Raw genomic sequence first — 57,671 nt, 5'->3', positions numbered from 1 at the left:
TATCAGATTGACGACGAGCCTGTACAGACGCTCAATATGCATAAAGACACACCCGACAACTGGAACAGCAGCGTAGCCAATAACACCACCCGCGTTGTAGCTCCCGTACGTCTTCAAAAAGGTGCACACCAGCTTAAAATTTACGGGGTAGATCCTGCAATTGTACTGCAGCACATCATCATCCGGGCAGAAACGAATAATCAGTCTTTCTACCTGGCTCCTGTAACGATTGCGGGATTAAAAGACTAACTTGTGGAAACGCATTTTAAAGCCCTGAAAAATTCAGTATATCGCAAGCAATTCGATATCTTGTAACCTGAAAATCTGTATATTAATCAAGTTCTGACAGCCAAAATGAATCATCAGCCCGGAAAGCGCGTCAACCCATTATAAACTGTTTCTCTTGAATCAAAAAATACGAATTTATCTACTCTTTCAACTCGTTTTTGTCTTGGGCAGTTATGCCCAAAACGGAAGGATTTTTTCTTCAGATTCAGAATTGTCAAGTAGTTTAATCAATGCTATTTATCAGGATCATAAAGGCTACATCTGGATTGCTACCGAAGACGGGCTTAACAAATACGACGGTGCTAAATTTGTAACCTATAAAAAGAATGCAAACGATTCTACTTCCCTCCTGAATAATTACGTAAAAAGCATTTTTGAAGACCGAAATAACAATCTGTATTTCGGCCTTTTTAACGGGCTACAGATTTATGACCATGCTACAGACGCGTTTAAGCAAATTCCGCTTTCTATTGGTTTAGAATATGCTTACGATGCGCACGTCACGTCGCTGACCCAGCGCAAGAACGGTGAAATTCTCATAGGTACCTCGGGCCGAGGGGTATTCCGGCTACAGAAACAGGGTGATGATTATCTGGCCGAAAATCTTCCGGGATTTTTACCCACTGCTTTTGTTGATCATATTTATCAGGACAGCCGGCACAGGCTTTGGTTTATTACCCCGGAAACAGGAGTTTTTCTCGTGGATCAAAATAATACCGTAACACCCCTGCTACAGAATGGTAAAGTGCGCGCAACAGTGTCTACCGTGGCAGAAGGTAAAAACGGTACTATTTACGTAGGCAGTTACACTGAAGGTCTGTTTAAATACAACGAAAAAGAGAAGGTTTTTGAATCGATTCCCAATACTCAAAACCTGGTCATTCACAGTCTGCACCTCAACTCAGAAGATGAAATGCTGGTTGGAACAGACGGGGACGGACTTTATAAATTTGATCCTTCCACACAAAAGCTGGAACCCTATCCTATCATCATATCCAGTTTTGACTCTTCGAGATCAAAAGTTCACGATATCGTTGAGGATAACGAAGGAAACACCTGGCTGAGTCTTTATCAAAAAGGCGTAGTTCTGCTTCCTAAAAAGGAAAACAATTTTAATTACATCGGTTACGAGTCGAGCAAACTGGACATTATAGGTTCTAATTGCGTGATGTCTGTTTTTAAAGATTCAAGAGGTATTTTATGGGTGGGGACCGATGGAGACGGGCTTTATAGTATTTCACCCCAAAATGAAGTACTAAAACATTATAAAGACCAAAACTACCTCGGGAGTAAACTCAACACGGTAGTCTCTATTTATGAAGACAGCCAAAATACCATTTGGATTGGCACCTATTTAAATGGCCTGGCCAAAATCAAAAAAAACTCTGAAACCATTGATTTTGTAACCGATCTGATGGATGAATACGGAAATCCCGTAAAGAGTATTTACAGTATCGTGGAAGATTCCCGGCAAAATCTGTGGCTGGGCTCTATGGGTTCGGGTCTTTTTAAACTCAGTCTCAACACCAATGCCATCACGGCATGTAATGTACAAATAGCAGATGCGCCATTAGGACCTAAATTTTTCAACAACAGATGGATAAATGATTTATTACTTAGTGAAAGTCAGGATATCCTGTATGTAGCTTCGTATGACGGTATCAGCAGGTTTGATCTCAAAACAGAGCAATTCCTGTCTTTTGAAACCGGTATTCGCCGATTTGACGGCGAGATCGTGTACACCATTCTCAAAGACGCCGAAGCTTATCTTTGGATTGGTACCGCAAACGGTCTGAAGAAAATAGACGGGGAATTGAATGGACTGGCCCACTACACCATAGAAGACGGCCTGCCAAACAACACCATTTGCGCTATAGAACAGGACAGCAACGGGATGCTGTGGGTAAGTACCAATCAGGGAATTTCAGAATTTAATCCGCCTAAGGAAACCTTTCTCAATTACTACTTCAACGATGGTTTACAGGGCAATGAGTTTAGTAAAAATGCTTCTTATCTGTATGAAGAAAATCAGTTGATCTTTGGCGGAATTAACGGGGTCACCTATTTCAACCCACAAACCATTTTAGAAACAGACAAGAAACCAGATATCTACATTATAGATGTCTATCTGCAAAATACGCCCATTCGCAAAGGCATGAAATCGGGCTCCTATGAAATTTTAGATAAAGCCATTATCGAGGCAGACACCATCAATCTGGCCTATCGGGACAATTCATTCAGTCTGGAATTTTCTTCGATGGAGTACCGGAATCCCAAACGCATCTCCTATGCCTACGCGATAAATAACGGTCCCTGGATTAATCTTACGCAGGGAGTTAACACCGTGGCTTTTGACAATCTGGAAGCCGGCACCTATAACTTTAAACTGCGGGCTAAAGACTACGACCAGTTTTCGGAAATCAAGAATTTTACAGCCATCATACACCCGCTCTGGTATCTATCGCCTGCCGCCAAACTGGGGTATTTTATCATTTTTGTAATCATCATTGCCTTTGTAATCTACCAGTTAAAACAACGTCAGGAAAGCAGAAACCGACTGAGGGAATATCAAAAATCAAGACAAATCAACGAGGCCAAACTGCAATTTCTCACTAACATCTCGCACGATATTCGCACGCCGCTTACGATGATCATCAATCCGCTTAAAAAGTTGCTGCACACGGATGAAGATCCCATACGCCGCAAATCATACAAAACGATGATGCGCAATACAGACCGCATTTACCATCTGGCAAACCAGCTTCTTGATGTGCGCAAAATTGACAGCGGTCAACTCGAGCTTCGTTTTGAGAAGGTCGAAATGGTTTCTTATATAGCAGAAATCTGTGCCATTTTTGAGGATCAAATTGAGGCCAAAGCGATTCAGTTTGAATTTAAACACGAAATGGATGCGCTTTTTGCCTGGGTAGATCCCAATTACTTTGATAAGATCATTCAAAACCTGGTTGCAAACTCCCTGAAGTTTGTCAAAAAAGGCGGAAAAATTCAGGTAGTGCTCGAAACCAAACCCAATGAAGAGCAGGCAAATCACCCGGGCTTCTTTGAAGTTTGTGTTATTGATGATGGTATCGGCATTAAGAAAGGTATGGAAAATTTAGTCTTTGACCGGTTCTACCAGGTTAAGGGAACTCCGCATCATCTGGAAGGAACAGGTATAGGGCTCAACCTAACCCGCTCTATCGCCGAATTGCATCATGGTACCATTTATGCCGAAAATAACGAAGATGGCAAAGGCTGTAAGTTTGTAACCCGCATTCCTCTTGGAGATGCACATTTGCTTCCGCATCAGTTGTATGAAAGTGAATTGAAGCATTCCGGGAATGAGCCTGCACCACAGGAAATCACCAGGTCTGAAGCACTTCCGGAGAAAGAAGTCACGCAAAGCGGCACTAAAATCCTGGTTGTTGACGATGACCTCGAAATACGCAAATACATCAAAAGAGAGCTGGGCGACCGCTTTAAAGTAGCATTGGCTGCTAACGGAAAAGAAGCGCTGGCCTATGTATTGAAAGAAGCTCCCGATCTCGTGATCAGCGATATTATGATGCCCGAAATGGACGGTTTAGAACTGTGCAGACGCATCAAGAAAAACATCAACATCAACCACATTCCGGTGATACTGCTTACGGCTAAATCAACACAGGAGCGCAATCTGGAAAGTTTGAATCTCGGGGCTGATGCCTATATTCCCAAGCCTTTTGACGTGGCCATTTTACAAAAAACAGCGCTGAATCTCATTCAAAACCGCAAGCTGCTTAAGAATAACTACGACGGCAGTCAATTGCAGGAAGATAAGGTTAAACAGGTAGAGCTGGAAAGTTCTGATGAAATCCTGTTGAAAAAGGTAATGGGTTATATCAACGATAATTTAGATAACCCCAACCTGAATGTTGAAATGATCGCCAATGCTGTAGGTATTAGCCGCGTGCACCTGTATCGCAAACTAAAAGAATTGACCAATCAATCGGCTAGCGATCTGATGAAAAACATTCGTTTAAAACAAGCGGCAGATCTTTTGGCTGCAAAATCTATAAGTGTGGCAGAAGTAGCGTATGCGGTAGGTTTCTCCAATTTATCAACCTTCTCCACCAGCTTTAAAAACCTCTACGGAATTCCTCCTAAAAAGTACCAGGAGACCCATCTTAAAGAATAAGACTGAAAAAGGTTAATCCCAATACCGGTGTGCCCACGCAATCCAGGTGCTCCAGTTAGGCCCCGTAGAATGGCCACCACCGTGCTGTCTAAAAGCCAGTTCCCCGGAGGTAAGTGCTGTTCCCATAACCGGAAAATCAGTAGTTCCCGGCCCCTTTAGGCCGTACAACTCATAAACCGGTGCAGCTTCAACCGCTGCTTCAAACATGCCTTTGGCATCTACCCACTGTCCTTCTATTTTAGGAGAGCCCGCGCTTATAAAGACAGGTCTGGGTGCACAGAGCGCGATGAGCTGATGTGCATCTACCGGTAAATCAGTTAGCGTTTTGATACTGGCATACTTGAGAAAATTCCCGGCAAACCAGTGGTATTCGGCAGGAGAAGCGAGGTTTTCGAGCATCTCACCAAAATTTCGGCGTAATAAAGACGCACCACCGGCTCCTGACGAACCAATAAAACCCAGTGAAATACGTCTGTCAAAGGCCATCGCTACCAAAGCGGCTTTCCCGTATCGCGATGTACCTTCAACTGCAATCCGCTTGGAATCCAGATCTGTTCGGGTTTCGAAATAATCAATTAATTTGCTCGCACCCCAGCCCCACGCACGCAAAGCGCCCCATTGCTCAGGGCTTCTGGATTTACCCTGATTGACCAGACCAATGATTCCGGTGTTTAAGCCGGCACCGTGATCTGCCTGAATGGAAGAAACGTCTAAAATGGCATAACCCCAGCCCTGATATGCCAGTTGCTGTTTAAAGCCCGGCTCATAAGGGGAGCTAAAATAACTGCGGGGTTCTTCTGTCTTGCCAAAAGGAGCGTTTAAAAATCCAAACTGAATTACAACAGGAATCGTTGAATCTCCAGTTGTTTTAGGAATACCCAAAAGTGCTTCGATACTCAGGCTAAGCTTGGGATAGCTGCTGTTATCTACAGTTCCCACAAGATGTTGTTCCAGTATCGGAATACCACCAATCACGGTATCTTTTTCCGATTTGACGATCCAAGAAACTGCCGGAATAGCATCAGGTAAGGCACCGTACATTTCGCTTTCAAAAGCCGCTATTAACTCGGGCCGTTTTAGATTTTCCCAGTCTGCTACCGAATTGATTGTTTTGCCTGATTGGGTTGTCAATAAAGAGGGTAATGTATACGCACCCACCTGATTTTCATCAAAATTAGCGGCGTTGGGATCATTCGGGTTACCGGAAGGACCGGGCCGGTTTTCCTCATCAATCCCCAAAGTCTTTTTCATTTGAAGAAAATCGGCATAACTAGACCTGTTTATACTGTCTCTTAATGCTGAAGTGTTTTGGCTGTAAAACGAAAGAGGTACGAAAACGGTGAAAATGAGACCACGCTGAATACGTCTGAACATAGATTTGGTTTAAATGATAACAATATAAAACCCACGCCAGACGCACCCGCTAAGCTCCTAAAAGTACTCTTACTTAAACTGAATCCAATCTATTGCGGCTGCGCCGGAAATCACTTTGATTTCAAGATCGTGTATCCCAACCTCCGGATTAGCAAGTTCAAAATCAAGGCTGCTCCAGCCTGTACTATCGGGAATATTCAGTTTTGTAATGGGCTTATTAGTATCTGCGAAGGAAAGTTCGAGTACTGCTCCTCCTTCCGCCTTTACACGAAGAAGAATCTCAGAGCGTCCGCTCTCAAAATCAACCTGATTGTAGCGAATGAAGTCGCCTGCACTTAAAACTGCGTGCCAACCTTTAAAAGGCGTTTCGGGATCGTTAAACTGAATTGCTGCCGAGTCGCTCTTACTGCTGTAACGGTCTAGTTGTATCGTTTCGGTGGCTTTATTTATGCCAATACCACGCAAGGTTGGCTGTACTTTTCTAATCGTACCATCCCGATTAAACGAAAGACTATCTGCGCGAATAGAGCGGTTTTTATCAAAATCGGGAGACAGGTCGTTATGATGGTAAAACAAATACCATTGATCTTTGAAGTTTACTATCGACTGATGATTTGTCCAGCATCCCGTAGGGCTTTCATCCATAATGACACCAGTTACGGTAAAGGGACCTTCAGGCGTGGGACCCATAGCGTATTCTAAACGCTCGGTTTTATTCTCCACGTGTGGATAGGTAAGATAGTAGAGTCCGTTTCGCTCAAAAACAAAAGGCCCTTCCTTAAGTCCTTCCTGCGGGAGATTGGCAATTACCTGAGGTTCTGAGGCCAGTTCGGTCATATTAGGCTTTAATTTAGCCACAAAAATGTTTCCTCCTGACCAATATAAGTAGGCTTGCCCGTCTGCATCTATAAAGACATTTGGATCTATACCGTCTACTCCGGCAATGGGATTTTCCTGAGGAACAAAAGGCCCTTCAGGCGAATCGCTGATCGCTACTCCTATTTTGAAACCTTTCGCATCTTTCGGTTTGGTAGGAAAGTAAAAATAATATTTGCCGTCGCGCTCCACGCAATCCGGAGCCCACATGCTGTAGCCCGAAGGATCTGCCCAGGCCACTTCGGTCTGACTTAAAATCGCTCCGTGATCTTTCCACGTTGTGAGATTATCTGAAGAAAATACGTGGTAATCTTCCATACAAAACCAGCCTACGCGTCCTTTATTTTCGGTACATAAAATGTCGTGCGAGGGATACACGTAAAGCTTGCCGTCAAAAACCCGGGCCGTTGGATCTGCTGTATACTGATCTAAAATCAACGGATTTTGTGCCCGTATTGAAAAGAAATTCAGGCAGATCGCCAAAAGTGTAATAAAAGTGATTTTTGAAGGGATACGCATCAGTGAACGTTCTTTTATTGGGAATGCTTAATCGTATCTTCAATCTCAAAATAATCAAAGTCTACCCAGCCTCCGGGTGTTTCAGTAGCATAGTTAAACAGGCCGAAGCGGTAGCCCATAAAATGAGGCAAGGTGTATTGCATTTGTAAAACGCTGCCCAGCTCGTTCCAGGTCTGTCCGTCAAGGCTGTAATAGAAATAGGCTTTATCGGTGCGGTCTCTAAAATCGCATTCGATCTTAAGGAATACTTCATTTTGATTGAAGGGTAAGGTTGCTATAACACCGCCGTCTTCCGCATTTTTACTCATGTAAATTTCTTTTCCGTCGGCCTTAGACCGCACTCCGATAATCCCGTATTTTTTTTGAAGAACCGATAGGCCTGCGTGGTCACCGGCTTTCATTTGAGAAACATCAAGTTTTACGGTACCGCTGGAAACCGGTCCTAACGTTCGCTGCGTGAGGGTATTTTTAGCCTGAATAAAAGCGGTATCGATTCTTCCGGTTTTAAGTCGTAAAAAACCGGGACGCTCTTCAACAGACCACAGGTCGTTATTCGGGTTGTGATTCCATTGCCAAACCAAAGGCAAAGCCGGGTCCCCCTTTTCCCGGCTGAAATCGTCTGAATGCACAATACCGGGAATAATGCTTTCGTTTTTGGGTAAATTAAGGGTCTCCGGCACTTTACCATCTACACCTAGTACCGGCCAGCCGTCTTTCCATTCTACAGGAACGAGATAAGGAATTCTACCCACTGCCCCGCTGTCCTGAAACAGATAGGCATACCAGTCGCCATCTGGAGTATCGATGAGTCCGCCCTGAGCTACACCCTTGTCCTGAAGGGCAACACGGCCTTCATAAGGTCCCGTGATCTGGTCTGCACGATGTACGACTACGGTGCGCATTCCGCCGCGTGGCCAGGTGATATTGAATAAATAAAATTTACCGTCGTGCTTAAACACCTGTGAACCTTCAGCAGGCAGGATGTAATTAGAACCTATAGGATCTGTTGCATTCTTGATAAGCACGTGTTTGGTTTCTTCTTTTACGCCAGAAAGGTCTTCTTTTAGCTCTACCATACTGAGCTCACCCGCACCCCAGATCATGTAAATCTTTCCGTCTTCAAAAAAAAGCGTGTGATCATGATACGCCGGTTTAAACTCGTGTACTTCCCAGGGACCGTTTTCAATATCCTTTGTGGTATAAATATGAGTCATCCCTGATGTTGCGGCAAAAGTTGAGAGGTAATACATCCCCTCGTGATAGCGCAGGGAGCTAGCCCAGGAACCCCGCCCGTAGGTTTGCTCTCCGTTATCAAGATTCATCGCATCGTTATCTACCAAGGTATCGTAGGCATAATTAACCAGCTTCCAATTTGTGAGATCTGTAGATTTCATAATAGGAACACCCGGACTCATGTGCATCGTAGTACTGCTCATATAATAGGTATCGCCCCGGCGAATGATTGACATATCAGGGACGTCTGCATGTATCAGCGGGTTTTGTGCTACTTCCTGAGCGCTGACCGTAAAAAACGAGCAATAAAGGAAAGCCCCGCACAGAAAGGCAGATTTGAAAAAGCTGTTTAACATGGATGATTACTTTTGAGCTAGCAGCATAATAGAGTCTACTACCCCTTTTGGTTTATTTTGTCTGTCGAAAAGTAAAGGATAATCGGTACGCCCGCCAACAGGCCAGTTGTTTCTCCAGGAATTGCCGTCGTTAACTCCCCAAAATGTAACCTTGTCCAATTTGTCTTCGTGCTTTAGAAAAAGTTTGAAGAAATCAAGGCAACGCGCATTAAAAGCGATGCTTACGCTATCGGGTAATTTATCCGGATAGGGATTCATACGATCTTCATAATCAAAATTTGCAGATACCTCTGCGCCCTGATTTTTCCAGGGAGAAGGCAGTACGGTGATGTCAAATTCGGTTACGGCAACCTTAAGTCCAAGATCTGAGAACGCTTCAATGGTTTTTTCAAACTCTTCAAGTTCGGGATAGTCCATACCCACGTGACCTTGCATTCCAACGCCGTGAATAGGCACACCCTGTTCCTGTAATTTTTTGATCATTCTCACGATTCCATCTCTTTTTTCGGGAACTGAGGTAGAATAATCATTGTAGTAAAGTTCTGCTTCAGGATCTGCTTCGTGTGCAGTCTCAAAAGCCAGCTTGATAAAGTCTTCTCCCAGTAATTTATAAAATTTGCTTTCACGAAGGCTGCCATCGTCTAAAACCGCTTCATTAACCACATCCCAGGTCTTTATGCGTCCCTTGTAGCGGGTAACCACGGTTGTAATGTGCTCTTTCATGCGTTTAATAAGTTCGTCTTTATCGATCTCATTTCCTGCATCGTCTTTAAAGAACCATTTAGGTGTTTGTGAATGCCAGATTAGTGTATGCCCGTGTATGACCATACCATTTTCCTCCCCAAAGGCTACAAATTTATCTGCAGTGTCCCATTGGTATTTTCCCTTTTCGGGTACAAGCCGCTCACTTTTCATGCAGTTTTCTGCAACGATTGAGTTAAAATTAGCCTTTACAACCTCGATTTCTTCGGGATTGTAGCCATTGATCTGGCGTTCGTTAAGGGCAGTGCCCAACAAAAACTTACCGGCCAGGGCGTCTTTTAAGACTAAAGGTTTTTCAGCTTCGAGCATGGCTGTATCAGCTTCAGATGCCTTTTGCTTGCAGCTTAAAACGAGCGTGGCGATTAAAAAAAGGTAGATTAGGTTTTTCATTAAATTAAATTTTATACATAAAAGGTTCAGGGATATTCCTACTTCTAAAAGATTACCTGGTTTAGATTGTTTTTAAACTATTGGAGTTCTCAAAATTAGAACATTGCTAATTTAAGCAATCGATTGCGTCAATTTGCTATTACCCCAAAACATTTTTTCTTTTTTTGATTTGGATCGTGGGAGCTTACAGACATGCTATTAAAAAGGGAATATATAGTTACTAAAATGGCTATTGGTTTAAAGCCGCACATTAAAAAAAACAAAACCCAATGCATGTTATACATTGGGTTTTGCCTTCAAAAAACTAACTAATTCACAACGTTTCCTCCAAGTCCTTCAACCACACCTCTGTAGGCCGGTTTACGGGTAAAGCCCTGTGTCCAGAGGCCAATGGGTTCGCCTGCTCTCCACGAAGAATTTGCGGGACTATCTGTTGGGCTCCAGATTGTAATACCGTATTGCTGAGCCTGAGGTACTAAAGTAAAGTATTGCTCTAATACAAAGCGGTACATCTCCTCCTGAGCCAGATACAATTCTTCTGTAGCCTCTGTGGTTTGAACACCAACGCCAATATCCAATTCAGATATCTTTATCATTTTACCGGTTGCAGCCAGGAGTTTAAACATTTCGGTAATCTTGCCTTTATCTGAGTCCAGGCTTATGTGCATTTGTGTTCCTATTCCGTCAACACGGGCACCTTTTTCTTCAATGTATTTTACGTACTCTATAATTCCTTTACATTTATCAAGATTATACTCCAGATTATAGTCATTTATAAATAAAATGTCATCAGGGTTACCATACATTTCGGCCATCTTAAAAGCCACAACGCCATAATCTTTTCCGAGATAATCCTGCCAGTAAAACTCGTCAGCAGCCTTTGTTTTGCCAATTCCTGTTTTCAATTCGTAGGGATTACCATCATCCATAGGTTCATTAACGACATCCCAGGCGTGTGTGTTGGATTTGGATACCTCCATAATACCTGATATCCATTTATCAAGGTGATAGGTAAGCGTATCTCGTTTTTCTTCGGGTGTACGCTCTATAAAAGTGCTGCCTGTTGCTTCATCATTAAACCAGCTAACTTTAAGGTTATCGAAATAATAAGTTGTGGCTGTGTTTCCTAAATTAAATGCGATTGTATTGCAATTTGAAGTATTATCTGCAATTGTCACCTCAACCGAAATATGTTTCCATTGGGGTTGTGCAGCTACGGCACCAAAGAAATTCCAGTGCTTATAACCTCCGGGACTGGTTTGAGCCTGAGTCCCCATATTGGCATTTGCGTCTGCTCGCACATCCACTTCCAATCTGTATTTATCTCCCACAGCTGTTCTTCGAGAAAAGGTCACAAAGAGTTGCGATCTCCAATCGTCTGTCTGTACCGCCGGGTTTGTAACTTTCAGCGCTCGCCCGGTATTATTAAAACCTGCACCATCTGCAGTAAACCCAAGTATAGCATTAGCTCCGTTACTTTGGTAACCTGAAGCATCATCTGTCTCAAACGACTTATCAAGAATAACCTCCCAATCTGGTAATGACTGTGAAGGAATTTCAACAGGAGCGATTGTACTGTTTAAAAAAGTAGCATTCTGATTGGCATGCCAAGCGAGCGTATGACCGTAAATAGAGACTTCATTTCTGGCAGTATTTTCAACAAATTGTGAAACAGCATCAAGGCTGAGGGAACCATCGTTGAGCACAACAGCACCATGCTTCATAGCGTAACCGGCTGTAAGCTCCTGAAAATTTGTATTAGCCAGCAAATACATGGGCCCAAGATTATTATAGGTACCTATACCTATACCAGCTCCTAATTTAAAGTTAGGATTAGCAACATAGGTTTTGAGATTTTGCAAACCGTTAATTGCTTCCTGATTCTGAATGCTAAGAGGTTTTTCCACATCGAATTCAGGCATTTCCATGTCTGCGCAGCTTGCCATGCAAAGTGCCAAAACAGCCGCGGGAATGATTCTAAAATGTATATTTTTCATATTTCAAATTTTTTAAAGTCAAAAAAGTCCTACTCTAAAATGGGTGTAAAGGTTTCTATAGTTACACCACGGTTTCGTACTACCAGTGTGTCTGTAGAAGTCACGCGTACATCGTCCAGATCAAGCTCGTAATTCAGGTATAGAGCGTCACGGTCCTGACTGCCCCAGCTGTTTTTCTCGCCATCCTTTACAAAGGAGCCACTCCCTGTAGCGGTGTATTCATTCGGTTCTGAGGAGCTTACTGTAGCATTACCTTCATCATCAATATTTACAAGCAGTACAATATTTCGATCAACACCAGCCCCATCCTGTAATGACAATGGGAAGCGTACCTGTCTTCTACTAGTTGAAGTTAACTTAACCACCTCATCATCCTTAACATACTGCTCCTGACGGGTAATGGTCTCATTCAAAGACGTATTACCATTTTTACCAACAATAACATCTTCACCTCTACGCAGGTAAAATGCTTCATAAGGATTTATATATTTTACCGCATAAAAAATAAAATCCTTAGGCTGTGTCGCCCAGTCTGTTGCTACACCCCGGCGTGGATTAGCCACCTGTGGCTCTCCTGATAAAATAGTGTCTACCACAGTAGCATTAGTCATACGTAAGGGGATCACGTAGTTTCGCCCTAAAGATTTAGGGTCTGCGAAGAAAGCCTCTGTTAACTGCACCTCAACACCTCCGGCAATTTCACCATTTGGGATTACGATACGGTTATCAGCTAACGTGTAATGAGTTGATGGAAGCGCCAGAACAGGCTCACCTGATCCTTCAAATACAAAACCATCTACCATTGCATTATCTACCTGAAAATCTACAGTCACATTTGACTCATTCTCGTAAAGCCCTCCAAGCGTGGCCATGATCATACACTTACCTTCATTATCTAAAGTGGTATCAAATATGTCTTCACCTAACGTAATGGTTCTCACCGGATATTGATAGGCAAAATACACAACCTGATAGTCGTAGTCAGGAAAGTCCCATTCTCCATTTTCACAAGAACTGAAAAGGGTGATAAGAAGTAAAAGAGTTATAAAAATGTTTTTTTTCATTGTCATCTAATTATTTTTTAAGTGAGTTTTACCAACCCCGATTTTGTTCCAGTTCATCAAACTTTAAAGTTTCCAGATAAGGTACAGGACCATATTGCATATAATCCTGGTACTGCCGTTCTTCTACATCAATCCTATTGAAAATGCCGTTAACAATAGAAACACCATCAGCAGTTTCTGTGAGGTCCAGACCCCAGCGACGTAAATCCCAAAAACGGAAACCTTCAAAGCAAAGCTCGAGACGGCGCTCATTGCGTATTAACGTGCGCATGGCGTTCTTATCCCCGCGAATAGATTCTAGATAAGCATCGGGCTGAGTAATACCGGCACGTCTGCGTATTGCGGCAATTACATCATAAGCAGAGAATGCATAAGAACCTGTACCGGTAGGTCCCCAGGCCTCATTTGCAGCCTCGGCATAGATCAGATAAAGTTCGGTATACCGAATGCGGGGTTTGTAATGCAACTGTTGTGTGGTGGTTGCCGTACTTAAGTTTACATCCTGTCTTAATAATTTTCTCATATAATATCCCGTACGCGTAGAAGTCGCCTCTTCATTTAAAGCATCATCAGTACCACCGTCTGCAGCTGTTATAATAGTCGATGCGTTTACACCTGCAGTTGCACGGTTTACCAGAACATATGCACGCAATCTTGGATCGCGGTTAGTATAGGGATTGGCAGGATCATAATTACTTGCAGGATTTGAAATGGGATATCCATTAACCGTAGGAAAGGCATCTACAAGATTTTGAGTTGGATTAAGTCTTCCACGTCCATTTAATGTAGGCGGAAAATGATCTGCTTCCAGGTTATTACTGTTACTAACATCCCCTCTCCACAAAATTTCACGAGGATTTGATCCTCCTCCTAAAGCTGCTATTTCCGCGATATTTGTATACCAGGTATGACCATTTGCTGCAATGCCGCCTATTCCCCCATTAAGTGTGAGTACGTCACCGGCATAATTTGCGGCCATTTCCCAGCTAATATCGCTTATATCACTATAAGCCGGGCTCGCTGCCATAAGGGCTGCCTGTGCTTTTAAAGCTTTGACAATTCTGCCGCTTACCCGTTGTCTTCCACGCTCACCAAAAACCCGGTTGAAGTCATTTGTGTTTGTAATACCACTAGGCAGTAAGCTGGGGTCGTTTATATCTTCATAATCTAAAGCTAACATTTCATCTGCCTGATTGAGATCATTCATCAATTGCGTCATACAGGCGTTAAATGTTGCTCGGGGAAGATTAAACTCAGATTCAGGATTTTCAGGCTCGAGAATAATGGGCACTCCCAATAGCTCACCGTTAGCAAACCCGGCGTGAGCCTGTAGCAGGTAATACATATGCAGGCCTCTAAGTCCGTATGCCTCTCCTTTTAATCTTCGGTTGTATAAGGCATTAATATTGGGATCTGTTGCCCACTCTACATTATCTGCTTCCGAAAGGAAAATATTTAAATATTGTATCGCTGATCGGGAACGCTGCCACTGAGTAAACGGATCAAAGTTTGAAGCCCACTGCCCTGTAGCTGCTCTACGAAAGTTATTGTCGATATCGTTAGAAACCGCATCATCTGTAGCTACATCATCAAAAGACCAGTTTAAAGTAGGTATTCTTAAATACGCATTAAGCAACAATCCTTCGGCATACGTCGGGTCATTATACGCATCATCTAAATCCCGGTTATTCTCAATTGCAGGTTCAAATAAATCATCGCAGCCTGTAAGTGTTAAAATAGCGAGTAGAAAAAGTAAGATCTTAGTATTCATATTTTTTTGATACATATAGAATTAATTAAAACAGCGCTTTAAGGCCAAGGTTGTAAAATCGCGTTTGTGGAGCATTACCTATGTTGAGCTCCATCAACTCACGCTCTGATGAGAATGTAAAGAGGTTTGCTCCACTTACATAAATGTTTAGGTTTTTTAGAAACGAATCGCTACCCAGGATTCCGGCTGGGATGTCATAACTCACCTGAACTTTAGCAAGATCTATGCGATCTGTACTATACATCCAGAAGTCTGAATTTCTAAAGTTGCGCTCCCCATTTTGTGTAGTAAGTCTGGGGTAGGTTGCTGTTGCAGCAGTCTCCGGTGTCCAGCGGTCTCTAACCACAGTTGAGTATTTATCTTCACCGTCTATCCAGAAGTACGAACCATTTTTCATTGCATGTGCACCCGTTTGACCGGTCGCCAAAACAAAGAAGGTTAAGTTTTTCCATTTGGCACTCAGATGAATTCCTGCTGAAAGCGGTGCGCCACTCCAGCCCCATTTACCCAGATAAACCTCGTCTTCATTATTAATGATTCCATCACCGTTTTGATCTACATAACGTATATCACCAGCAGTTGTACCTCTACCTCCCAAGGCATCCTGATTGGGAGCACTTGCAACTTCTTCGTCTGAACTAAAGAAGCCATCACTGCGTAGACCAAACATCGCATCGATAGGTTTCCCCTCGCGGTTTTGATACTCATTTTCAAATAATTCTGCTCGCTGCGATGCCTTTGTATCGTAGTAGATACCTGCTAAACCTACAGTCCAGTCGATGCTACCAATAGTTTTAGAATAGGTAATATCAAAATCAAAACCAATACGATCATCGTTATTGTAGTTTATATAAGGAACAAACGAACTTGCTGGAAAACCGGTTTGAAAGTAATTGGGATACAACACTCCGGGCTGAATGATGTTTCCTTTCATTCGGTTTGCGAAAAATGCGGTTTGAAAGCTGATCGAATTATTAAACAGTGAACCTTTAAGTTCTACATTGATTTCTTTTCTTCTGGCAAAAGTAAGTTCGGGATTTCCTGCCTGAAGCGAATTGGTTGAACGCGTAAGCGCTCCGTCCCTCCAGCTGAACCAGGCTCCTTCCGTTTGAGAATAGATAGTCTCGTGAGCATAATATCTATTGTAAGGTTGGTTAGCATTTAAATCAACTAATCCCAAGTCGGTGCTCAATACCCCTGCAGAAACCGAAAGCTCTAAGTCATTTACGATTGAAGAATTTTCCAGGAACGGCTCGCGTCCTATTTTCCACGCGACTGTAGCTGTGGGTGAATATCCTGTGCGCTGGCCCTCAGCAAATCGGGCAGAATGTACAACTGCCTCATTAAAGAGTACGTAATATCTGTTTTTGTAATTGTAAGCCAGCTGTAAACCTAAATTAGCACTGCTAATGCGGTGATACTGTCCGGAGAGGGTCTGTTGCCATCCTCCTGCCACCAACATTGCTGAAAGATTGTGATTTTCGGCCAATTCAGTTTCATAATTCAGTTGACTGGAAAATGAGATAGTCTGTTGATAGAAACTATTGCTAATGTTTTGAATACCGGTTCTGGCATCTTCACCATATCGAATTAAGCTTCCGATCTCATCCTGTCCGTTTACATTTATCCAATTTGCTCCATAAACCGAATACTGGTTGTTGTAAGACTGATTGTATGAAGTTGAATAATCTACACCAAAGGTAGTGTTAAGAGTCAATCCCTTTAAAGCCCGGTTTAAATCTGCATCTATAGCGGTATTGAATTGAAATTCCCTGCTGGTAAAAGTATTGTAACCCCCTGCATAAATAGAGGCAAAAGCGTTGGTCTGATCAATTTGAGAACCTCCAAGCAAAAATCTGCCGTCGATAATATTTGAGCTGTTTTGAGCCAGGATTCTGGCGGTTTCGTTACCCTCAGATATAAAACTTAAAGGAATTAACGGTGAAAAACGATTAGGTCTTACCGTTGCTGCATTTCCCCAATAATTTGCATTAACGCCTCTACCACTATAGTAAATGGCATTAGCCCCTAATGATGCAGAGATCCAGTCATTTAATTTTAAATCGACATTACCCCTTACATTAAACCGCTCTGTCTTATTGTTTACGGCCTCACCAAAATCAATTTGGTTTCCGGTTCTAAAAAAGCCGATATCGGTATAATAACGTGCTGATTCATTTCCGCCTGAAATTTCAACGGTAGCATCGTAACGTTCATAAACGGGCTTTAAATACTCATCGCTGTAAAAGTTGACACTGGGGTATCTAAATGGATTACTACCTGATGCGTGATTAAATATTTCCTCGTCTGAATACAATGCTGAGATCCCATCATTGGCTCTGGCCTCGTTATAATAAGTCATATATTCTGCAGAACCCAGATACTGCGGGTATCGCTTCGGAACAAATAAACCTGCATCTACACGCGCACTGATCTGTTGCTTACCAATTTCTCCGCGTTTGGTGGTAATAAGAATTACACCCTGAGCGGCACGGCTACCGTATAAGGCAGCTGCCGTTACCCCTTTCAGAAAAGTAACCTGTTCAATTTCAACAGGTAAAGCACTTCCCGCACTTCGCGGCACTCCATCTACCAAAACGAGATAGTTTCCCATTCCCCAGATGTTACCGCCATTAAAGCCTCCTATGAAGGCATTTAAACCATCCAAACTATACGTTGTGTAATTTTTGTCCAGAATTTCCGGAAGATTAATGTGTGAAGTACCCCCTGCAACAATCTCACCTTCTTCGACCTTCTGAAATGCAATCTGCACTTCACTGTTTGATCCTTTAACCAGAACAATGTCTTCCTGATATTCATCTGCAGTTATGGAAATAGATTTAAAACCTTCTGCAGTTATTTGGAGAAATGATCCCGGGTTTACGGAAATTGTAAATTGCCCCGTTTCATCAGTTATTGCAAAAACATCTTCTTGCTTATTTTGAACTATAGCGCCTTGAACCGGCTCACCGGATGCATCCAAAATACGGGCTTCAACGACTATTTGCTCTTCGCTTTGAGCGGTTAGGTTAAGCGAAGTCAAAGCAATTAAAGCAAACAAGACAATTTTTGTTCGTAAGTATTTCATTTAGTATTTCGTTTGGATTATTTTAATTAAAGTGCGGTCTTATGAAATTACCATCCCGGGTTCTGACTAAACTCCAGATAAATATTTACATCCGAATTTTTCAGAGGAAGCCAGTAATGCTTTGTAGAATAATCACGCTCCAGAATTACTTCTTCTCTAATATTTAGTACACGGTTTGCGGTTGGATCTTCAGCGTCGAAGTTACCGGCACGGTCAAACTCCAGGGCTGTTTTAAGCGTATAGGGTTTTTCGATAAGTAGCAACCATCTTCTTAAATCATTAAAACGGTGACCTTCAAAAGAAAGTTCTACAGCACGCTCTCTGCGCACCTCACTCATAAAGCCGTCTATGCCGGCCGGTACAGCACCTACACCCAATCTTACAGGGTCAACACCCGCGCGATTACGCACAACATTTACCGCCTCGATAGCTGTTTTTGAAAAATTTCCTGATTTCCCGTTGGGGCTTCCATAAGCCTGAGCAGCAGCTTCAGCATACATCAGGTATACATCAGACAAGCGCATCCAGGGTAAATGCAGGTTTAGGTTTGCTCCATAATTAAAACCATCATCATATCTATTGGCCGTAATCGGTATAAACTTGTAGTTCAAAAACCCGGAGCGACTACCGGTACTTACATCACGATAACTACCTTTAGAATATAAGTTGGCAAATCGATGCTGCTCTACGTCTGCGGGCATAGCACCCTGCACAACCTTAACGCCGTCAAAAATGATGTCGTGGTAAAAACGAGGATCACGATCTTTCCATGGGTATTCGGGATCATAACCGGATACGGCATCTGGTTTAGTAATGTCTGCAATAGGCAAACCGTTGGCCATACCGTAAAAGTTGACATAGTTTGCAGTAGGCATGAAGTTGCTGCCGTCCTGTATAATTGCTGGCTGATATTGCTTACTGGTACCCCAGTTAGAACCATTTGCACCGAAATAAGGTCCTCTGAAAATAGCTTCGGTACCTCCCGGAATTCTCCATCCCTGACCGGTAGTGTAGAAATTATCGCTATATCGCTCAAATGGAATAAGATCGTACTGAGTACTTCCACTTTCAACAAGAGATAGCAATTCACCAAAAGCATCTGCGGCTTTCTTAGCATAATCTGAGTTGTACTGGCGAGAGCCTGTAGATTCTAAATTCATCAACGGACTTGCAGCCCATAGGTAATTTTTACCCAAATAACCCAGCGCCATGATCTTATTGATTCTCAGGTCATTTTTACCACTGGTTGCAGCACCCGGTTGAGTACCGTCCCAGTTTACCGGTAACAGATTTGCAGCCTCTCTAAGGTCTGCAGCTGCTCGATCTGCACACTCATGATAACTTAAGCGCGGCAAACGTAAAGGTTCATCACTGGGAAGTACATAATCTATGTAAGGAAGACCTCCAAAATACTGGATCATTTGAAAATGGAACCATCCTCTAAAAAATAAAAGTTGTCCTTTTATAAAATCACGTTCCTCCGGTGTTGCATCTACTAGTAGATCAAGATTCTCTAATCCTAAATTTACCTTACGTAAACCGTACCAGCCGTTTCTCCATAAATCCTTTTGGAACCGGTCGTCATTTCTTGAGGCATCTGCCTGATTTAACCAGGATGCACCCCAACCGTCATACTCACTTTGCCAACCCCAAAAATTACCATCGTCAAACTTATGAATGACATGGAAGTTCATGTCTGCCGAAGTGATCTCATCATCGCCCCAGTTCCAGGAATTGGTCCAGTAAGCATTAGAAAAATCGGGAATACAGTGGTATAACTCTTCTGTAAATCCCTGAAAGTTTCTGAAGTTCTTAAAAGCTTCTTCTTCTGAAATGATTGATTCAGGTTCCTTATCAAGGTATTCCTCGCACGAGGTCACCATCAAAACAGAAACAATCACCAGGCAATAGTTAATTAAATTTTTAGTAAACGTTTTCATAATAACAATTTTTAAAAGGTGATATTCAATCCAAAATTGAATCGCTTTACGGTTGGGTAGGCTCCCTGAGAAGCCCATCCTGTACCTGCAAAGTTTGATTCTCTATCATCTGGCATTTTGGTCCAGACGTACAGGTTATTTCCATTCAAAAAGAGGCGCAGGCTATCAAAGCCGAAGGTCTTCAGTAGTTTTGAATCTGCGGTAAAGGTGTATGCTATTTCAGCATTCTTTAAACGCACATAAGATGCGTCGTAGAAAAAGCGGGAACCGTTACTTGCTCCGTTAGGCGTAGAAACCCATCTGGGCACCGGCGCATCAGCATTTGTATTGTCTTTGCTCCAGTAGGAGCCTTCGTCATAGACAATGTTGTTTTGGTTACCCAAACTGTTAAAAACTACCTGTCTGGTAACATTATTGGCTCCAAAGAACTGTACAAAAGCACTAAAGCCTTTCCAATCAAAACCAACTGTGGCATTGTAGGTGTTTTGCGGGGCTCCGGCAAAACCATAAGGAGCCTGATCAAAATCATCAATAACTCCGTCTCCGTTAAAATCTATGATTTGGTATCCTCCCGGAAGTTTTTGATTATCGTTTGTATTATGTTGTGTAGTACCGTAGAGTTCATCCCAGGTATTGTAGAAACCGTTATCAATAAAGGTACGGGCCTGGTTGATCGCATAACCTTCACGCTTTTGATATGCTGGTGCCAACTCTGCATCATCACGATCAACGGTAACGTTTTCGGCGTGTGTCATGTTCAAATCTGCCCACACCCTTAAATCTGGTGTAAAATTGTGGTTAAGATTAAGTACTAGTTCATAACCCTCGTTTTTGACACGACCTAAATTAGCCACAGGCGCAATTGTACCATAATAATCAGGAATCGCACGGTCACCACCTCCTACTAATACGTCTACACGGTCATCACGAAAGAAATCAACACTTCCGCTTATAGCATTATTAAAGAAGCCATAGTCAAGTCCTATGTTTGTTTTCTTTACCGATTCCCAGCTTACACCCGGGTTACCCACCTGGGTTTCTCTGTACCAAACATACGGGCTGGCTTCAGCCTGCTCGCCGGTTACACCCAAACGGGACTGCCCACCATACCCCCACGAAGTAAGGTATAAAAATCGGGCTCCAATATTATCGTCTCCTATTTGACCATAAGATGCTCTGATCTTTAGGTTGTTAATAAAATCAACCTTATCCATAAAACTTTCATTCATAATGTTCCAGCCAACACCACCTGAAGAAAAGAACGCAAAGCGCTTACCTGCAGCAAAACGTTCTGACCCGTTATAGGCTCCATTATATTCAATAAGATAGCGGTTATCGTAACCGTAAGTAGCTCTAAATACCCAGTCTTCACGATAAAAAGGTAAAATACTACCGGTAGCATATTCATTTCTATTGAAAAGGCCCATCGCGGTTACGTCGTGCTTGTCTTCTATTGTAGTGGTATAATTAAGTTGTGTTTGATAGAATAATCTTCGGTAGGATGCTCCATCGTTTACACCACCACCCTGAGCTGTCCAGCGCACTCCCTGTGCGTAATCAAAACCGGTATTTGCATCATACGTTCTTCTAAAGGTTTCAATCCCGGTTGTGGGATCAATCCATTTTTCCTGAGGATCGTTAAACAAATCATTCACCCCCCGGTTGGCTTCGATAAAGGTGTTATCAAGAGCGACTGTCCCATTAAAAGTCAATCCTTTAGCAATTACATCTAATTTTTGTTCCAGAGTAAAGTTGGTTTGTAACTGAGTGGTCGTAAGATATTGTACCCCGCTAATTGCCAAATTTCTAATTGCATTTCCTTCACCTCCACCGGATGGCGCATCGTAACCCCAGGTTCCGTCAGAATATTGCGGCAAATAAATGTCTGGTGGAGTAGAATAGGCAGCAATCCAATAAACATATTGGTTTCCATTAAAATTCCACGGCGTTTTACGTACCCCGTAAGAACCTGAAAGTCCTACTTTAAGTACTGTTGTTGGTGTAAGCTGGAAATCCAAATTTGTACGTACGTTGAAACGATTGTAGTTAAAACCCGGTTGGTATCCTCTGCTGTTGTTATATTCTCTAATCAAATCGCCTTCGTACTGAAAATCAGCTCCGGCGAAGTATTTTACAAAGTCCGATCCCCCACTTATGTTTAAGTTTGCATTGTAAGCAGGTGCAAAATCTTTAAACAGTGCTTCATCCCAATCTACGTTAGGATAGCGCTCGCTCTCTGCCAGATTTGCCGGAAAACGGTATTTGTCAATAATATCTTGAGACATATACGCACCCCATGATTCGGGACGAATAGAAAGTTCGTTTTCAATAGCCTGATTACGCACTAAGAAGGTATCGTAGGAATCCTTTTTGCCCGGAAGTTTAGAGGCTGTCTTTACAGTAGTATTTAATCGCGCACGCAACACAGCTCTACCCGATTTTCCGCGTTTGGTCGTAATAAGTATAACTCCATTTGCGCCTCTAACCCCATAAACTGCAGTCGCCGAAGCATCTTTCAAAACAGATATAGACTCCACAGAACTAATAGCAACGGTATTCATAGGTCGTTCTATACCGTCTACCAAAATCAAAGGCTCTGCATTGTTGAATGAACTTAAACCCCGTATGAAAATGCGAGGATCCTCTGCTCCCGGTAAACCGGTACTAGAGGTGGTAATAACACCAGGCACGTTACCTGCTAATGCAGAACCAATATTTGGCACGTTACCGGCACGCTCCAGGTCTTCACCGCTAGCCTGTACTATTGCAGCAACGACGCTTTCTTTCTTTTGCTGACCGTAACCTACAACTACAACTTCCTCAAGTGCGTTTTCATCGGTTGCCATTTGCAAATCAATAGTAGTATTGGAACCCACCCGACGCTCTGCAGTTTTAAAACCTACGAAGCTGAATACCAGAACACTTTCTGATGAAGGCGCGTTAATAGTATACTTACCATCAAAATCAGTAACGGCACCCATGCCGGACTGCCCTTTTACAATAACATTAACACCGGGTAATGGTAAACCATCATCGGCAGAAACAACAGTACCCGAAATGGCTACCTGTTGTTCACTTATATTGGTCTCGTAAGGTGAGTAGGCATTAGACCTTTCTTCTGCTGCTGCAGCAAATAATGGGAACAAAATCCCTAAAATCAAAGTCTTTGAAACGTGAGCAGTTTTAATCAACGGTATTTTCATATTATAGTTTAGCTTTCCTGTTTTTGATTTAAGAAATCGATTTCGTAAATAGGCTCTTATGATTTATTTAAATGTTTATTCAGATCATAACATCCCTTTTCGCTACACCTCAAAACAAATGGATTTAATCTGTTTTGAAAGCTGAGCCTTCTTTCAAGATCTCCTCAACTCTGTTAAGGTTATTCTAAAAAAAGACGCTCTATTATAGAATGTCTAAAATCGTATGTTGATAATTATCATATTCTCAACACAACAACACGTAACAAATGTATCTGCTAATGCTGAAGCGCTATTACAAGGGTGTTACATATACTTTGGCGTAGGTTACATGTACACGCAAAAGCCTGTTTTTTGTTACCTAATAAAAAAAATCACTCCTAAAAAGGGAAGAAAATGAGCTCAGGGAGTTCTTAAATTTTTAAGAAAATAAACCCATAGCTGGTATAAACAAGTGTGAAATTTTTAACGAAAAGGTTTCGGCACCCGCAAGCGGGATGTTCATTATCCACTTTTTTGAAAATTGAATCCTGTATCTTAAAATAAAAAATCCCCGAAGACCAATTCGCTTCGGGGATTATCTTTTGAAAAATCGGAAATTAGATCGGCCTAATTGGCCAATTTGAAAATTTGCTTCATTTCAATCCACTTTTCACCCGCATTGGCAAATGGAAGCGCTTGCTGATACTTCCACATCAGGTTTTCCCATTCCTGAACTTTAGGATTGCTTAAATCCATCTGCTTTTTACGTTCGGGATTGTATTCTGGCGTGGTTTCCATAATCATAAAGAGACGGTTGCCGCAGCGGTAAATTTCCATATAGCTTATTCCGGCATCTTTGATGCTCTTAAGTATTTCGGGCCAAACCGCCTTATGATAGGCATCATATTCGGCAATGAGCTGTTGATCATCTTTGAGATCACAGGCAAAACAATATCGGGTTGTTTTCATCCTTGAAGTTTCATATTGTATTTCTTATATACGTCTCTTCCGTAGATCCCAATAACCACGAAGCAGATAAAAGGCAGAATAAAAGAAAAATTGACTTCAGGTACTCCCAAAATGCTGATATCGGTATAACCGGCTCCACCCAAATCGAGAATCAAACCCTGAAGGGTGGGCATCAGGGCGCCGCCTACAATCGCCATGACCAGAAATGCTGCGCCAAACTTCGCGTCTTCCCCCTGCCCCTCTAAAGCAATTCCGTAAATAGTAGGAAACATAATGGACATAAAAAATGAAATACTTACCAAAGCGATTAAGCCTGTCATTCCCGGTACCATAATCGTAATCAGAGTAGCGAGCGCTGCTCCTATGGCAAAAAACAGCAACAATTTACCCGAGTCTATATATTTTAATAATGCGGTACCCACCCATCTGCCGATAAGAAATACCACCAGAGCAGCGATCCCGTAGTTTACAGCTTCGGTATTTTCAATACCAAAAGATTCTGCATACTGATACAAATAGGTCCAGCACATGATTTGTGCACCCACATAAAAAGCCTGTGCAATTACTCCGCCGGTGAATTTGCGGGCCTTGAAAAGCCGTTTTATAGATGGTCCTATTTTCACTTTACTTTCCTGATGCTCGTTTTGTGGCATATTCACCAGACTGATTACGACCAGAAAACCAATAACCACAATCCCGAGTAACACATACGGATCGCGTATCACCGCCAAATCTGCGGTACGCACAACAGCCTTGGCCTCTTCTCCAAGTGTCGAATAGACCGTGGTTCCATCAGGTAATAAATCGTCTGATTGTAACGAGGCCAAAATGAATTTTTGAGCCACAATCAAACCAAGCAGAGCCCCCATCGGGTTAAAGGCCTGAGCCAGATTGAGACGCTGAGTTGCTGTTTTTTCGGATCCCATCGAAAGGATGTACGGATTTGCCGTAGTCTCTAAAAACGCCAGACCAAAAGTCAGAATATATAGCGCCGCGAGAAAAAAGCCGAACTCTTCATAAGCTGCGGCGGGATAAAACAGCAATGCTCCCAATGCATACAGGCCAAGACCCAGCAACACTCCTTTTTTATAGGAATAGTGGTTTACAAAAATCGCCGCCGGTAAGGCCATCGTAAAGTAGCCGCCGTAAAAGGCCAACTGAACCAGCGAAGCCTGAAAGTTATCCAGCTCCAGCACTTTTTTAAATGCCGAAACCATAGGGTTTGTGATATCGTTTGCAAAACCCCACAAGGCAAAAAGCGAGGTGATGAGAATAAACGGCAGTAAAACCGATTTGGCCACTACCGGAACTTTTGATTGATTGGTATTCATAATTTAGTTTTTAGCCGGAAGCAAAGCGCGATCCAGATGTACATAACCACCGTCGACAAATAGAAACTGCCCGGTGGTATGTGATGATTTTTCAGAGATGGTGAATAAAGCCGTGTCTGCTATTTCCTGAGTGGTAGTCATTCGGTTTTCTAACGGAATGGTGTTGCGAATAGCCTCTAGTTTTTCGGCACCGTTGTCAAGCGTTTCAATCCAGTTTTCATAAGCCGGTGTGTAGCTTTCGGCAATGATAAGTGCATTGCTGCGTATGCCGAATTTAATGAGATCTACCGCCCATTCGCGGGTTAATCCCAGTACGCCTCCTTTAGCGGCAGCATAGCCAGAAGTCCCGCCCTGACCGGTAATTGCCACTTTAGAACCTACGTTCAAAATGTTTCCTTTACTTGCTTTAAGCAAGGGCAGTGCATATTTTACGGTGGCATAAAAACTAACGAGGTTTAGCTTCAGCGAATACATAAAATCTTCCAGCGAACCTTCGAGCGAAACGCCGTCATTTACGCCCACATTATTGATAATAGCATCTATTCGCCCATATTTAGCCGAAAGTTGCTCTATTGATTTTTTTATTTGTTCAGCGTCGGAAAGATCGGTTTGATAGAATGTACTATCCAATCCCTGTTCCCGCAACCGGGCTTCATACTCAAACCCGCGGGCATTTCGGTCTAACAAAACAGGGATTGCTCCTTCTGCAGCTAGTGCAAAAATGATGGTGTGACCAATGCTTCCGGGCATTCCGGCAGAACCGGTTACCACAATAATTTTATCTTTTAAGTTTAAGTTCATCGATTAAATTGTATAAATGCGCTGGGCATTTTTATAGAAAAAAAGTTCGCGTTCGTCTTTAGAAAGTTGACCTGAAAAGGCTTTGGCTACATTAAGAACCTGAGCATAACTTCCGGCAACCAGGCATACCGGCCAGTCTGAACCGTAAACGATTCGATTGGTACCAAAAGCCTCCAAAACCACGTTCATATAGGGCATTAAATCTATAGGTTTCCAGGTTTTATAATCGGCTTCGGTAATCAAACCCGATATTTTACAGCTTACGTTCTCGTAACTGCCAATGGCTTTCATCAGCAAAGCCCATGAATCAATATAGCCTTGTTTGATGTAGGGCTTTGCGATGTGGTCGATCACAAATTGCTGCTCGGGAAAAAGCTTTACAAATTCGAGCACTGCCGGAAGCTGATGCGAAAAAACAAGAATTTCATACACCGCTCCGGTATTTTTCAGCTTTGAGATTCCGGTTAAAAAAGCTTTTCGCAGTAAAAACGAGTTGTCAGCCTCGGCCTGCACGACATGGCGATAGCCTTTCATCAGAGGCATTTCGGCATAATACTCCAGATCCTGCTGCACCGAATCGCTCTGAAAATCAACCCAACCGATTACACCTTTGATGAAATCATAGTCAGAAGCAAGATTCAGTAAAAACGTGTTTTCTTCAAGGGTTTGATCTGCCTGTACTGCGATACAGCCGGTGATATTGTTTTCCTCATAAACCGGTTTTAAATCCTGAGGCATAAAATCACGGCGTATTACAGCCATCTCGTCATCAATCCAGCTGTGTTTTACGGGGTTGTACTGCCAAAAGTGTTGATGGGTGTCTATAATCATAATGCAAGATTAGTCATTGATTTCAACCAAAGCTTTAATCACGTTATTTTCAGGGGCCAACAAAGCCTCAAAGCCCGATGGCAAATCTTTAAAAGCGATACGGTGTGTGATGTATTTTTTCGGGTTGATGGTACCGCTCCTGATACTTTCAATGACATACTGAAAATCTTCGCGGGTAGCATTGCGGCTGCTCATCAGGGTAGATTCCCGCTTGTGAAACTCGGGATGGCTAAAGCTTAGTTCGCCTTTTTGTAAGCCTACCAAAACGTAGCGGCCACCGTGGGCCAGATATTGAAATGCGCTGTTCATCACATTGCGATTACCAGTTGCATCAATGATTACTGTAGGCATATCGCCGTTTGTGATTTCTGCCAAACGCTCCATAACATCAGTATTCATCGGGTTTAAAGTCTGCCAGACACCCAATTCGTCTTTACAAAAATCAAGACGGTGCTCGTTGACATCAAGGGCAATGACCTTTGCTCCTGCCTGCTGCGCAAACTGAATCAAGCCAATACCAATAGGGCCTGCTCCCATTACCAAAACCGTCTCTCCCTCACGCACTCCTGCCCGTCGCACCCCGTGAGCAGCAATGGCGAGAGGCTCCACGAGCGCGAGCTCATCAAAATCAAGACCCTCGCCGTGCAGCAGATACCCATCAGGTACAACTACATACTCAGCCATACCGCCGTCAATGTGTACCCCAAAAACCTTAATCGAGGTACAACAATTGCTCAGCCCGTTGCGGCAGGCGACACAACTTCCGCAGTTGAAATATGGGATAAAACTCACCGCATCGCCGGTATTAAAACCGGCGGCATTACCTTGTACATATTCAGCTGCGAGCTCGTGACCCAAAACTCTCGGGTAATTAAAGTACGGCTGGGTTCCGCCAAAAGCGTGAATATCGGTACCACAAATACCTATTTTACGGATGCGCAGCAGCGACTCTCCCGCTTTCGGCTTCGGAATATCCTGTTCTTTTAATAAAAAGGTTCCGGGTTCTTCACAAACTATATAATTCATGATATGTTCTATCTGTTAGTTGATTTCTAAAGCATTTGCATAGGAAACAGCCGGTTTTTCCTGCGGAAAATACACTTCAAGTCCCTCAGCGGTTTGCTTAAATTTTAATTTTTTTCCGGTACTCACGAGCTTCACCTTTTTGATGGATTTGCTTCGGTAAGGAGAATGGGAACGCAACGCGTTGATAAACACTTTGCCGTTTTCGGGCCAGCTCATAACCGTCGCATAGAGCGTATCCCCTTTGGTTACAAACCTAAAATCGGAAGATGAATAGGGCTTGCCTTTACCCTCGTTAAAGCCCTGATTTGAAAGCTCAGCTGCAGTGCCCTGCTGCGGTCCTTCTCCAAAAATCTTCCAGGGACGCGTGCCGTAAATACTCTCGCCGTTAAGACGCATCCACACTCCTATTTCTTCAACGATAGCCCGCTCCAGCTCATCAATGCTTCCATCGCCCTTAACCGGAATATTCAGCATCAGGTTTCCATTTTTGCTTACCACGTCAATGAGACTGTGTATGACCTGTTTGGCCGATTTATAGCGTTTATCGCGATAAATCCCCTGGTCGTAATGCCAGCTGCCAATGCAGGTGTCGGTCTGCCAGGGTAAGGGTTCAATCTCGTTGCTCTGACCTTTTTCAATATCCCAAACCAAAGCTTTACGCTGCTCTTCATCCAAAATTTTACCGGTAACCACAGCTTGCGGATTGCCATTTTTGTCAAGACTCTTGTTGTACATATAGGCAGCAATCTCAAGTCCTACAGTACTTACCGGCCACAGGGGCAGCGCGGTGTCATCAAAGTAAAGCAGGTCTGGATTAAATGTATCTATCAGATCTATCGTACGCTTGTAGAATTTCTCGCAATATTCTTTTGAGGGTGGAGTAACGCCATTGCCCCAGTTCCACTGGCTGTGAATTTTCCCGTTGTCAAGGCTGCCTTCACTCAAAGGGTGGTTTTGAGCATACAATTCCTGTGGATCCAGACCTTCCCACCAGGTACCCTTGCCGTCTTCGACAGTGAGGTTTCCGTCATAAGGAACACCGGCTAAGGGTCCGTTTTGGTCTGCGCGTTGTGACGGCTCATACCAGCTCCACGCGTGAGCCGCGTGAACGCTTAACGCAAAAGGCAAACCTGCCTTGCGTGCTGCTTGCTCCCAGCCGGCAATAATATCTTTTTTGGGGCCCATTTTTACTGAATTCCAGTTTGGCTGATGGGTACTATCCCATAAATCGAGGTTATCATGATGATTGGCCATCGCCATAAAATATTTGGCACCCGCGTTTTTATAGAGATCTACGAGTTCCTGCGGATTCCACTTGTCTGCTTCCCAAACGTTGATCACGTCTTTAAAACCAAATTTTGACGGATGCCCATACGTTTTGACATGAAAATCGTATTGCCAGGAACCTTCCTGATACATCCCACGGGCATACCAATCTCCAGATTCGGGCTCGCACTGAGGCCCCCAATTTGCCCACATGCCAAATTTCGCATCGCGAAACCACTCCGGAACCTGATATTCCGAAAGCGAATCCCAGTTGGGTTCAAAGACCTTCTGCGGATTATTAAACAAATAATTGGCACGGGCAGTCCAGGGTTTTAAGTACAATCCTGCTGCCGCTACTGCGCTTATTTTTATAACATCTCTGCGTTTCATAGTCTTCAAAAAGTTATATATTTCCGTCTTTGCTTAATAGTATTGCTGTATATATTTCCATCAAACCATACAATTACAACGATTTCGATTGAAATTTTATAAGGATAAACGTCCAAAGATATTTTAGTCTTCCCTTTTACAGTTATACAAAAACGACTTATTTTTATCTGTTTAAGAACCGGTGCTATCACCTAAATCAGCAATTTTGAATTCAAAACGCTTCACGCAGACTTTCTCTTTACTTAACGTTGATGCTGTAGAATTGTCAAGCCGCTGGAACTACAAAAACGTGATAAGCCCCTATTACCGCATTTATTACATCGAGGCCGGCAGCGGTTCGCTTTCAAGCTTGTCAAAAAAAGTAACTCTAAGACCCGGTTATCTCTACCTGATTCCCAATTTTACGCTTTGTGATTTTAAATGCGATGGTTATATGCAGCAGTATTTTGTGCAGTTTTTTGAGGAATCGCCAGATACCGGAGCGCTTTTTAAAGACAACCGGCAGATTATGGAACTTAAAGCTTCGGAAATCGATGTGATGCTGTTTAAGAAATTGCTTAAACTGAATCCGGGTCGTGGGATAAACCGGTCTGACAATCCGGAAGTTTATGAAAAAGAGGCTTTTTACAAGGAGTACCAAAACTTAAACCGAAACATGAAAACTTCGGTACAGTTTGAAACCCAGGGAATCATTCTAATTTTGCTTTCCCGGTTTATTGAATCGATACGCTATTCGGCAATTCAAAACCCTAAAATACCTTCGGTGGTTCTTGATGCTATGAATTACATTCAGCTTAACTTAAATAAGACCATTACCGTAACCGAACTCGCCGAAAAAGCCAATCAAAACCGGGATTATTTTTCCCGGGAATTTTTAGAACATACGGGTAAACGTCCTCTGGCCTACATTCACGAAAAACGCATCGAGCGCGCGCAATACCTCATTGTGACCACAAACAAGACCTTGCTGGATATCGCCGTCGAAACCGGGTTTAACAACCTGCCCCATTTCACCAAAGTCTTTAAAAACCACCTCAACAGTACGCCGGGCGCTTACCGAAAACAGAACCTGCAAATCACCTAACCCGCCGCCATGAAACTCATCAAACTCGACAGGCAAAGCCACGATGATTGCTCCTTTACAATCAATCACACCCGCGACCGGCATTTTCTAAAAATCTGGCATTATCATCCCGAACTCGAACTGGTGCTCCTATTAGAAAGTACAGGAACCCGCTTTATTGGGGATTCGATTGCCAAATTCACTCCCGGCGAACTCGTGTTGCTGGGTCCTAATCTGCCGCATATGTGGCTTAACGATCCGGTTTATTTTGAAGAAAATAACGAGCTTCAGGCCAGTGCCCTTGCCATACATTTTAAACAGGATTTTCTGGGAGCAGATTTTTTCAGCAGACCCGAAATGCGCATTCCTGCCCGGTTGTTGCAGGCAGCACAGCGCGGACTTGTATTTGAAAACATTCCGCAGGAGATTCTGAACCAGCTTAAAAATCTCGAAAATCTCGAAGCTTTTGAACGCAGCCTGAGCCTGCTTCAGCTATTAAAAGAACTTGCCATGCTAGACTATACACCGCTCACCAGCGCGGGCTATTTGAGCGAGGCCTATAACACCGGCGCGGGGAATTTTGACAAGGTGTATGAATACCTCTACAAAAATTTCAGGGAAAGCATAAGCCTTGAGGATGTGGCAGCACTTATCCCGATGAACCCCTCGGCCTTTAGCAGGTTGTTTAGCAAATTTCACAAAAAAAGCCTGATGCGCTACCTCAACGAGATTCGTATTGGCTATGCCTGCAGACTCCTTATGGAACCGCACGAACGGGTAAGCGAAATTGGTTTTGCTTCGGGCTACAACAGTCTTTCTAATTTTAACCGGCAGTTTAAAAAAGTGACCGGAAAAACTCCAAAAGAGTACGCAGAAATTCACTCAAAACTTCTCTAATTTGACAGTTAAGCAAAAATAGTATCATTCTTAGCCAAAAAACGGTCGGTAAATCAAGAATGCCCGGGTTAAATTTGAAACCTTCACTTTAATTTTAATACTATGAAAACAGAGGTAATCATTACCGGCTATGAGGTTGTAGACGTTCGGTTTCCTACCAGTCAGTTTCTCGACGGTTCAGATGCTATGAACCCCGACCCCGATTATTCTGCCGCCTACGTCATTTTAAAAACTTCGCAGCAAGGACTCGAAGGGCACGGCCTTACCTTTACCATTGGTCGCGGTAACGAGCTGTGTGTGGCGGCTATCGACTCGATAATGCCTCTTATTCTCAACAAATCCCTGGCTTCTTTTACGGCTAATATGGGTGCATTCTGGAAAATGATTACCGGTGACAGTCAGTTACGCTGGTTAGGGCCCGAAAAAGGAGTGATTCACCTCGCAACCGGAGCTGTGGTCAATGCCGTTTGGGATTTATACGCCAAGGCGGAAGAAAAGCCTCTGTGGAAATTACTTGCCGATATGAGTGCCGAAGAACTCGTGTCGTGTGTTGATTTCACCTACATTACGGATGCAATTACTCCGGCCGAAGCGATAGCAATGCTCAAAAAGCTGGAAGATACCAGGCAGCAGCGTATTGATAAGTTGCTTCAAAAGGGCTACCCGGCCTACACCACCTCTGCGGGTTGGCTGGGCTATAGCGATGAGAAAATGCGCAAATTATGCCGCGAGGCCAAAGCCGAAGGCTTTAAGCATATGAAAATCAAGGTAGGTAAAGACCTTAAAGACGATATGCGTCGGGCTCAGATCATTCGGGAAGAAATAGGAGACGACCTGAAGCTGATGATGGATGCCAACCAAAAATGGGATGTGACCGAAGCCATCGCAAATATGGCCGAACTCAAAAAATTCAATCCCTGGTGGATTGAGGAGCCTACCAGCCCAGACGATGTTTTGGGCCACGCAACCATTGCCAAAGCCGTTGCTCCCATTAAAGTTGCCACCGGAGAACACTGTCAAAACCGGGTGATCTTTAAACAACTGATGCAGGCAGGCGCTATTGAGATTTGTCAGATAGACAGCTGCAGGCTTGCCGGTGTTAATGAGGTGCTTGCGGTATTGCTGATGGCGGCCAAGTTTGAGATTCCGGTATGCCCGCACGCCGGTGGTGTAGGCCTGTGTGAGTATGTACAGCACTTATCGATGATTGATTATATTGCGATAAGCGGTTCGCTCGAAAATCGCATTATTGAATATGTAGATCACCTGCACGAACATTTCTTTGATCCCGTAGTGATTAAAAACGGCGCGTATATGCCACCGCAGTTACCGGGTTACAGCATCACGATGAAACCCGATTCGTTAAAAGATTACGAGTTTCCGAAAGGTAAAATCTGGCGGGAAATCGCTCAAAAAAACTAAGATTATGCAACCATTTCAACTAACACATAAAACAGCTTTAGTCACCGGTGGCGCCAGTGGTATAGGTCGCGCTATCGCGGAAACATTTGCCAAAAACGGCGCCCGGGTAGTTATTCTGGACTTTAACGAAACGCAGGCTAAAGAAGTTGTTGAAGCTTTTAAGGCCGAAGGTTTAGAGCTTCAGTATACAATATGCGACGTGTCAAAAGCTGAAGAAGTACAGCAAATCGTTGACGATATCGCTAGCCAAAATAAAATTGACATTTTGGTAAACAACGCCGGCGTAGCCCACGTGGGAAATATCGAAAACACCACCGAAGCCGACCTCGATCGTATTTATTCGATCAATATTAAAGGAGTGTACAATTGTGCCAAAGCGGTAATCAAACATATGAAAGGCAACAACGGAGTCATCATCAATATGGCGTCTATTGCCTCCTCGGTGGGGATCTCAGACCGATTTGCCTACTCCATGTCTAAAGGAGCGGTGCTTACAATGACCTATTCGATTGCCAAAGATTATGTAGATCAGGGCATTCGCTGCAACAGCATCTCCCCTGCCCGCGTACACACCCCTTTTGTCGACGGGTTTATTGCCAAAAATTACCCCGACAATCAGGAGGAAATGTTTGAAAAACTCTCCAAAACCCAACCTTTGGGCCGTATGGGTAAACCTGTAGAAATCGCGCATTTAGCGCTGTACCTCGCCTCTGATGAAGCCTCCTTCATCACCGGGACCGATTTCCCGATTGATGGCGGATTTATAAAACTTAATGGATAACTTTTTAACTAGAAGATTATGAAACTAATACGTTTCGGCGCAGCCGGAAAAGAAAAACCCGGAGTACAACTCGACTCCGGTAAACGCATAGATGTATCGGCTTTTGGAGAAGATTACACCGAAGCCTTTTTTGAAACTGACGGTCTTAACCGCTTACAATCGTGGTTGAGCAAAGAACAGGATAATTGTCCGGAAGTTTCCGCAGAAACCCGACTTGGCGCTCCTTTGGTTAGACCCTCCAAAATTGTATGTATAGGTCTTAACTACGTTTCGCACGCCAAAGAAACCGGAATGGAAGTACCCAAAGAACCCATTTTGTTCTTTAAAGCCACTTCGGCCATCGTGGGCCCTAACGACGATGTGATCATCCCTAAAGGCAGTGAGAAAACCGACTGGGAAGTGGAGCTTGCAGTGGTTATAGGCAAAAAAGCCTCTTATGTGAGTGAAGCCGAAGCTTTAGATTATGTGGCCGGTTACACCCTGCATAACGATTACAGCGAGCGGGCTTTTCAGATTGAGCGTGCCGGGCAATGGGTTAAAGGGAAGAGCTGCGATACCTTTGCGCCTCTAGGTCCGTTTATCGCTACTAAAGATGAAATCAAAGATCCCAACAAGCTCAATTTATGGCTAAAGCTGAATGGGGAGCAATTGCAGAACAGCAACACCTCTGATTTTGTATTTAATGTGCAGCAGGTGGTGAGTTACATCAGTCATTTTATGACCCTGCTTCCGGGAGATATTATTTCTACCGGTACTCCTTTTGGTGTGGGAATGGGCTTTAAACCGCCACGCTATTTAAAACCCGGCGATGTGGTTGAATTGGGTATTGAAGGTCTGGGAACTTCCAGACAAACAGCCCGCGCCTATTCGCGATAAAAGGTTAAGCATCTTTAACTTAGGAAGGTCTAAAAAGTATTCAGTTGTATACTTTTTAGACCTTTTTCTGTATCAGGGGGCCGCATATTTTCGTCTCAATTAGTTTGAATAATTCAACCCAAAAACAGCAAATTCCACACAAATGTTAAAATTTTAAGCCTTTAGCTGAAACTATCAGAATATTTTCTTAATCTTGTTATGTACTACATAATTACATAAATACATAATGATTTGAATATCAAAACTAAAACAACATTTATGAGAACATTTTTACCACTCAGGATGCTTAAACAGATCACACTCGTGATGCTGGCATTGCTGGGAACAACCACAATTATGGCTTCTCCGGCTTTGGGAGAAATTTTTGACCACTATGATCAGAAAACGATTTCGGGAGTTGTTTACGACACCGAATCGGGAGAGACTCTTCCCGGTGTAAGTGTGAGTATTAAGGGCACCAACACCGGTACCATTACAGATTTAGACGGTTCGTTTCAACTACAGGTTGAGCCCGGCGCCGTTTTGGTTTTTAGTTATGTAGGTTATATGAAGCAGGAAGTACCTGTAGGCGATCAAACTTCGCTCACCGTAAATATGCAAACCGATGTTCAGTCACTTGAAGAGGTGGCAATCATTGGTTATGGTAAGGTAAAACGATCTAATCTTACCGGGTCTGTATCTACCGTAAGCAGTGAAGTACTTGAACAAACTAACAAGGTAGACGCGGTTTCTTCTATTCAGGGGCAGGTTGCCGGTGTTACTGTGCAACGCACAGACAACAAGCCCGGTGCAGGAGGTTTCAACATTCGTGTACGGGGAGCTAATACCATTAATACCGCCGGAGATAACGGAGGTTACAGCCCGGGACAAAATCCGTTATTTGTAGTAGACGGAATTTTTGTTGATGATATTTCATTCCTGAACCCTGCAGATATTGAACGTATGGATGTACTTAAAGATGCGGCTTCTGCTGCGATCTACGGTTCACGTGGTACAAACGGGGTTGTAATTATTCAGACTAAAAAAGGTAAAGAAGGCAAGCTTACCGTACGTTACAACAACTACATCGGTTTTAAAGAAATATACAATCTGCCTCCAATTTTTAACGGCAAAACCTATATCCCATTCTTAAGAGATGTTATAGTAGGTAATCAATTTGCGTCTAATAAAGACGGAAACTTCAGCCAGTATTCTGCAGATACTGTTGACATCAATGAATATTTGAGTGACGAAGAACGCGAAAACATCGCAAACGGCGTAAGTACAGACTGGGTAGACCTCATCACCCGTAACGGTTTCCAACAAAACCATACACTTGATGTGAGTGGAGGGAACGATAAAACCGTTTATGCTGCCGGTTTAGGGTATACTGAAGATCAGGGAACCATTTACGGGGAAGACTTTAAGCGTTATACCCTAAAAGGAAATATTCAAAGTGATATTACAGACTGGCTGACCTTTGGGTATGACAATTACATCACTTTGGCTACGACCAATGAAGGTAGTTTGGAAGCCTTTAGAAGTGCGTACCGTCTAAAACCAATAGGTAGAGCTTACGACGACAATGGTGATTTACTTTTCTTACCAACCCAAAAGGAAACTCAGGTAAGCAACCCTATTTTCGATACACAAAATTGGAAACTGGAGAACAAATACATCAATTTTATCGGCAATATTTCGCTTAGCGTAAAACCGGTAGAGGGTCTAAGTATCACTACAAAATTTGCTCCTAACGTAAAATACACCCGTTTAGGGGAATACCGTGGTTTATTAACCAAAAGTACCATCGGCAACCAAAGCAATACGCGTGCTGAAGTAAATAACTATCTCGATTACTCCTATACCTGGGATAACATTGTTGACTACAGCCTTGATATTGATAAAGACAACAGTCTTGCCGCTACTTTGGTTTATTCACGGTTTTTACAGGACAATGAATCGTATAGAATTCAGGTGCGAAATTTTACATCAGATAACTTCTTGTTCTATAATCTGGGAGCCGGTTCTAACGTAAACTCCTACGGTAGTGGGTTTAGCAGACAAACTTTGGAATCTTACACCGCTCGGGTTAATTACAACTTGATGGATCGCTACATTCTTACCCTTACCGGTAGATATGACGGGGCATCTGTATTATCTGACGACAACAAATGGGCCTTTTTCCCTTCCGCTTCATTCGCTTACCGTGTGATACGTGAAGATTTTATGCGTAACCAAAACGTATTTTCAGATCTGAAGTTGCGCTTAAGTTATGGTCAGACCGGTAATAACGGTATTGGTGGAGGATTAAATCCTTTAGGTACCCTTTCGTTACTTGAGTCAAGCTATACTAATATTGGCGATGCCAGTGTACCTACTTTGTATGTGAACGGCCTGGCAAACCAGGATCTAAGCTGGGAGCGTACTTCTGAGGTTAACTTTGGTCTTGATTTCGGCTTCCTAAACAACAGAATTACCGGTAGTGTTGACCTCTACAACAGAGATATTAAAGATATCATCTTCTACAGACCTTTACCTACAGTAACCGGTTTTGGAGGAACTTTTGATAACATCGGTGAATCCCGTAACCGCGGTATTGAAGTAGGTCTAAATGCCAAAATTATTGACAATGAAAACTTTACCTGGAGTACAAACATCAACTTTGCCAGCAATCGCAATGAGATTGTAAATCTTTACGGTAATAGTGATGAAATCATTTTTGGAGCACAGGGCGGTACCTTTATTCATCGTGTGGGTGAGGCTACAGGATCACTTTACGGCTTCAAGTTTGACGGAATCTGGCAACTGGATGAAGCTGCAGAAGCTGCAACCTACGGTCAAAAGCCGGGTCAGGTACGTGTTGTTGACGTAAATGGTGACGGTCAAATCACAGAGCAGGGAGACCGCGTAATTCTTGGAAACCCACTTCCTAAATGGACCGGTGGTATTACCAGTACGATGAACTATAAGAATTTTGACTTCTCCTTCTTTGTGTATACAAGTCAGGGTGTGACGATATCCAGTAATTTTCACAATTCCCGCGCTTTCTCCTATGATGGTGAACCCGCCCGTTTATGGAATGGTTACGACACTGACTATTGGACACCAACCAACCCCACTAACAACTGGTTTCAGCCCGGTAATGGTGGCCCGTATCAGCAAGCCATTAAAAATATGGATGTGTCTTTCGTAAAAGTTGGTTTTATGACTTTGGGATACGCCCTTCCTCAGGAGACTATTCGAAAATTCGGAATTCAAAAACTACGTTTATACACTACGGTTCAAAACCCATTCACTTTTTCAGATTATGATGGCTGGGATCCTGAAAACGCCGGTAGAAACGACTATGGTGCCTCTTTTATGGCTCGCACCTATATGGCCGGTATAAACTTTACATTCTAAAAAATATTAGTATTATGAAAAAATCAATTTATACTTCAGCCCTCGCTTTACTGCTTACCGGTACGCTGCTTACCGGTTGCGATGATTTCCTGGAGGAAACAAACAGACAGGCAATCAGTATTCCATCTTCACGAGAGAATACAGAAAGCTTCATCCAACTCGTGAACTATATCTACGAAATAACCCGAGAAAACACCACCCACTATCAGCCTAATATGCTTTATTTGCTGGAAGATTTGGGTACCGATATCGTGACCCGCGCCTCTCCTCTTACAGGGACAGATGCGATTAACGACTATGTGGATATGAACGCTTCCAATTATGTGATGCAGGTCTACTGGGCTAATCAATATGAGCAGATCGCAGCGGCAAATACCCTGCTTGCAAACGCTGATTTGATTGATGGTGTTGAAGAAAGTCTGAAAAACAGAGGGGTCGGCGAAGCCAAATTTTTCAGAGCCTGGTCCTATTTCAATCTGGTTGAAAACTATGGCGGTGTACCCGTTGTCACCGAACCTATCACTACAGCCCAATCTGATTTTACCCGTGCCGAAGAAGAGGAAGTTTATGAGCTGATCGTTAACGACCTTAACGATGCCATCAGTGCGGTTGATGAAAATCCGGAAGAATTTGGCCGTGTATCTAAAGATGCCGCACGCCACTTACTTTCTAAAGTTCTCCTGACCCGTGGTTACAAGTCTTTTGCGGCATCAGACGATTACACCCGTGCAATTGCCCTGGCCGAAACGGTGATCAACAATCACCCGCTTGAGCCTACCTTTGCCGATGTGGTTGATATTGAAAACCAACGCAATGACTAAGTGGTCTTCTCTTTCCTGTTTGGTACCGAAACCTCTAGCCTGGGCTGGGGTAATACCAAACACTTATTGTACAAGTTTGAATACTTCAACTATCCCGGTTTAGCTCGTGGTAGCTTATATCAAAATGGTATCGGTAGAATGCCAACTCCGTTTTTCTTCAATATGTTTGATGAGGAAGATACCCGTGATGAAGAAACCCTGAGATATGTTATTTACGCAGACGTAGCTGAAGACGGCCTCGAAGTAGGCGATACGGCAATTTATTTCCCCAAAACGGCGTGGACTCAGGAACGTATAGACAGCAAGCCTTACGCGGTAATCAATCCAGATCAGTATCTGGTTAATGATGGAGTTACGAATGTTCACTGGCCGATGTTTAAGAAATTTGACGACCCGGGCGCTCCATTTACGTATGCCAACGAGCGTGCCTTTGGTGATCGCGATATGGTTATTATGCGTGGAGCTGAAGCCTATCTGATTGCTGCTGAAGCTGCATTGCAAAACAATAATCCGGGTGCTGCTGCCACTTATCTTAATGCCGTACGTTCACGTGCCGGTATCACAACCCCGCTTACTGCAGGAGATGTAGATCTGGCTCTTATTTTAGATGAACGTGCCCGTGAATTGATTGGCGAAGTAAACCGCTGGATGGATCTAAAACGTACCGGTACTTTGATATCAAGAGTTTTAGAATACAACCCGCACGCAGCGCTTAACAATGCAATAGCCGAAAAACACCGTCTGAGACCCATACCCCAGTCTGAGATTGATGCTTCCGGAAAAACAATAAGCCAAAACCCGGGTTACTAAAACTAGAAAATCCGTCAATCCCGGGCTTAGCCTTAAGATTGACGGATTTTTTTATTCAATTATTAATTGAGCGTTTAGCTCAGTTTGCTAAAGTGCGGAGTAAGGTGATTGCGCATGTTTTCTCGGAATTCATAAGCAGTGCCGCTACGCAAGGTTTCAACCAGATCATTATGCGAGATACTACCCCGCTTGGGTTCTGCGGCAGACTTAGACTCCTGCTGCATCATATAATGAAAAACGGGTAAAAGCATAGATTGAAAACGGTTTAAAGTCCCGTTCCCGGACATTTTATAGAGATAGGAATGAAATTCAATCTCGTAAGCCAGACGGGTTTGAAGATCGGTTTTACAAAGCGGGTCATTAGCCTCCCGGTCTACAATCTCCTGTAAATTATCAACATCAGAATCTTTTTTTCTAATGAACAGCAACTCACTCATACCTACTTCAAGCACCAGACGCAGCTCAAAAATGTGTTGCATAGCTTCTTCACCAAGCAGGTCCGGGTCCATAATGCGCTCTATTCCGCTTAAAATATCGGGTTCTGCTATAAACATCCCCTTGCGTTTTTTAGACTCAACAACGCCCAGCATACGCAAACGGCTAAGAGACTCACGCACGATGTTACGGCTAACGCCCAGATTTTCGGCTAGCTCAATTTCTCCGGGTAGTGAATCGCCAGATTTGAAACGATTCTCTTTTAAAAATTCAAGAATACGTTGTTCTACCTGCTCGACCAGAGATACAGATTTAATCGGTTTAATTTTAGTAGACATAGATTTGATGGTTGGTGGTAAATTTCTGATAAAACAACTAAAACTTAAGACATTCTAAATGTAATTTTAACACATATTTTAAATATATTGCTATTTAAATTATGTCCTACATATAAAATTAATGAACATAACGAATATACACGATTTTGGAGCCGTAGGTGACGATTTTACAAATAATTCGGTTTCCATTCAAAAAGCAATTGATCATTGCGCCGGCCTGGGGGGCGGAAAAGTCGTTATTCCTGCCGGTAAAGCTTTCCTGTCGGGACCTTTTGACCTCAAATCAAATATTGAATTGCACCTGGAACAGGGCGCTGTGCTTAAAGCATTCCCCGACGAAGGTGCTTATACTAAAAGTGCATTTAGACAAAATCTGGGGGAAGGCACGATCTGGATAGGTGGTAAAAACCTCAACCAGATTTCTATTACCGGTGGAGGAACAATAGATGGCAATGGAATCTTTTTTATGGGTGATGAGCTTCACGATTCCTACGAACTGAAGCCTTTTGAAACCATCGATCCCAGACCGCACATACTCACACTGGTATCCTGTAAAAATGTAAAGATGCACGGCATTACGGTAAGCAATGCTGCCTACTGGGCCCTGCATTTTATAGGTTGCTACGACGTTTCTATCGCAAATATTTCGATCTATAACGATCTTAAAGTGCGCAACAGCGACGGCATTGATCTCGATCACTGCCAAAATGTACGCATCAGCAATTGCCATATCGAGTCTGGCGACGACTGTATTTGCCTTAAAAACCGAAGGGAATACGAAGAGTTAGGCCCTTGTAAAAATATCGTAATTTCAAACTGCACCCTGATCAGCACTTCGTGCGCTATAAAAATTGGTTCTGAAAATATGGATGCCATCAGCCACGTTACCTTTAATAACTGCATCATTACAGGCAGTTGCCGGGGTATCGGCATTCAAAACCGCGATGAAGGCACCGTGTCAGACATCATTTTTTCGAATATTATGGTCGAATGTAAGCAGTTTTCTGACGTCTGGTGGGGAATGGCAGAGCCTATTTACATCACGGCCTATCCACGTGCCTCGCACGATCACAAAGACGCGGGCTGGAGATTGAAACCCGGAGCTGCCGAAGCCGGTATTGGTAAGGTTTCTAACATCACCTTTGCAAACATCAGATGCAAGAGCGAAAACGGGATTTTTCTGGGAGCAGCATCGCCAGATCTTCTGGATAACATTCGCTTTAACGATATTGACCTCGAGATTTCAAAAACCACCAAATATCCGGGAGGGTATTACGATTGCAGACCCTGCAAGGATGCTGATTTCATCGGCGAGCAAACCGCCGGTTTTTATATGGTAAATGCCAGCAATGTTTACATCTCAAACACCACGGTAAACTGGGGAACTCAAAGACCAGATTACTACGGTAACGCGCTTTATGCCGAAAATATAACCTCTTTGGTGCTCGATAATTTTAAGGGGGAGGCCGCATTTGATCATCTGGAAAGCATCGTTAAACAGGGACAAACACAACTCGAAAAAATTTCAAATTAATCATGGTTTTAGGCTTATCATATCTGGATATTGCAGTACTGGCGCTTTACTTTGGTGTCATTGTTTATATCGGCATACGGTCTAGCCTGAAAATTAAAAAGGAAGAAGACTATTTTCTGGGAGGCAGAAAATTTGGAAAACTCTTCTCAACCTTTGCCAGTTTTGGGCAGGCCACCTCAGCCGATGGCCCTGCGGGTGTGGCGACCACAACCTTTAAAAACGGCGCCAGCGGCATATGGAGTTCGCTTTTAATGCTTTTTGCCACTCCCCTGTTTTGGATTACGGCACCCTGGTTGCGACGCCTGCGCATCACCACGATGGGTGATTTTTATGAGGAGCGTTACGCTTCGCGAAAAATGGCCGCAACCTATGCTTTAGTGGGAACCATTGGGATGATGGGTTTGCTTTCGGTAGGTTATAAGGCGGTGACCACCACGGCTCTGGCAATGACCGGAAAGCCGGAAACTGCACTAACTGCAACCGAAAAGCTCGAAAAAGAAAAAGCAGATCGCCTTTTTGAACTTTCCAACGAAAACTTCACCTACCTCTCTCAGGCCGAAAAACAGGAATTAACCGAACTGAGACAGGAAAATCCACGGGCGCTTTTCAGTTATTTTTCTGAAGATGTACTCATCTGGACCATCTGTTTTATCGTACTGTTTTATACGGCATTGGGAGGACTCGAAGCCGCTTTTTACACCGATTTGCTTCAGGGTATTTTTATCATTCTGCTTTCAATCATTCTCATACCCTTCGCCTGGCAGGCGATTAATCAGCAATTTGGCGGCAGCGGCATGATGCAGGCGCTCAGCAATCTACACGAGCAATTGCCCGAAAGCACTTTTGAAGTTTTTGGTTCACCTGCAACCTTAGACTTTACCTGGTATTTTATCATTATGGCGGCCCTGGTATCGGGGATGACGGTTGTAGCCCAGCCTAACCAGCTGGTAACAGCAGGAGCCGCAAAAAGTGAAGACGCGGCACGCACCGGCTTTGTGACCGGCACTTTTATGAAACGTATAGTGACCATCCTATGGGGAATGGTAGGGCTTTGTGCCATTTTGCTCTACGGGGGTAAAATCATGAACTCCGATTTTGTTTGGGGTCATGCCACCACCCAATTGCTGGCACCGCTGGGATTAGGTCTGGTAGGATTGATGCTGGCCAGTCTGATGGCGGCTTTGATGTCAACGGCAGACTGCCTGATGATTACCGTTTCTGGACTGGTAGTCAACAATTTTTACAAATACTTCATCCCCGATAAGTCTGCCAGACATTACATCTGGGCCGGGAGAATATCGGGCGCTATTTTTCTCATCGGGGCTGCGGTAATTACGACTCAGTTTGACACCATTCTGCAGATTTTAAAGTTTATCTGGGAGTTTTTTGTGGTGTTTGTAGCCGCATTCTGGCTGGGACTAAAATGGCGACGTGCCAATCGAATTGCTGCCTGGTATTCGATCCTGCTTACCTTTTTGCTTTTTTATTTTATCCCCATGCTTTTACCCATAGTATTTCCGGAGATGCGTACCGATGAAAGCCTGACAAAGCTCACCGAATCACGCATCGTCACCCGAAATTACGAGATAAAAGAAGTTGATCTTGAAAACCGAAAGCACGATATCGCGCAATGGGAAAAACTTCCGCAAAGCGAAAAAGATCAAATCAAAAAACCGGAAGCACTTGTGCTGGGCGGTACTAACGCCGTAGACTATGCGATGCCGCAACAGGCTATATTTTGGTCTAAAGGAGTTTCGGTAAATAAAGCTGATGAGCGCTACGGCCGCGGCTACATTTACCTGGAATTGTACCTGCTCGACCGTCTGGGCTGGGATCTTTCCAAGAATCCCTATGCCTTAAACGAAACCATAAGACTGGGCATACGCCTGCTGTTTCCGTTTTTGATACTCATCTTCATCGCTTTGGCAACAAAACCTGATCCCGACGAACATTTAAAGTTCTTCTACCAGAAGATGCGCACCCGGGCGATTGATAACAGTACCTTAAAGAATCAACCGGTTACCGAAAAACTCTTATTCCCCAACAGCAATTGGGAATTGTACACCTGGAATAAAAAAGACAGCACGGGCTTCCTGCTCGCCTGCCTCATTGTACTGCTAATTATTGGATTACTCTACCTGATGGTCTCCCTCGGGTCTTAATTGATGAATAGGCTTAGAGGCCGTTAAAATGAAGAACTAAAAAGAACTGTTTAACCTGAATTTATAGTTATGAAAGATAGCAATCAAAACGCGCAACCGCTGGGTAGTCTTGACGAGTGGGAAGATGATGTGGTGCGCCGTTATCCTGAAGAGGCACATAAAGCCAAGGAAGAATTTCGCAATTACGAGGCTCCGGCTCGTGATACGGTAAAAGAGTTTTACCGCATCAATCACATCAACCAGACCTATGATTTTGTGCTCGAAAAGAAAAACGACTTCCTCAAATTTAACCGTCGTGAGATGTCTCTATGGGATGCAGTCGAATTTTTAAATACGCTTGTTGATGACTCTGACCCGGACATTGACCTCGATCAAACCCAGCACTTACTGCAAACCTCTGAAGCCATACGCGCAGAAGGGCATCCGGACTGGTTTGTGCTTACCGGCTTCTTACACGATCTGGGTAAAGTATTGTGCCTTTTTGGCGAACCGCAGTGGGCTGTTGTGGGCGATACCTTTCCGGTAGGTTGTGCCTATTCAGACAAAATCGTGTATCCGGAATTTTTTAAGCAAAACCCCGATTATACTAATGAGCGCCTCAATACCAAATATGGGGTTTACAAACCCAATTGCGGCTTAGATAACGTGCACATGTCCTGGGGTCACGATGAGTACCTCTACCACATTATGAAAGACTATTTGCCCGAGCCGGCTTTATATATGATACGCTATCATTCGTTTTACTCGCAGCACCGCGAGGGCGCTTACGATCACCTGATGAGCAAACACGATCACGAGATGTTTAAGTGGGTTGATAAATTCAATCCGTATGATTTGTATTCCAAGGCTCCTACCCCGCCAAACGTAAAAGAACTGCGTCCCTATTATGAGGATTTGGCTGCCAAATTCCTGCCGGACACCCTGAAGTTTTAGATTATTTTTATAGTACCTGTTATGATTCTTAAACCGAAATACAAATCTGTCTTAAAGCTTGCCTGTTGCCTTTTTATACTTGCAGGGCTTAACTCCTGTAAAAAAGAAAAAGAAGCAGAAATTCAGGCTCAGGAAGAAACGCCCTACACGAGTCTCCTAAAACGGGTGGTACCCGAGTATGCAGACCAATTTAGTATCGATTCGCTACCAGGAGCCGGCGATCAGACCTTTGAAATTGCAGCTCAGAATGGTAAAATCAGTTTAAGGGGAAATAACGGCGTGGCTATTGCTTCGGCCCTGTATTATTATATCAAAGAGTATGCTCACGGGCAGATCACCTGGAATGGCACCAACCTCAACTTCCCGGAAACCCTGCCCCTGCCTGAGCAGCCTGTACGCAAAGAATCGCCTTACGAGTACCGCTATTACCTCAACTACTGCACCTTCAACTACTCAATGAGCTGGTGGGACTGGGAACGCTGGGAAAAAGAAATCGACTGGATGGCGCTTCACGGTATCAATATGCCTTTAGCCATAACCGGTGAAGAATACATTTGGGACGAAGTTTACAAGTCGTACGGCTTTACCGATGAAGACCTCAACGACTTTTTCAGCGGCCCTTCGTATTTCTCTTGGTTTTGGATGGGAAATCTGGACGGCTGGGGCGGCCCGCTTCCGCAAAGCTGGAAAGAAAGCCATCGCGATCTGCAGAAAAAGATTTTACAGCGCTCACGCGAACTGGGAATGAAGCCCGTGCTTCCGGCGTTTACCGGTCATGTTCCGGCTTCCTTCAAAAAATTCTTCCCCGATGCCAACCTTAAAAAGACCAACTGGGGCAATGATTTTGGCGACACCTACATCCTGGATGCAGGCGATCCGCTTTTCGCAGAAATAGGAAAACGCTTTTTAGAAAAACAGGAAGAAGCTTTTGGTACAGATCACCTCTACACGGCAGATACCTTTAACGAAAACGAGCCGCCTTCAGACGATCCGCAGTATTTGGGTGAGTTGAGCGAAAAGATTTTTGAAGGCATGAAAGCCGCAGATCCCGAGGCAATCTGGGTGATGCAGGGCTGGTTGTTTTACAGTCACAAAGACTTCTGGAAAACCCCTCAAATCAAAGGTTTGCTCAGCACCGTGCCCGATGATCGTATGATCATTCTCGATCTGGCTACCGAAATTGAACCGGTCTGGAAACAAACCGAAGCCTTCTACGGCAAACAATGGATCTGGAATATGCTGCACAATTTTGGCGGAAACATCAGTATGTTTGGCCGCATCGAGACTGTGGCACAGGAACCCGCAAAAGCTTTAAACGACAGCACTTCGGGTAATTTAAAAGGAATAGGTCTTACTATGGAAGCCATAGAACAAAACCCGGTGCTTTACGAACTGATGACCGATAATACCTGGCGCGACACACCCATTGAGCTCAAGCCCTGGCTGAAGCAGTACACCCGCAACCGCTATGGTGCGGTAAACGACAGCATCATCAAAGCCTGGGATATTCTGGTAGAAACGGCTTACAACGGTACCACGATACGCGATGGTGCCGAGTCTATCATCGCTGCGCGTCCTACTTTTGAAGGCTACCGCCGCTGGGCACGCACCAAGATGAATTACGATCCGCTTGACCTGCTGCCCGCCTGGGATTTGTTTATTGGCGCAAGTGATACCTTTAAAAATGCTGATGGTTTTGAATACGATCTGATTGATCTTACCCGTCAGGTGCTTGCCAACTATGCGCTGCCCGTGCAGCAACAAATGGCTATTGCCTATCGCAACAACGATAAGGAAGCTTTTAAAAAGCACAGCGAAGAATTGTTGACGCTCATCAGCGATTTGGATCAATTGCTCGCTACGCGAAAAGACTTCCTGCTGGGGCCCTGGATTGCTGATGCACGAAGCTGGGGCACCACACCTGAAGAAAAAGCCCTTTACGAGCGCAATGCCCGCGACCTCATCACGCTTTGGGGCGGTCCTGACAATCCGCTGCACGAGTATTCCTGCCGCCAATGGAGCGGGGTGCTTAATGATTTTTACAAACCACGCTGGCAACAATTCATCAACGATGTTCAAGCCGAATGGGGCAATTTTGATCAGGAAGCTTTTGACGAAAAAATCAAACAATGGGAATGGGAATGGGTCAACAAAGAAGAATCGTATCCCACTGAGGCCAGCGGTGACGCTTACCAAATAGCAAAAGCACTTCACAAAAAATACCGAAGCAAAATCACCCCGATCACGAAGATCATGCCGCCTATTGACTACAACTATTAACAGCTGCTTATGACCGTAAAAACTTCAGAACGCTTTTTATCGCTCGACGTATTCAGAGGGCTTACCATCGCCCTGATGATTTTGGTAAACACGCCGGGCACCAGTGCCGAAATGTATCCGTATCTGGTGCATGCCCAATGGTTTGGGTTTACTCTGGCAGATTTAGTCTTCCCTTCATTTCTATTCGCCGTGGGTAATGCGATGAGCTTCTCGATGCGCCGCTTCCAGGAGGCTGCACCTGCAGATTTCTGGAAAAAAGTGCTGAAGCGTACTGCAATTATCTTTCTGCTGGGATTCCTGATGTACTGGTTTCCGTTTTTTGAATACAATGACGGGCAACTGCAGTTATCCCCATTTTCGGAAACCCGGGTTATGGGTGTTTTGCAGCGCATTGCTCTGTGCTACTTTTTTGGTGCAGTGATGGTAAGGTATTGTTCAGTCAAAGCTATTTTCATCGCGTGTATTGTGATGCTCCTCGCCTACTGGGGAATTCTGTATGCTTTTGGCGAACCGGGACGCGAACTCGAAATGGCAACCAATGCCGCCGCTAAATTTGACTTTGCCATTTTGGGCGAGGGCCATATCTATAAAAAAGACGCCATCCCTTTTGATCCGGAAGGTATTTTGAGCACCCTGCCCAGTATTGTAAATGTACTTGCGGGTTATCTCGCCGGTGTGTTTATCAGACGAAAAGGCAAAACCTTTGAAACCATTGCCAAACTGATGCTGGCCGGGTTCATCATTTTTGCTTTAGCCGAATGGTGGGGCTTGATTTTCCCTATATCAAAAAAATTATGGACGAGTCCCTTTGCGCTATTAACCATAGGCCTTAACCTGTCTATACTGGCCGCACTCATCTTTGCGGTAGAATTGAAGAACATCAAATTCGGCAGTGATTTTTTCAACACCTTCGGAAAGAATCCGCTGGTGATTTACCTGTTTTCTGAATTGTTTTACATCACGCTGCGTCTGATACCGGTAAACGAAAATCAGGATGCTTTTGAATGGGTAAGTGAAGAAATCTTTCAGCGCATCTTCCCCGGATCTTTCGGGGCACTGATGACCGCTATTGTCTTTATGCTCCTGTGCTGGGCTTTGGGCTACTGGATGGACAAAAAGAAAATCTACGTCAAGATCTAATTTCGTTTCAATAAATGATCAATACCTTTAAAACTCCTTGTTTGACTTCATCCTCACCTATGACATTTTCTTTTAGCCTACCTCGTTTTATAATCTTTGTACTTTTAGCTTTAGCTTCCTGTAAAAATGATAAAACCCGGGAGTTAGATACCTCAAAAAGCGAAATTCCTGAACTTTGGTACGACGCCCCTGCCCGTGAATGGGTAGAAGCCCTGCCGCTGGGAAATGGCAGAATTGGCGCGATGGTGTTTGGGCGTGTGAGTGAAGAATTGATTCAGCTTAATGAAAGTTCGCTCTACAGCGGTGGTCCCGTACCCCAAAGCATCAATCCCGATGCCGCTTCCTATCTGCAACCTTTACGCGAAGCCATTTTCTCCAGAAACTATGAGCAGGCAACCCTTTTGGCCAAAAAGATGCAGGGCTATTACACCCAGTCTTATATGCCTATGGGCGATTTGTTACTGCATCAGGAGTTGAAAAACGATTCGGTTCAAAACTACAAACGTACGTTGAACATTGCCGATGCCATAACTACTACTGTATTTGAAGCGGATGGCGTTAAGTACACCCGGGAGTTGTTTACTTCAGCACCCGATAATGTTCTGGTAATAAAACTTACCGCAGATGCCGCAAAAGCCTTAAATCTGAATCTTTCGGCAGCAAGCCAACTGCACGCTGAAGTTTCGGTAACTGAAGATCAGGAATTGGTGGTCAGCGGGAAGGCTCCGGCACATGTAAATCCCAATTATTACAATCCCGAAGGCGTAGAACCTATTACTTACGAAGATCCTGAAGGATGTGACGGGATGCGTTTTCAATACCGCATCAAAGTGCTTAAAACCGATGGTAATCTCAGTGTGCAAAATAACAGTCTGGCTATCGCTGATGCTTCCGAAGTGGTTGTACTGCTTACCGCGGCAACCAGTTTTAACGGTTTTGACAAATGCCCGGATAAAGATGGACTCGACGAAGCAAAACTCGCGAGTGAATCTATGCAGGCGGCTGCAGCTAAAACTTATGACCAACTCAAAGCAGATCACATCGCCGATTTTTCGGCCTATATGACCCGTGTCGCGCTTGATTTGGGCACAACTCCGGAAGACCTTTTAAAACAACCTGTTGATGCCCGTTTAAAAGCCTATTCCCAGGGAGCTAACGATCCCAATCTGGAAGCTCTGTATTTTCAGTATGGTAGATACTTACTGGTTTCTTCCTCAAGACCGGGCGGAATCGCAGCCAATCTTCAGGGAATCTGGAATAACGAAATGCGTCCGCCGTGGAGTTCAAATTACACCACAAACATCAATGCCGAAATGAATTACTGGCCGGCAGAAACCACCAATTTAAGCGAAATGCACCAGCCCTTTTTGGCCTATATCCAAAATGCTTCAGTGACCGGAAGCCGTGTGGCTAAAGAGTTTTACGATGCAGACGGCTGGGTGTTGCACCACAATTCAGACATCTGGGCGACTGCAAACCCGGTGGGCGATCGTGGTAATGGCGACCCGCTATGGGCAAACTGGTATATGGGTGGTAACTGGCTTACGCTGCACCTCTGGGAGCACTATGCTTTTACTCAGTATGAGGATTATCTGTCGAACGTATATCCCGTAATGAAAGAAGCGGCCCTGTTTACCTTAGACTGGCTGGTAGAACGCAATGGGCAATTGACTACTGCGCCTTCTACCTCCCCTGAAAATTTCTTTAAAATTGATGGTAAAAATTATGCCCTAACGGAAGGCGCCACGATGGATATGGCCATCATCCGCGAATTGTTAAACAATACCATTAAAGCTTCAGAAATACTGGGTACCGACACTGATTTTAGAGAAAAGCTTGTCGCTACCCGGGAGCGTTTGATTCCCTATCAAATAGGTGCCAAAGGCCAATTGCAGGAATGGAATCTGGACTTTGAAGAAGAAGATCCGCATCACCGTCATGTTTCGCATTTGTTTGGCTTACATCCCGGCACGTCCATCTCGCCGCTCACCACTCCGGAGCTTGCTGCGGCTACCGAAAAAACCTTTGAACTGCGCGGCGATGAAGGAACCGGCTGGAGCAAAGCATGGAAAATCAATTTTGCAGCCCGTTTACTCGATGGCGATCACGCGTACAAGATGATCCGCGAATTGATGCAGTACGTTGACCCCTACTTCAAAGAGCATAAAGGTGGGACGTATCCCAACCTATTCGATGCGCATCCACCCTTTCAGATTGACGGGAATTTTGGAGCCACTGCCGGCATAGCCGAAATGTTACTGCAAAGCCATCTGGGTGAATTGCACCTGCTTCCTGCCCTGCCCGGTGCCTGGAAAAGCGGTTCCGTTAAAGGTCTTAAGGCCCGTGGAAACTTTGAAGTGCATATTGAATGGAAAGAAAACGAGCTCCAAGCTGCAACAATACGTTCAGAGTCCGGTGGTAATCTGGTTATACGCACCGCGCTGCCTTTAGAGATTGAAGGGGTTTCGGCTGAAAGCCAAAAAGTAGGAATGTATTACCTCACCCGTTTTGAAACAAATACCGGAGAAACCTATCGGATTTCGGCTGAATAACAAAAGCTCAATAATCAAAAAAAAGGCTGTCTTAAGTGTTAGTTGAGAAACACCCGGGACAGCCTTTTAAATTTTATAGACTAAAAAATTTATTGACCTTCAATAGTCTTGATTTTTCCTTCAGCATCATATTCAAGCTCTACCACTTTCATACTGCGCAACCAGGTTTTTCCGCCTGAAGGTACACTATCGTGGAAAAATAAATAGCTTTTCCCTTTAAATTCAACTATAGAATGATGCGTGGTCCAGCCCACCACCGGAGTCAAAATCACTCCCTGATAGGTAAACGGTCCGTATGGATTGTCTCCCGTTGCATAACACAGGCGGTGCGTGTTTCCTGTAGAATACGAGAAGTAATACTTGCCGTTGTATTTATGCATCCACGAAGCTTCAAAAAAGCGGCGATCGTGGTCTCCCGCAGTTAGCGGCTTTCCGTTTTCATCTAAAATCACAATTGCTTTAGATGGCTCTGCAAACTCGAGCATACTATCGGCTAAACGGGCTATACGTGCCGGTAATGCAGGCTCATCTTCTGCCGGTTCTGAACCGCACTCGATGGCTTTGCCATCACGGTAACGCTGCAACTGTCCGCCCCAGATTCCGCCAAAATACATATAGTGCTTTCCATCTTCCTCAAAAATACAGGGATCGATAGAAAAACTGCCTTTCATAGGCGCGTCAAGCGGCTTAAAAGGCCCTTCGGGCTTGTCACTGGTAGCTACACCAATGCGGAAAATATCGGTTTGATCTTTCAGCGGAAAATACAAATAATACGTCCCGTCCTTATGGGCAATATCACAATCCCAAAGCTGGCGACCCGCCCACGGAATGTCTTTTACGTCAAGTGCCTTACCATGATCGGTAACTTCCCCGTCAATAGATTCCATCGAAAAGACGTGATAGTCCCGCATGTCAAAGTGATCGCCGTTGTCGTTTTCAGGAATGCCCGATTCTACATCGTGAGAAGGATAAATATAAATTTTGCCGTTAAAAACATGTGCCGAAGGATCTGCCATATACGCATGATCCACCAGATATCTGGGTTCTTTCATAGGATTTAATTTAGTGTTTAGTCTTAAGTATGGGTTTCTTCAAAGCTGAAAAAACAGCTTATAGTATTATTGACTACAAGTTTAGCAATTATAAATGAGTTTCCCTAACTTTTTTAAACCGGTTGAGTGCCGGCAGCGGAAAAGTTAAGATGAAATTGAAGTTTAAAATTCGAAGTTGAAACCTTTCTCCAGCAACTTCTTATAGGTTTCAGGATTGAAGCGATACAGTTTTGCTGCGCGGTGCGAAACGTCTTTTTGCTTTTCGGCCAGGGGCGTAAGCAAATCCATTTTAAGAATTTTACGCCTGAAGTTGGGCTTGTCCATCTCATAACCCAAAATCTGTTCGTACAGGTGCATCAACTGGAGTAACGTAAATTTTTCGGGTAGCAAATTGAAGCCTATAGGTTCCTGCTTGATGCGTCTGCGCAGGCGTTTTTGACCGATTTCCAGAATTTGCTGGTGATCGTAAATCAGATCTTTGACTTCAGAGACTTTAAACCAGGCAACTTCGGCAGCGGTGTAACCTGCTTTCAAATCGTAGTCTTCTTCTTTAATCAGTGCATAATAGCCCACAGTGATTACCCGCGAAAGCGGAAAACGATCGGGTGCACCAAAAGCCCGCAACTGCTCCAGATAAACATCTTTAATCCCGGTAAGCTCAAGCAGGAGACGGTTTGCAGCATCGTCAATACCCTCATTTTCGTAGATCCACCCTCCGGGTAAACCCCACTTATTTTTACTTATCCCCTCTTTATGCTTAACCAGAAGAACCTCGAGTTCTTCATTTTTAAAACCAAAAATCACGCAATCAATGGTAATACTATCCAGAATAACAGATTTTTCATCTTCGGGTATTTGCATTGAGGTCGATTGAGCATCCATAGGGTTAAAAATGTACAGCTAAAGTATAAAAAATTGATAAATTTCAGATTTTTATCCGTATACTTGTAGTCAATATTACTATAAGTAACTTGTTAAACCAAATTTAACCCTATGTATTTTTTAGGAATTGACCTAGGCAGTTCATCCATCAAACTTGCAGTGCTGGACGGTAATACCGGTAAAGGTATTGCTCATGTGACGGTACCCGACCACGAAATGCAGATGCACGCGGCTCAAGCGGGCTGGGCAGAACAAGACCCGGAAAGCTGGTGGCAGTACACCTGCGACGGTATAAAAAAATTAAAAGCTAACGGCCTTGACGTTTCACGTATAAAAGCTATTGGTATCTCCTATCAAATGCATGGTCTGGTTCTTACGACTAAAGATCTTGAGGTTTTAAGACCTTCAATCATTTGGTGCGACAGTAGAGCTGCCGGTGTGGGACGTGAAATTTACGAACAAAAAGGAAGTGCCTTTTTCCATTCCCGCATTTTGGGAAGTCCCGGAAATTTTACAGCTTCCAAGCTGAAATGGGTGCAGCAACATGAGCCGCAACTTTTTGAAAAGGCAGCTTATATGATGCTTCCGGGAGATTATCTTGCCGCGAAGTTTTCGGGCGTAGCCCAAACCAGCAAATCGGGCCTTTCTGAAGCAGCTTTATGGAATTTCAAAAAAGGAACTCTGGCAACAGATGTTCTGGAGGCTATGGGACTACCCGAATCCCTGATTCCTGAAATCGTTTCTAATTTTGGACATCAGGCTCAAATTGCTGCTGATATCGCTGCTGATCTGGGACTTTCTAAAGATGTCAAAATTACCTACCGTGCCGGCGACCAGCCTAACAATGCCTTGTCATTAAATGTTAACCAACCCGGAGAAATCGCTACCACAGCAGGAACTTCTGCCGTTATTTATTCGGTGACCGATCAGGATTCGTTTGATCCCGAAAACCGTGTAAATACGTTTTTACACGTGAATAATGAAGAGCAACAGAAGCGTAACGGTGTGCTGCTGTGTATCAACGGCTCAGGAATTCTATACCAATGGCTTCGCAAAACCGTTTCAGCCGGTTCTAAAGATCTGGTTTCCTACGAATTCTTAAACGAGCAGGCTTCAAAAGTAAAAGCCGGTAGCGATGGTTTGCGTTTTTACCCTTTTGGAAATGGTGTAGAACGCATTTTCAATAACAAAGATGCTACCAGCGGCTTACAGAATCTCAACTTTAACCGTCACGAAAATTCGCATCTGGTGCGAGCTGCCTGTGAGGGGATTGTTTTTGCTATGAATTACGGTTTCGAAATCATGCAAAAAATAGGTGCCGGGGGCCAGCGCGTAAAAGCCACACACGCCAACTTATTTTTGAGTCCGGTGTTTCGCGAGATTTTTGTCAACACTACCCAAACTACGCTCGAATTGTATGAAACCAATGGGGCTGAAGGAGCGGCACGTGGCGCTGCATACGGTTTTGGGCATTATAAAACACTTAACGAAGCCAACGAGGGATTAAGTCTGATAAGCACGCAGGAACCTCAAAAGGAACAGGGAAAAATCTATTCAGACTGGTATCAAATCTGGAAAAACAACATAAAAATAAACGAGTAATTCAAAAACTATGAGTACCTATTTTAAGAACATTGATAAAATCAAATTTGAAGGAAAAGGCAGTGACAATCCGTTAGCTTTTAAATATTATGAAGCAGATAAGGTTGTTGCAGGAAAAACCATGAAGGAGCATTTTCGTTTTGCTATGGCCTACTGGCATACGCTTAATAACAAAGGAGGTGATCCGTTTGGTGCACCTACCGAAACTTTTGAATGGGACAAAAATCCCGATCCGGTAGGACGTGCAAAAGATAAGATGGATGCTGCTTTTGAATTTATGACCAAAATGGATCTGCCTTACTACTGTTTTCACGATGTTGATGTGGTAGATGAAGCACCTTCATTAAATGAGTTTGAAAAACGCATGCACCAAATGGTGGAGTATGCGCAAATGAAGCAAAAAGAAAGCGGAATCAAGCTGCTTTGGGGAACCACAAACCTGTTTAGTAACCCACGCTATATGAACGGGGCTTCTACCAATCCTAATTTTGACGTGGTAGCCTACGCCGGAGCTCAGCTGAAAATTGCCGTAGATGCAACCATCGCTTTAGGTGGTGAGAACTACGTGTTCTGGGGAGGTCGTGAAGGGTATATGAGCCTGTTGAATACCGATATGAAGCGCGAACTTGACCATATGGGTCGTTTCCTTACTATGGTAAAAGACTATGCGCGTAAAGAAGGATTTAAAGGAAACTTCCTGATCGAGCCTAAACCTATGGAGCCCAGCAAGCATCAGTATGATTTTGATGCAGCTACAACATTAGGATTCATCAACAAATACGGTTTACAGGACGACTTTAAACTGAATCTGGAAGTAAATCACGCTACACTGGCAAGTCACACATTTGAGCACGAACTGCAGGTTGCTGTAGATAACGGTATGCTGGGAAGTATAGATGCTAACCGTGGTGATTACCAAAACGGTTGGGATACAGACCAGTTCCCGATTGATATTTACGAAATCACCCAGGCTATGCTTATCATTTTAGAAGGCGGCGGTATTCAAGGTGGTGGTGTAAACTTTGACGCTAAAGTACGTCGTAACTCTACCGACCTGGAAGATAAATTTATTGCGCACATCTCAGGAATGGATGTATTTGCACGCGGACTTATCGCAGCAGATCACATTCTTCAGAACACTAAATACAGCGACTTGCGTAAAACACGCTATGAGTCTTTTGACGGTGGTAATGGTGCTAAATTTGAAAAAGGAGAACTTACACTGGAGCAATTGAGCGAGATCGGGAAGCAAACCGGGGAGCCAAAACAATTTAGCGGTAAGCAGGAATTGTTTGAGCAAATCGTTGCAAACGCGTTCTAATAAGAATAGAATACATTTTAATTATCTGAAAAAGCATCCTTTTAGGGTGCTTTTTTGTTTTTAAATGCAAATCGAAATACAAAAAGCAACTCTTTTCTCAGGCAGGTTGATTTTAGAAATCAATACTTCCAAAACGTGCTGCATTTTTATTTAAAGATCGAAAACTGTCCGTTTAAAGATTTGATTGTCAATTAATAAATACATTTTTAAATGTCTGACAAGGGCTTGAAAACCGTCTTTTTGTTCAAAATATTCCGTTCCTTTTATACTTAAACAGATTTAAGGCTAAACCGATTTAGCAAAAAATTACTCGTAACTAATTCATTTTCAATGTGTTTTTAAGCTAACTTTAACAGTACAGTTCTAGCAAAATAATTGGGGATGGCGTTATTTTATCGTCCCCCTACAGCGAACTAAAATTCTGCTAACGCTATAATACCAGTACATCATGAGGGCGCAATTACAACTAACCGAAGCTAAAAGCTCATTTCAACAAGAGGCAATCGTACGTTGCCTGAACCGTATTATGGAAGTACGCATTCTTGATTTAAATCTTAACAAGAGAGTGTTATTTGTAGAATTTACAGGTCCCAAGGTGTTTCAGAAAATTCAAAAAGAGATTGAACGTCTGGGTTTAAGCATTAACGAAAAAAAAATAGTGCCCGATCCTTTCGCTGTTTCTTCGACTTCCCGCGAAGTTTAAAAGCCATTACAAGGCCGGCCATACAGTGATTTTCGTATAGATTATACTTAAATACCCGTCTTATGACGGGTATTTTTTTTCTGTTTATCAAATTAAAATAACTGATATTCAAACACTTAAAAAGAGGTGAATCTGAACAACATTGTGTAGCTAAAATTCCTTCCTTAAAAACACCCTATAACTGTTCAAGTTCTCAGAAATTAACTAAATTTAACACTGCTTATTATCATAGGCGCCTAGTTTTACCCAGTATTTTTTTCAAATTCATAAAATTGTGTTTAAGCGCAGTTCGCTGCCTGCGCAGCCACACATCAACCAAAGACCTCAACTATGCTAAATCTTGTACGTACCGATTCAAAGAATCCGGATTTCTTGAAAATGGTAAAAGAACTTGACGAGACATTGAAACTTACAGATGGTGACGATCATGAGTTTTACAATCAGTTTAACTCCCTTGACCGTATAAAAAATGTGATTGTGGCTTACGACGGCGGGCTTGCCGTTGCATGTGGTGCTTTCCGGGAGTACGGCCCTAAAAGTGTCGAAATCAAAAGGATGTATACCAAGCCTATTCACCGCAAAAAAGGCTACGCCAGCGCTATTCTTGAAGCTTTAGAAAACTGGGCCCACGAGATAGGCTATACCAAATGCATCCTGGAAACCGGAATTTTTCAGCCTCCTGCAATTGCGCTTTACAAGAGACGTAAATACGATATCATCCCAAACTACGGGCAATACAGCGGCATTGGTGGCAGTATGTGTTTTTTAAAATACCTGGGGCCGCAATAATTAAACTGGAAAGGCTCTAGGGTATTCGGGCGATATCAACCTCGACGTTAAGTTTGCTTCTTCCGCTGCCGTAAACCACTCCTTTAAGTGGCGGAACATCGTAATAGTCCCGTCCCCAGCCGGTTACTAAATGTTGATTGCCCGGAATCTGATTGTTAGTGGGATCAAAATCTACCCAGCCAAAACCGGGAATAAAAATTGAAAACCAGGCGTGACTGGCATCTGCGCCCACCAGCTTTTCCCTTCCGGGAGGTGGTAGCGTTTCAATA

General features: G+C 43.6%; 40 protein-coding genes (2 of these 40 only partly in view). 20 read left to right on the top strand and 20 right to left on the bottom strand.

The features are described from left to right. Together ACSSS3_RS12765 and ACSSS3_RS12760 are read left to right on the top strand one after the other, a co-directional pair. Window positions 1-249, top strand: partial view of a glycosyl hydrolase 115 family protein gene (locus tag ACSSS3_RS12765; protein WP_442844938.1) — the end only. It extends 2,556 nt beyond the left edge of the window; the window shows 249 of its 2,805 coding nt (coding positions 2,557-2,805); its start codon lies off the left edge, out of view; its stop codon occupies window positions 247-249. 154 nt (window positions 250-403) lie between these two features. Then, entirely contained in the window at window positions 404-4,462 is a 4,059-nt protein-coding gene (locus ACSSS3_RS12760; protein ID WP_442844937.1) for a hybrid sensor histidine kinase/response regulator transcription factor, read from the top strand. Between the two features lie 12 nt (window positions 4,463-4,474). Here the strand turns inward: ACSSS3_RS12760 and ACSSS3_RS12755 are convergent, their stop codons facing one another. The 16 genes from ACSSS3_RS12755 to ACSSS3_RS12680 all read right to left on the bottom strand — a co-directional run bounded on the left by ACSSS3_RS12755 (window position 4,475) and on the right by ACSSS3_RS12680 (window position 29,628). Next, window positions 4,475-5,836, bottom strand: coding sequence for a glucuronyl esterase domain-containing protein (locus ACSSS3_RS12755; protein WP_442844936.1), 1,362 nt, complete (start codon window positions 5,834-5,836; stop codon window positions 4,475-4,477). Window positions 5,837-5,905: 69 nt separating this feature from the next. Then, entirely contained in the window at window positions 5,906-7,231 is a 1,326-nt protein-coding gene (locus ACSSS3_RS12750) for a family 43 glycosylhydrolase (RefSeq protein ID WP_442844935.1), read from the bottom strand. A gap of 14 nt (window positions 7,232-7,245) precedes the next feature. Next, the gene (locus tag ACSSS3_RS12745) at window positions 7,246-8,820 is read right to left on the bottom strand and encodes a glycoside hydrolase family 43 protein (RefSeq protein ID WP_442844934.1); all 1,575 of its coding nucleotides are present in this window, start codon (window positions 8,818-8,820) and stop codon (window positions 7,246-7,248) included. 6 nt (window positions 8,821-8,826) lie between these two features. Continuing rightward, window positions 8,827-9,972 (bottom strand): endo-1,4-beta-xylanase, encoded by a 1,146-nt coding sequence (locus ACSSS3_RS12740; RefSeq protein ID WP_442844933.1) that lies wholly within the window; start codon window positions 9,970-9,972, stop codon window positions 8,827-8,829. Window positions 9,973-10,280: 308 nt separating this feature from the next. Beyond that, complete coding sequence (locus tag ACSSS3_RS12735; protein WP_228230704.1) at window positions 10,281-11,969, bottom strand: endo-1,4-beta-xylanase; 1,689 nt, start codon at window positions 11,967-11,969, stop codon at window positions 10,281-10,283. A 29-nt stretch (window positions 11,970-11,998) separates the two neighbouring features. Then, complete coding sequence (locus ACSSS3_RS12730; RefSeq protein ID WP_228230705.1) at window positions 11,999-13,033, bottom strand: DUF5627 domain-containing protein; 1,035 nt, start codon at window positions 13,031-13,033, stop codon at window positions 11,999-12,001. Window positions 13,034-13,061: 28 nt separating this feature from the next. Then, window positions 13,062-14,804, bottom strand: coding sequence for a RagB/SusD family nutrient uptake outer membrane protein (locus ACSSS3_RS12725; RefSeq protein WP_442844932.1), 1,743 nt, complete (start codon window positions 14,802-14,804; stop codon window positions 13,062-13,064). 25 nt (window positions 14,805-14,829) lie between these two features. Further along, entirely contained in the window at window positions 14,830-17,892 is a 3,063-nt protein-coding gene (locus ACSSS3_RS12720) for a SusC/RagA family TonB-linked outer membrane protein (protein ID WP_442844931.1), read from the bottom strand. A gap of 47 nt (window positions 17,893-17,939) precedes the next feature. Continuing rightward, the gene (locus ACSSS3_RS12715) at window positions 17,940-19,832 is read right to left on the bottom strand and encodes a RagB/SusD family nutrient uptake outer membrane protein (protein WP_442844930.1); all 1,893 of its coding nucleotides are present in this window, start codon (window positions 19,830-19,832) and stop codon (window positions 17,940-17,942) included. An 11-nt stretch (window positions 19,833-19,843) separates the two neighbouring features. Then, window positions 19,844-23,035 (bottom strand): SusC/RagA family TonB-linked outer membrane protein, encoded by a 3,192-nt coding sequence (locus ACSSS3_RS12710; RefSeq protein ID WP_442844929.1) that lies wholly within the window; start codon window positions 23,033-23,035, stop codon window positions 19,844-19,846. Window positions 23,036-23,641: 606 nt separating this feature from the next. After that, window positions 23,642-23,983, bottom strand: coding sequence for an L-rhamnose mutarotase (locus tag ACSSS3_RS12705; protein ID WP_442844928.1), 342 nt, complete (start codon window positions 23,981-23,983; stop codon window positions 23,642-23,644). Next, window positions 23,980-25,314, bottom strand: a complete 1,335-nt coding sequence (fucP, locus tag ACSSS3_RS12700; protein WP_442844927.1) for an L-fucose:H+ symporter permease — start codon at window positions 25,312-25,314, stop codon at window positions 23,980-23,982. Before fucP ends, ACSSS3_RS12705 begins: the two co-directional genes overlap by 4 nt. Before the next feature lie 3 nt (window positions 25,315-25,317). After that, entirely contained in the window at window positions 25,318-26,115 is a 798-nt protein-coding gene (locus ACSSS3_RS12695; RefSeq protein WP_442844926.1) for an SDR family oxidoreductase, read from the bottom strand. A gap of 3 nt (window positions 26,116-26,118) precedes the next feature. Then, window positions 26,119-26,946 (bottom strand): amidohydrolase family protein, encoded by an 828-nt coding sequence (locus tag ACSSS3_RS12690; RefSeq protein ID WP_442844925.1) that lies wholly within the window; start codon window positions 26,944-26,946, stop codon window positions 26,119-26,121. Window positions 26,947-26,955: 9 nt separating this feature from the next. Next, complete coding sequence (locus ACSSS3_RS12685) at window positions 26,956-27,972, bottom strand: zinc-binding alcohol dehydrogenase family protein (RefSeq protein ID WP_442844924.1); 1,017 nt, start codon at window positions 27,970-27,972, stop codon at window positions 26,956-26,958. Window positions 27,973-27,987: 15 nt separating this feature from the next. After that, on the bottom strand, window positions 27,988-29,628 hold the full coding sequence (locus ACSSS3_RS12680) for an alpha-L-fucosidase (protein WP_442844923.1): 1,641 nt from the start codon (window positions 29,626-29,628) through the stop codon (window positions 27,988-27,990). 205 nt (window positions 29,629-29,833) lie between these two features. On the opposite strand from ACSSS3_RS12680, the gene ACSSS3_RS12675 reads away from it, so the two are divergent. The 8 genes from ACSSS3_RS12675 (at window position 29,834) to ACSSS3_RS12640 (ending at window position 39,679) form a co-directional block, all read left to right on the top strand. Beyond that, a complete protein-coding gene (locus ACSSS3_RS12675) occupies window positions 29,834-30,712 on the top strand; it encodes a helix-turn-helix domain-containing protein (RefSeq protein ID WP_442844922.1) in 879 nt (292 codons plus the stop codon). Window positions 30,713-30,721: 9 nt separating this feature from the next. Then, the gene (locus ACSSS3_RS12670) at window positions 30,722-31,588 is read left to right on the top strand and encodes an AraC family transcriptional regulator (RefSeq protein ID WP_442844921.1); all 867 of its coding nucleotides are present in this window, start codon (window positions 30,722-30,724) and stop codon (window positions 31,586-31,588) included. Between the two features lie 102 nt (window positions 31,589-31,690). After that, window positions 31,691-33,010 (top strand): L-fuconate dehydratase, encoded by a 1,320-nt coding sequence (locus ACSSS3_RS12665; RefSeq protein WP_442844920.1) that lies wholly within the window; start codon window positions 31,691-31,693, stop codon window positions 33,008-33,010. A gap of 4 nt (window positions 33,011-33,014) precedes the next feature. Continuing rightward, window positions 33,015-33,791 (top strand): SDR family NAD(P)-dependent oxidoreductase, encoded by a 777-nt coding sequence (locus ACSSS3_RS12660; protein ID WP_442844919.1) that lies wholly within the window; start codon window positions 33,015-33,017, stop codon window positions 33,789-33,791. Between the two features lie 18 nt (window positions 33,792-33,809). Beyond that, window positions 33,810-34,667, top strand: a complete 858-nt coding sequence (locus ACSSS3_RS12655; RefSeq protein ID WP_442844918.1) for a fumarylacetoacetate hydrolase family protein — start codon at window positions 33,810-33,812, stop codon at window positions 34,665-34,667. Between the two features lie 258 nt (window positions 34,668-34,925). Further along, complete coding sequence (locus ACSSS3_RS12650; RefSeq protein WP_228230721.1) at window positions 34,926-38,048, top strand: SusC/RagA family TonB-linked outer membrane protein; 3,123 nt, start codon at window positions 34,926-34,928, stop codon at window positions 38,046-38,048. 14 nt (window positions 38,049-38,062) lie between these two features. After that, a complete protein-coding gene (locus tag ACSSS3_RS12645) occupies window positions 38,063-38,869 on the top strand; it encodes a RagB/SusD family nutrient uptake outer membrane protein (RefSeq protein ID WP_442844917.1) in 807 nt (268 codons plus the stop codon). Next, window positions 38,870-39,679 carry a RagB/SusD family nutrient uptake outer membrane protein gene (locus ACSSS3_RS12640; RefSeq protein WP_442844916.1) on the top strand — a complete coding sequence of 270 codons (810 nt, stop codon included), beginning with the start codon at window positions 38,870-38,872 and terminating at the stop codon, window positions 39,677-39,679. A 74-nt stretch (window positions 39,680-39,753) separates the two neighbouring features. Here the strand turns inward: ACSSS3_RS12640 and ACSSS3_RS12635 are convergent, their stop codons facing one another. Next, window positions 39,754-40,452, bottom strand: coding sequence for a FadR/GntR family transcriptional regulator (locus tag ACSSS3_RS12635; RefSeq protein WP_228230723.1), 699 nt, complete (start codon window positions 40,450-40,452; stop codon window positions 39,754-39,756). A gap of 121 nt (window positions 40,453-40,573) precedes the next feature. On the opposite strand from ACSSS3_RS12635, the gene ACSSS3_RS12630 reads away from it, so the two are divergent. The 6 genes from ACSSS3_RS12630 (at window position 40,574) to ACSSS3_RS12605 (ending at window position 51,053) form a co-directional block, all read left to right on the top strand. Then, window positions 40,574-41,986: a glycoside hydrolase family 28 protein gene (locus ACSSS3_RS12630; protein WP_442844915.1), complete on the top strand. Its 1,413-nt coding sequence runs from the start codon at window positions 40,574-40,576 to the stop codon at window positions 41,984-41,986. A gap of 2 nt (window positions 41,987-41,988) precedes the next feature. Next, the gene (locus ACSSS3_RS12625; protein WP_442844914.1) at window positions 41,989-44,148 is read left to right on the top strand and encodes a sodium:solute symporter family protein; all 2,160 of its coding nucleotides are present in this window, start codon (window positions 41,989-41,991) and stop codon (window positions 44,146-44,148) included. A gap of 69 nt (window positions 44,149-44,217) precedes the next feature. Then, window positions 44,218-45,081 carry an inositol oxygenase family protein gene (locus ACSSS3_RS12620; RefSeq protein ID WP_442844913.1) on the top strand — a complete coding sequence of 288 codons (864 nt, stop codon included), beginning with the start codon at window positions 44,218-44,220 and terminating at the stop codon, window positions 45,079-45,081. 21 nt (window positions 45,082-45,102) lie between these two features. Continuing rightward, the gene (locus ACSSS3_RS12615; RefSeq protein WP_442844912.1) at window positions 45,103-47,361 is read left to right on the top strand and encodes an alpha-N-acetylglucosaminidase; all 2,259 of its coding nucleotides are present in this window, start codon (window positions 45,103-45,105) and stop codon (window positions 47,359-47,361) included. Between the two features lie 9 nt (window positions 47,362-47,370). After that, a complete protein-coding gene (locus tag ACSSS3_RS12610) occupies window positions 47,371-48,501 on the top strand; it encodes an acyltransferase family protein (protein WP_442844911.1) in 1,131 nt (376 codons plus the stop codon). 59 nt (window positions 48,502-48,560) lie between these two features. Further along, window positions 48,561-51,053 (top strand): glycoside hydrolase family 95 protein, encoded by a 2,493-nt coding sequence (locus ACSSS3_RS12605; protein ID WP_442844910.1) that lies wholly within the window; start codon window positions 48,561-48,563, stop codon window positions 51,051-51,053. 89 nt (window positions 51,054-51,142) lie between these two features. Here ACSSS3_RS12605 and ACSSS3_RS12600 read toward each other — a convergent pair whose 3' ends face one another. Beyond that, window positions 51,143-52,105, bottom strand: a complete 963-nt coding sequence (locus tag ACSSS3_RS12600; RefSeq protein WP_442844909.1) for a glycoside hydrolase family 43 protein — start codon at window positions 52,103-52,105, stop codon at window positions 51,143-51,145. A 162-nt stretch (window positions 52,106-52,267) separates the two neighbouring features. Continuing rightward, window positions 52,268-52,966 (bottom strand): NUDIX hydrolase, encoded by a 699-nt coding sequence (locus ACSSS3_RS12595; protein ID WP_442844908.1) that lies wholly within the window; start codon window positions 52,964-52,966, stop codon window positions 52,268-52,270. A 132-nt stretch (window positions 52,967-53,098) separates the two neighbouring features. Between ACSSS3_RS12595 and ACSSS3_RS12590 the strand changes: the two genes are divergently transcribed. The 4 genes from ACSSS3_RS12590 to ACSSS3_RS12575 all read left to right on the top strand — a co-directional run bounded on the left by ACSSS3_RS12590 (window position 53,099) and on the right by ACSSS3_RS12575 (window position 57,402). After that, the gene (locus ACSSS3_RS12590) at window positions 53,099-54,589 is read left to right on the top strand and encodes a xylulokinase (protein ID WP_442844907.1); all 1,491 of its coding nucleotides are present in this window, start codon (window positions 53,099-53,101) and stop codon (window positions 54,587-54,589) included. A gap of 10 nt (window positions 54,590-54,599) precedes the next feature. Next, window positions 54,600-55,910: a xylose isomerase gene (gene xylA / locus ACSSS3_RS12585; RefSeq protein WP_228230733.1), complete on the top strand. Its 1,311-nt coding sequence runs from the start codon at window positions 54,600-54,602 to the stop codon at window positions 55,908-55,910. 448 nt (window positions 55,911-56,358) lie between these two features. Continuing rightward, a complete protein-coding gene (locus tag ACSSS3_RS12580; protein WP_228230734.1) occupies window positions 56,359-56,613 on the top strand; it encodes a hypothetical protein in 255 nt (84 codons plus the stop codon). 330 nt (window positions 56,614-56,943) lie between these two features. Continuing rightward, on the top strand, window positions 56,944-57,402 hold the full coding sequence (locus ACSSS3_RS12575) for a GNAT family N-acetyltransferase (RefSeq protein ID WP_228230735.1): 459 nt from the start codon (window positions 56,944-56,946) through the stop codon (window positions 57,400-57,402). Between the two features lie 16 nt (window positions 57,403-57,418). Here the strand turns inward: ACSSS3_RS12575 and ACSSS3_RS12570 are convergent, their stop codons facing one another. Then, a protein-coding gene (locus ACSSS3_RS12570; RefSeq protein WP_442844906.1) for a transglutaminase family protein crosses the window boundary here: on the bottom strand, window positions 57,419-57,671 show its end. 638 nt of this gene lie beyond the right edge of the window; only the last 253 of its 891 coding nucleotides appear in the window; its start codon lies beyond the right edge, outside the window — the gene reads right to left on this strand; the stop codon is at window positions 57,419-57,421.

Source organism: Leeuwenhoekiella sp. H156 (assembly GCF_052218455.1).
GTDB classification, from domain to species: Bacteria; Bacteroidota; Bacteroidia; order Flavobacteriales; family Flavobacteriaceae; genus Leeuwenhoekiella; species Leeuwenhoekiella parthenopeia.
The sequence above is the reverse complement of the archived record's forward strand: the minus strand, read 5'-3'. Positions and strand labels throughout refer to the sequence as shown.

Bases quoted from the DNA above. Each gene is read 5' to 3' on its own strand.
- ACSSS3_RS12595 (WP_442844908.1), bottom strand. From the start codon at position 52,966: ATGCAAATACCCGAAGATGAAAAATCTGTTATTCTGGATAGTATTACC.
- ACSSS3_RS12680 (WP_442844923.1), bottom strand. From the start codon at position 29,628: ATGAAACGCAGAGATGTTATAAAAATAAGCGCAGTAGCGGCAGCAGGA.
- ACSSS3_RS12690 (WP_442844925.1), bottom strand. From the start codon at position 26,946: ATGATTATAGACACCCATCAACACTTTTGGCAGTACAACCCCGTAAAA.
- ACSSS3_RS12750 (WP_442844935.1), bottom strand. From the start codon at position 7,231: ATGCGTATCCCTTCAAAAATCACTTTTATTACACTTTTGGCGATCTGC.
- ACSSS3_RS12725 (WP_442844932.1), bottom strand. From the start codon at position 14,804: ATGAATACTAAGATCTTACTTTTTCTACTCGCTATTTTAACACTTACA.
- ACSSS3_RS12745 (WP_442844934.1), bottom strand. From the start codon at position 8,820: ATGTTAAACAGCTTTTTCAAATCTGCCTTTCTGTGCGGGGCTTTCCTT.
- ACSSS3_RS12650 (WP_228230721.1), top strand. From the start codon at position 34,926: ATGAGAACATTTTTACCACTCAGGATGCTTAAACAGATCACACTCGTG.
- ACSSS3_RS12605 (WP_442844910.1), top strand. From the start codon at position 48,561: ATGACATTTTCTTTTAGCCTACCTCGTTTTATAATCTTTGTACTTTTA.
- ACSSS3_RS12705 (WP_442844928.1), bottom strand. From the start codon at position 23,983: ATGAAAACAACCCGATATTGTTTTGCCTGTGATCTCAAAGATGATCAA.
- ACSSS3_RS12615 (WP_442844912.1), top strand. From the start codon at position 45,103: ATGATTCTTAAACCGAAATACAAATCTGTCTTAAAGCTTGCCTGTTGC.
- ACSSS3_RS12580 (WP_228230734.1), top strand. From the start codon at position 56,359: ATGAGGGCGCAATTACAACTAACCGAAGCTAAAAGCTCATTTCAACAA.
- fucP (WP_442844927.1), bottom strand. From the start codon at position 25,314: ATGAATACCAATCAATCAAAAGTTCCGGTAGTGGCCAAATCGGTTTTA.
- ACSSS3_RS12590 (WP_442844907.1), top strand. From the start codon at position 53,099: ATGTATTTTTTAGGAATTGACCTAGGCAGTTCATCCATCAAACTTGCA.
- ACSSS3_RS12600 (WP_442844909.1), bottom strand. From the start codon at position 52,105: ATGAAAGAACCCAGATATCTGGTGGATCATGCGTATATGGCAGATCCT.
- ACSSS3_RS12695 (WP_442844926.1), bottom strand. From the start codon at position 26,115: ATGAACTTAAACTTAAAAGATAAAATTATTGTGGTAACCGGTTCTGCC.
- ACSSS3_RS12645 (WP_442844917.1), top strand. From the start codon at position 38,063: ATGAAAAAATCAATTTATACTTCAGCCCTCGCTTTACTGCTTACCGGT.
- ACSSS3_RS12670 (WP_442844921.1), top strand. From the start codon at position 30,722: ATGAAACTCATCAAACTCGACAGGCAAAGCCACGATGATTGCTCCTTT.
- ACSSS3_RS12710 (WP_442844929.1), bottom strand. From the start codon at position 23,035: ATGAAAATACCGTTGATTAAAACTGCTCACGTTTCAAAGACTTTGATT.
- ACSSS3_RS12630 (WP_442844915.1), top strand. From the start codon at position 40,574: ATGAACATAACGAATATACACGATTTTGGAGCCGTAGGTGACGATTTT.
- ACSSS3_RS12685 (WP_442844924.1), bottom strand. From the start codon at position 27,972: ATGAATTATATAGTTTGTGAAGAACCCGGAACCTTTTTATTAAAAGAA.
- ACSSS3_RS12720 (WP_442844931.1), bottom strand. From the start codon at position 17,892: ATGAAATACTTACGAACAAAAATTGTCTTGTTTGCTTTAATTGCTTTG.
- ACSSS3_RS12620 (WP_442844913.1), top strand. From the start codon at position 44,218: ATGAAAGATAGCAATCAAAACGCGCAACCGCTGGGTAGTCTTGACGAG.
- ACSSS3_RS12635 (WP_228230723.1), bottom strand. From the start codon at position 40,452: ATGTCTACTAAAATTAAACCGATTAAATCTGTATCTCTGGTCGAGCAG.
- ACSSS3_RS12575 (WP_228230735.1), top strand. From the start codon at position 56,944: ATGCTAAATCTTGTACGTACCGATTCAAAGAATCCGGATTTCTTGAAA.
- ACSSS3_RS12730 (WP_228230705.1), bottom strand. From the start codon at position 13,033: ATGAAAAAAAACATTTTTATAACTCTTTTACTTCTTATCACCCTTTTC.
- ACSSS3_RS12665 (WP_442844920.1), top strand. From the start codon at position 31,691: ATGAAAACAGAGGTAATCATTACCGGCTATGAGGTTGTAGACGTTCGG.
- ACSSS3_RS12625 (WP_442844914.1), top strand. From the start codon at position 41,989: ATGGTTTTAGGCTTATCATATCTGGATATTGCAGTACTGGCGCTTTAC.
- ACSSS3_RS12610 (WP_442844911.1), top strand. From the start codon at position 47,371: ATGACCGTAAAAACTTCAGAACGCTTTTTATCGCTCGACGTATTCAGA.
- xylA (WP_228230733.1), top strand. From the start codon at position 54,600: ATGAGTACCTATTTTAAGAACATTGATAAAATCAAATTTGAAGGAAAA.
- ACSSS3_RS12740 (WP_442844933.1), bottom strand. From the start codon at position 9,972: ATGAAAAACCTAATCTACCTTTTTTTAATCGCCACGCTCGTTTTAAGC.
- ACSSS3_RS12755 (WP_442844936.1), bottom strand. From the start codon at position 5,836: ATGTTCAGACGTATTCAGCGTGGTCTCATTTTCACCGTTTTCGTACCT.
- ACSSS3_RS12715 (WP_442844930.1), bottom strand. From the start codon at position 19,832: ATGAAAACGTTTACTAAAAATTTAATTAACTATTGCCTGGTGATTGTT.
- ACSSS3_RS12735 (WP_228230704.1), bottom strand. From the start codon at position 11,969: ATGAAAAATATACATTTTAGAATCATTCCCGCGGCTGTTTTGGCACTT.
- ACSSS3_RS12655 (WP_442844918.1), top strand. From the start codon at position 33,810: ATGAAACTAATACGTTTCGGCGCAGCCGGAAAAGAAAAACCCGGAGTA.
- ACSSS3_RS12660 (WP_442844919.1), top strand. From the start codon at position 33,015: ATGCAACCATTTCAACTAACACATAAAACAGCTTTAGTCACCGGTGGC.